This is a genomic window from Dyadobacter sp. CY351, from assembly GCF_021502625.1.
Lineage (GTDB): Bacteria > Bacteroidota > Bacteroidia > Cytophagales > Spirosomataceae > Dyadobacter > Dyadobacter chenhuakuii.
In genome coordinates, this window is sequence record NZ_JAKFFU010000007.1 from 230,686 (window position 1) to 288,356 (window position 57,671).

The 57,671-nt window shown below is 44.8% G+C and carries 50 protein-coding genes and 1 other RNA gene (2 of these 51 only partly in view); 30 read left to right on the plus strand and 21 right to left on the minus strand.

From position 1 onward, the window contains the following. Nucleotides 1–159, plus strand: partial view of a M20/M25/M40 family metallo-hydrolase gene (locus tag L0660_RS15325; RefSeq protein ID WP_235160235.1) — the end only. It extends 1,065 nt beyond the left edge of the window; the window shows 159 of its 1,224 coding nt (coding positions 1,066–1,224); the start codon falls outside the window, past its left edge; it ends in the stop codon at nucleotides 157–159. Here the strand turns inward: L0660_RS15325 and L0660_RS15330 are convergent. After that, nucleotides 156–668, minus strand: a complete 513-nt coding sequence (locus L0660_RS15330; RefSeq protein ID WP_235160236.1) for a metallophosphoesterase — start codon at nucleotides 666–668, stop codon at nucleotides 156–158. The two genes, L0660_RS15325 and L0660_RS15330, sit on opposite strands and share 4 nt — an antisense overlap. Nucleotides 669–943: 275 nt before the next feature. On the opposite strand from L0660_RS15330, the gene L0660_RS15335 reads away from it, so the two are divergent. The 5 genes from L0660_RS15335 to L0660_RS15355 all read left to right on the plus strand — a co-directional run bounded on the left by L0660_RS15335 (nucleotide 944) and on the right by L0660_RS15355 (nucleotide 7,265). Next, nucleotides 944–3,745: an outer membrane beta-barrel family protein gene (locus L0660_RS15335; protein ID WP_233797844.1), complete on the plus strand. Its 2,802-nt coding sequence runs from the start codon at nucleotides 944–946 to the stop codon at nucleotides 3,743–3,745. A gap of 17 nt (nucleotides 3,746–3,762) precedes the next feature. Further along, complete coding sequence (locus L0660_RS15340) at nucleotides 3,763–4,509, plus strand: GLPGLI family protein (protein ID WP_233797846.1); 747 nt, start codon at nucleotides 3,763–3,765, stop codon at nucleotides 4,507–4,509. 188 nt (nucleotides 4,510–4,697) lie between these two features. Next, nucleotides 4,698–5,585, plus strand: a complete 888-nt coding sequence (locus tag L0660_RS15345) for an OmpA family protein (protein WP_233797847.1) — start codon at nucleotides 4,698–4,700, stop codon at nucleotides 5,583–5,585. Nucleotides 5,586–5,691: 106 nt separating this feature from the next. Continuing rightward, complete coding sequence (locus L0660_RS15350; RefSeq protein WP_235160237.1) at nucleotides 5,692–6,645, plus strand: threonine/serine dehydratase; 954 nt, start codon at nucleotides 5,692–5,694, stop codon at nucleotides 6,643–6,645. A gap of 143 nt (nucleotides 6,646–6,788) precedes the next feature. Beyond that, the gene (locus tag L0660_RS15355) at nucleotides 6,789–7,265 is read left to right on the plus strand and encodes a hypothetical protein (protein ID WP_233797850.1); all 477 of its coding nucleotides are present in this window, start codon (nucleotides 6,789–6,791) and stop codon (nucleotides 7,263–7,265) included. A 62-nt stretch (nucleotides 7,266–7,327) separates the two neighbouring features. Here L0660_RS15355 and L0660_RS15360 read toward each other — a convergent pair whose 3' ends face one another. The 4 genes from L0660_RS15360 to lpxK are packed head-to-tail and all read right to left on the minus strand — an operon-like array spanning nucleotide 7,328 to nucleotide 13,948. Continuing rightward, complete coding sequence (locus L0660_RS15360; RefSeq protein ID WP_235160238.1) at nucleotides 7,328–10,234, minus strand: PD-(D/E)XK nuclease family protein; 2,907 nt, start codon at nucleotides 10,232–10,234, stop codon at nucleotides 7,328–7,330. A gap of 22 nt (nucleotides 10,235–10,256) precedes the next feature. After that, nucleotides 10,257–10,856 carry a tRNA-(ms[2]io[6]A)-hydroxylase gene (locus L0660_RS15365; RefSeq protein WP_233797853.1) on the minus strand — a complete coding sequence of 200 codons (600 nt, stop codon included), beginning with the start codon at nucleotides 10,854–10,856 and terminating at the stop codon, nucleotides 10,257–10,259. A gap of 15 nt (nucleotides 10,857–10,871) precedes the next feature. Continuing rightward, nucleotides 10,872–12,887, minus strand: a complete 2,016-nt coding sequence (locus L0660_RS15370) for a putative porin (RefSeq protein ID WP_235160239.1) — start codon at nucleotides 12,885–12,887, stop codon at nucleotides 10,872–10,874. Nucleotides 12,888–12,895: 8 nt separating this feature from the next. Beyond that, on the minus strand, nucleotides 12,896–13,948 hold the full coding sequence (lpxK, locus tag L0660_RS15375) for a tetraacyldisaccharide 4'-kinase (RefSeq protein ID WP_235160240.1): 1,053 nt from the start codon (nucleotides 13,946–13,948) through the stop codon (nucleotides 12,896–12,898). A gap of 67 nt (nucleotides 13,949–14,015) precedes the next feature. On the opposite strand from lpxK, the gene L0660_RS15380 reads away from it, so the two are divergent. Beyond that, nucleotides 14,016–15,098, plus strand: coding sequence for an o-succinylbenzoate synthase (locus tag L0660_RS15380; RefSeq protein ID WP_235160241.1), 1,083 nt, complete (start codon nucleotides 14,016–14,018; stop codon nucleotides 15,096–15,098). Here L0660_RS15380 and hemF read toward each other — a convergent pair. Continuing rightward, nucleotides 15,069–15,986, minus strand: a complete 918-nt coding sequence (hemF, locus tag L0660_RS15385) for an oxygen-dependent coproporphyrinogen oxidase (RefSeq protein ID WP_235160242.1) — start codon at nucleotides 15,984–15,986, stop codon at nucleotides 15,069–15,071. The genes L0660_RS15380 and hemF overlap by 30 nt on opposite strands. 376 nt (nucleotides 15,987–16,362) lie before the next feature. Between hemF and L0660_RS15390 the strand changes: the two genes are divergently transcribed. Continuing rightward, entirely contained in the window at nucleotides 16,363–19,599 is a 3,237-nt protein-coding gene (locus tag L0660_RS15390; protein WP_235160243.1) for a TonB-dependent receptor, read from the plus strand. 34 nt (nucleotides 19,600–19,633) lie between these two features. After that, nucleotides 19,634–21,397, plus strand: coding sequence for a RagB/SusD family nutrient uptake outer membrane protein (locus L0660_RS15395; protein ID WP_235160244.1), 1,764 nt, complete (start codon nucleotides 19,634–19,636; stop codon nucleotides 21,395–21,397). 77 nt (nucleotides 21,398–21,474) lie between these two features. Here the strand turns inward: L0660_RS15395 and L0660_RS15400 are convergent, their stop codons facing one another. Continuing rightward, nucleotides 21,475–21,912 carry a PepSY-like domain-containing protein gene (locus tag L0660_RS15400; protein WP_233797860.1) on the minus strand — a complete coding sequence of 146 codons (438 nt, stop codon included), beginning with the start codon at nucleotides 21,910–21,912 and terminating at the stop codon, nucleotides 21,475–21,477. Nucleotides 21,913–22,068: 156 nt separating this feature from the next. Between L0660_RS15400 and L0660_RS15405 the strand changes: the two genes are divergently transcribed. From L0660_RS15405 to L0660_RS15415, 3 genes are all read left to right on the plus strand, one after another. Next, nucleotides 22,069–24,375 carry a TonB-dependent receptor gene (locus L0660_RS15405; RefSeq protein ID WP_235160245.1) on the plus strand — a complete coding sequence of 769 codons (2,307 nt, stop codon included), beginning with the start codon at nucleotides 22,069–22,071 and terminating at the stop codon, nucleotides 24,373–24,375. 183 nt (nucleotides 24,376–24,558) lie between these two features. Then, nucleotides 24,559–24,930: a transfer-messenger RNA gene (ssrA, locus tag L0660_RS15410) on the plus strand. A gap of 423 nt (nucleotides 24,931–25,353) precedes the next feature. Further along, the gene (locus tag L0660_RS15415) at nucleotides 25,354–26,571 is read left to right on the plus strand and encodes a site-specific integrase (RefSeq protein ID WP_234612758.1); all 1,218 of its coding nucleotides are present in this window, start codon (nucleotides 25,354–25,356) and stop codon (nucleotides 26,569–26,571) included. A 731-nt stretch (nucleotides 26,572–27,302) separates the two neighbouring features. On the opposite strand, the gene L0660_RS15420 is transcribed toward L0660_RS15415, so the two are convergent. From L0660_RS15420 to L0660_RS15430, 3 genes are all read right to left on the minus strand, one after another. Beyond that, entirely contained in the window at nucleotides 27,303–27,593 is a 291-nt protein-coding gene (locus tag L0660_RS15420) for a hypothetical protein (protein WP_234612759.1), read from the minus strand. Between the two features lie 377 nt (nucleotides 27,594–27,970). Further along, the gene (locus L0660_RS15425; protein ID WP_255703564.1) at nucleotides 27,971–28,294 is read right to left on the minus strand and encodes a DUF4134 domain-containing protein; all 324 of its coding nucleotides are present in this window, start codon (nucleotides 28,292–28,294) and stop codon (nucleotides 27,971–27,973) included. 98 nt (nucleotides 28,295–28,392) lie between these two features. Next, nucleotides 28,393–28,875, minus strand: coding sequence for a hypothetical protein (locus L0660_RS15430; protein ID WP_234612760.1), 483 nt, complete (start codon nucleotides 28,873–28,875; stop codon nucleotides 28,393–28,395). A 376-nt stretch (nucleotides 28,876–29,251) separates the two neighbouring features. Between L0660_RS15430 and L0660_RS15435 the strand changes: the two genes are divergently transcribed. Beyond that, nucleotides 29,252–29,722: a RadC family protein gene (locus L0660_RS15435; protein ID WP_234612761.1), complete on the plus strand. Its 471-nt coding sequence runs from the start codon at nucleotides 29,252–29,254 to the stop codon at nucleotides 29,720–29,722. Between the two features lie 773 nt (nucleotides 29,723–30,495). Here the strand turns inward: L0660_RS15435 and L0660_RS15440 are convergent. After that, on the minus strand, nucleotides 30,496–30,774 hold the full coding sequence (locus L0660_RS15440) for a hypothetical protein (RefSeq protein ID WP_234612763.1): 279 nt from the start codon (nucleotides 30,772–30,774) through the stop codon (nucleotides 30,496–30,498). Between the two features lie 129 nt (nucleotides 30,775–30,903). Here L0660_RS15440 and L0660_RS15445 point away from each other — a divergent pair, with 129 nt between their 5' ends. From L0660_RS15445 to L0660_RS15465, 5 genes are all read left to right on the plus strand, one after another. Next, the gene (locus tag L0660_RS15445) at nucleotides 30,904–31,641 is read left to right on the plus strand and encodes a DNA primase (protein ID WP_235160246.1); all 738 of its coding nucleotides are present in this window, start codon (nucleotides 30,904–30,906) and stop codon (nucleotides 31,639–31,641) included. A gap of 340 nt (nucleotides 31,642–31,981) precedes the next feature. Next, on the plus strand, nucleotides 31,982–32,374 hold the full coding sequence (locus tag L0660_RS15450; RefSeq protein ID WP_234612767.1) for a plasmid mobilization protein: 393 nt from the start codon (nucleotides 31,982–31,984) through the stop codon (nucleotides 32,372–32,374). Next, nucleotides 32,359–33,651: a relaxase/mobilization nuclease domain-containing protein gene (locus L0660_RS15455; RefSeq protein WP_234612769.1), complete on the plus strand. Its 1,293-nt coding sequence runs from the start codon at nucleotides 32,359–32,361 to the stop codon at nucleotides 33,649–33,651. Before L0660_RS15450 ends, L0660_RS15455 begins: the two co-directional genes overlap by 16 nt. Before the next feature lie 61 nt (nucleotides 33,652–33,712). Next, a complete protein-coding gene (locus L0660_RS15460; RefSeq protein ID WP_234612771.1) occupies nucleotides 33,713–33,877 on the plus strand; it encodes a YWFCY domain-containing protein in 165 nt (54 codons plus the stop codon). Between the two features lie 300 nt (nucleotides 33,878–34,177). Next, nucleotides 34,178–34,840 (plus strand): hypothetical protein, encoded by a 663-nt coding sequence (locus tag L0660_RS15465; protein ID WP_235160247.1) that lies wholly within the window; start codon nucleotides 34,178–34,180, stop codon nucleotides 34,838–34,840. Between the two features lie 135 nt (nucleotides 34,841–34,975). Here the strand turns inward: L0660_RS15465 and L0660_RS15470 are convergent, their stop codons facing one another. Further along, on the minus strand, nucleotides 34,976–35,911 hold the full coding sequence (locus tag L0660_RS15470; protein ID WP_234612774.1) for a polysaccharide deacetylase family protein: 936 nt from the start codon (nucleotides 35,909–35,911) through the stop codon (nucleotides 34,976–34,978). Nucleotides 35,912–36,486: 575 nt separating this feature from the next. Here L0660_RS15470 and L0660_RS15475 point away from each other — a divergent pair. Further along, nucleotides 36,487–37,041, plus strand: a complete 555-nt coding sequence (locus tag L0660_RS15475; RefSeq protein ID WP_234612775.1) for a DUF4833 domain-containing protein — start codon at nucleotides 36,487–36,489, stop codon at nucleotides 37,039–37,041. Nucleotides 37,042–37,249: 208 nt separating this feature from the next. Here L0660_RS15475 and L0660_RS26380 read toward each other — a convergent pair whose 3' ends face one another. The 5 genes from L0660_RS26380 to L0660_RS15495 form a co-directional block, all read right to left on the minus strand. Then, nucleotides 37,250–37,648, minus strand: a complete 399-nt coding sequence (locus L0660_RS26380) for a GreA/GreB family elongation factor (protein WP_235136270.1) — start codon at nucleotides 37,646–37,648, stop codon at nucleotides 37,250–37,252. A 99-nt stretch (nucleotides 37,649–37,747) separates the two neighbouring features. Next, nucleotides 37,748–38,116, minus strand: a complete 369-nt coding sequence (locus L0660_RS15480; RefSeq protein WP_234612776.1) for a hypothetical protein — start codon at nucleotides 38,114–38,116, stop codon at nucleotides 37,748–37,750. A 163-nt stretch (nucleotides 38,117–38,279) separates the two neighbouring features. Beyond that, on the minus strand, nucleotides 38,280–38,951 hold the full coding sequence (locus L0660_RS15485; protein WP_234612777.1) for a VTT domain-containing protein: 672 nt from the start codon (nucleotides 38,949–38,951) through the stop codon (nucleotides 38,280–38,282). Nucleotides 38,952–39,089: 138 nt separating this feature from the next. Next, complete coding sequence (locus tag L0660_RS15490; protein WP_234612778.1) at nucleotides 39,090–39,257, minus strand: hypothetical protein; 168 nt, start codon at nucleotides 39,255–39,257, stop codon at nucleotides 39,090–39,092. A gap of 130 nt (nucleotides 39,258–39,387) precedes the next feature. Next, nucleotides 39,388–40,353 carry a hypothetical protein gene (locus tag L0660_RS15495; protein WP_234612779.1) on the minus strand — a complete coding sequence of 322 codons (966 nt, stop codon included), beginning with the start codon at nucleotides 40,351–40,353 and terminating at the stop codon, nucleotides 39,388–39,390. A gap of 461 nt (nucleotides 40,354–40,814) precedes the next feature. On the opposite strand from L0660_RS15495, the gene L0660_RS15500 reads away from it, so the two are divergent. Continuing rightward, nucleotides 40,815–41,642, plus strand: a complete 828-nt coding sequence (locus tag L0660_RS15500) for a universal stress protein (RefSeq protein WP_234612780.1) — start codon at nucleotides 40,815–40,817, stop codon at nucleotides 41,640–41,642. Between the two features lie 60 nt (nucleotides 41,643–41,702). After that, a complete protein-coding gene (locus L0660_RS15505; protein WP_234612781.1) occupies nucleotides 41,703–42,761 on the plus strand; it encodes a calcium:proton antiporter in 1,059 nt (352 codons plus the stop codon). 171 nt (nucleotides 42,762–42,932) lie between these two features. On the opposite strand, the gene L0660_RS15510 is transcribed toward L0660_RS15505, so the two are convergent. Then, nucleotides 42,933–44,105: an MFS transporter gene (locus tag L0660_RS15510; protein WP_234612782.1), complete on the minus strand. Its 1,173-nt coding sequence runs from the start codon at nucleotides 44,103–44,105 to the stop codon at nucleotides 42,933–42,935. Between the two features lie 175 nt (nucleotides 44,106–44,280). Between L0660_RS15510 and L0660_RS15515 the strand changes: the two genes are divergently transcribed. The 8 genes from L0660_RS15515 to L0660_RS15550 all read left to right on the plus strand — a co-directional run bounded on the left by L0660_RS15515 (nucleotide 44,281) and on the right by L0660_RS15550 (nucleotide 54,784). After that, on the plus strand, nucleotides 44,281–44,862 hold the full coding sequence (locus L0660_RS15515; RefSeq protein WP_234612783.1) for a Crp/Fnr family transcriptional regulator: 582 nt from the start codon (nucleotides 44,281–44,283) through the stop codon (nucleotides 44,860–44,862). A 118-nt stretch (nucleotides 44,863–44,980) separates the two neighbouring features. After that, the gene (locus L0660_RS15520; RefSeq protein WP_235160248.1) at nucleotides 44,981–45,463 is read left to right on the plus strand and encodes an NADPH-dependent F420 reductase; all 483 of its coding nucleotides are present in this window, start codon (nucleotides 44,981–44,983) and stop codon (nucleotides 45,461–45,463) included. A gap of 248 nt (nucleotides 45,464–45,711) precedes the next feature. After that, nucleotides 45,712–46,545 (plus strand): 4,5-DOPA dioxygenase extradiol, encoded by an 834-nt coding sequence (gene ygiD / locus L0660_RS15525; protein ID WP_234614874.1) that lies wholly within the window; start codon nucleotides 45,712–45,714, stop codon nucleotides 46,543–46,545. Between the two features lie 227 nt (nucleotides 46,546–46,772). Then, a complete protein-coding gene (locus L0660_RS15530) occupies nucleotides 46,773–47,936 on the plus strand; it encodes an efflux RND transporter periplasmic adaptor subunit (RefSeq protein ID WP_235136261.1) in 1,164 nt (387 codons plus the stop codon). Nucleotides 47,937–47,939: 3 nt separating this feature from the next. Next, nucleotides 47,940–51,089, plus strand: a complete 3,150-nt coding sequence (locus L0660_RS15535; protein ID WP_234612787.1) for an efflux RND transporter permease subunit — start codon at nucleotides 47,940–47,942, stop codon at nucleotides 51,087–51,089. A 20-nt stretch (nucleotides 51,090–51,109) separates the two neighbouring features. Continuing rightward, nucleotides 51,110–52,507 carry an efflux transporter outer membrane subunit gene (locus L0660_RS15540; protein WP_235160249.1) on the plus strand — a complete coding sequence of 466 codons (1,398 nt, stop codon included), beginning with the start codon at nucleotides 51,110–51,112 and terminating at the stop codon, nucleotides 52,505–52,507. A gap of 41 nt (nucleotides 52,508–52,548) precedes the next feature. After that, complete coding sequence (locus L0660_RS15545) at nucleotides 52,549–53,124, plus strand: DUF417 family protein (protein WP_233796310.1); 576 nt, start codon at nucleotides 52,549–52,551, stop codon at nucleotides 53,122–53,124. 88 nt (nucleotides 53,125–53,212) lie between these two features. Beyond that, complete coding sequence (locus L0660_RS15550) at nucleotides 53,213–54,784, plus strand: hypothetical protein (RefSeq protein ID WP_235160250.1); 1,572 nt, start codon at nucleotides 53,213–53,215, stop codon at nucleotides 54,782–54,784. 64 nt (nucleotides 54,785–54,848) lie between these two features. Here L0660_RS15550 and L0660_RS15555 read toward each other — a convergent pair whose 3' ends face one another. From L0660_RS15555 to L0660_RS15565, 3 genes are all read right to left on the minus strand, one after another. After that, nucleotides 54,849–55,520 (minus strand): DUF2490 domain-containing protein, encoded by a 672-nt coding sequence (locus tag L0660_RS15555; protein WP_234612790.1) that lies wholly within the window; start codon nucleotides 55,518–55,520, stop codon nucleotides 54,849–54,851. Continuing rightward, nucleotides 55,520–56,110, minus strand: coding sequence for a hypothetical protein (locus L0660_RS15560; RefSeq protein WP_234612791.1), 591 nt, complete (start codon nucleotides 56,108–56,110; stop codon nucleotides 55,520–55,522). The genes L0660_RS15555 and L0660_RS15560 overlap by 1 nt, the downstream gene beginning before the upstream one ends. 174 nt (nucleotides 56,111–56,284) lie before the next feature. Further along, nucleotides 56,285–56,845, minus strand: a complete 561-nt coding sequence (locus L0660_RS15565; RefSeq protein ID WP_255703563.1) for an NADPH-dependent FMN reductase — start codon at nucleotides 56,843–56,845, stop codon at nucleotides 56,285–56,287. A gap of 493 nt (nucleotides 56,846–57,338) precedes the next feature. Here L0660_RS15565 and L0660_RS15570 point away from each other — a divergent pair, with 493 nt between their 5' ends. Beyond that, nucleotides 57,339–57,671 carry the 5' portion of a cation-translocating P-type ATPase gene (locus tag L0660_RS15570; protein ID WP_234612793.1) on the plus strand. 2,217 nt of this gene lie beyond the right edge of the window, so only the first 333 of its 2,550 coding nucleotides appear in the window; it begins with the start codon at nucleotides 57,339–57,341; the stop codon falls past the right edge of the window.

The window sequence follows — 57,671 nt, forward strand, 5'->3', positions numbered from 1 at the left end:
GGGATACAGGCCGGTGACATCATTACAAAGCTTGCCGGTAAAGAGATAACATCCATTTACGATTACATGGATGTGCTCAGCGAGCATGAAAAGGGAGAAAAAGTAGAGGCAGAATTCTTACGCGGAGCCGAAACGAAAAAGGTTTCAATCACTTTCTAACTGATCATCGCCCCGCGTTTTCCCAGCTCAATAGCCTCCATCTGGCTGATTAATCCTTCATGTATATTGAACCGCAGCAGCGTGCGGAATTTGTGAAAACCCTCCCGCCCAGCCGCGCCGGGGTTAATGTAAAGCATATTGTTCAATGCTTTGTCGCGTATCACCCGCAGGATGTGCGAATGCCCGCACACGAAAATGTCAGGGGTTTGTGATTTCAGTTCCGGCATGACCATCGGGTTGTAACGCGGAGGCGCGCCGCCAATGTGCGTGATCCAGACCCGGAATCCTTCCAGCTCAAAATGCAGGTTTTCCACTGTCCTCGCCCGGATATCATTATTATCAATGTTCCCAAAGACGATGCGGCAGGGCTTGAACATTTCCAGTTGTTCAATGATCTTTACCGATCCGATATCTCCTGCATGCCATATCTCATCACAATTTTTAAAATGATCAAAAACCCGTTCGTCCAGATAGCCGTGTGTGTCTGATATTAAGCCAATTGTTTTCATTCTGTTTAAATAAAATATCGTTTTAACGCGAACATTCTCCGCATTTTGTAACCGCAAAATAAATTAATTTATTTTCTCGAAGATTAAAGTAACTTATATATAACCTTTTCATATATTGGGATCTCAAATCTTAATTAAAGTTAATTTTTTATTAACATCATATAAAACCGCTTTAAAACTAATTTATTAGTTTTAAAGTTGCAGCACTTTCTATATTATTGCGTATTGTAATTTATCAGTTACATACTTCGACTCATTTAACCGCCAGACCAGCCTTGAAAAAAATCCTACTTCTGTTCTTTTTATGTCTTCAAATCGGGCTTGTGCAAGCACAAACCGGAGGACGCTTCACGCTCAAAGGCGTAGTCACAGACACCTCTGGCGCAACCCTGCCCGAAGCTACAGTGATGCTGCTGCTTCCCAAAGATTCATCGCTGGTGAATTTCGGAAGAACCAACAAAGAAGGCGCATTTGAGTTGAAAAACCTGAAACGTGCGCAGTACATTTTCAAAGTTTCTTATGTAGGGTTTGTTCCTTATCAGGAAACAGTCAATCCCAAAGACGGCGATGTAACGGACCTGGGCAGGATGAAAATGAAAGTGTTGCAACAGGAACTCTACGAAATTGTCATCAAAACGGCCCGTGCGCCATTGAGTATCAGGGGCGATACAGTGGAGTTTGATGCCCGCGCGTTTAAAGTGCCGCCTGGATCGACGGTAGAAGATCTGCTGCGCAAGCTGCCGGGTATGCAGGTGGATGCCGACGGGAACATTAAAGCGCAGGGTGAAGAAGTGAAACGTGTAACCGTCGACGGTAAGCGCTTCTTCGGCGATGATCCTAAAATGGCGACGAAAAATCTGCCGGCCGAAGCCATTAATAAAGTCCAGGTTTTCAATGGTAAGACAGAGCAGTCCAAAGTAACCGGTGTGGACGATGGAAAACGGGAGAAAACGGTAAACCTCGAATTGAAAGACAGCCATAAAAAGGGCGGTTTCGGAAAAGCAATCGCCGGTGTGGGAACCGATAAGCGCCTGGAAGGAAAAGTGAGCTATAACCGCTTTAACGACAAGCAGCAGTTTGCGCTCCTTGGTTTCGGAAACAATACGAACCAATCGGGCATTGCCAGGAACGATTACCAGGATTTTAAGGGAAGCCAGTCATTCAACTGGGGCGATGACGGGGATTTCGGTTTCAACAGCGGCCGTTATTACGGAGGCGATGAGATCACGATTCAGCCCAACTGGGGCGGAGGTGGATCGGAAGGTTTTACGAAGAACTTTGCGGGCGGCGCCAACTATAATTATGACGACAAAAAGACAAAGCTTAGCACCAGCTATTTTTATAACCAGACAAAGGCAATTATGGATGTGGAGTCGCGCACGGAGAATTTCCTGACCAACGATTCTTACAGCTCGATCGCCAATTCCAAAACAATCGGATTTACAGGAAACCACCGTCCAAGCCTGCGTTTTGAAAAGAACATTGATTCGCTGAACACCATTATCCTGATCAGCAATTCACGGATCAACTCGGGGGACGACAGCTTTAACAGTTTTCAGCAGTCGTTCCTGAATGAGGGCAATGCTACCAACCAGTCAACCGTGCGGAATGTAAGCGAATACAGCTCTTTCGCGATGGCTAACCTGCTCATCTATCGCCATAAGTTCAAGAAAAAAGGACGGAACTTTGCGGCCAGCGTGGGTTATAACATCAACAATGGCGACGAGAACAAAAACCTTAGATCGGACAATGTTTTCTTCCAGGATTCGACGCGGAACAGCATTATCAACCAGCTGAATGAGACCGAAAGCACGCGCGGCAACTTTAAAGGCAGCCTGTCCTATATTGAGCCTTTTGCCAAGAAATTCTTTTGGGAGACATTCTACAATTACAGCATGCGGAAGGACAAAGTAGACCGCGATGTATTCAACGTTTCGGGCACCGAGCGCGAGGTTAACCCTTTCTTGACCCGTTTTTATTCCAACGATTTTACCTATAACCGCATCGGAACCAGCGTTCGTTACTCCAACAAAGGATTCAATGTCGCTGCCGGGCTTGCCGGTGTGCAGTTCGAGCTCAGAGGAAAATTTGCTGCGGACAAAGCTGCCGCCGATTTTATGCGGGTCAGTAAAAGCTATTTCACCTTTGTGCCTAATGTGTCAATTAATTATGACCTTAAAAACAACCGCTATATCTACGCGGAATATGGTTTGAATGTTCGCGAACCTTCCATTACCGACTTGCAGCCTATCATTGACAACAGCAATCCGCTGTTCATCACGGAAGGAAACCCAGACCTGATTCCATCGTCGTCACACAGCGTTTATGCGGGTTACAACATGTTCAATCCGGCTACATTCATGAATGTTTATATCGGTCTTTCCTACAATTATAATGTGAATCAGATCGTCTACAACCGCACGGTGAACGTCGAGAACCTGATCACAACTACAAAGCCAATCAACGTTTCAGGCGGTTACAGTTACGGTACTTATGGTGGATTCGGGTTTCCGTTGAAGAAGACAAAGGCTACGATGAACCTGAATGCGAGCGTCAATCTGAACAACAACATTACCTACATTAACAACGTTGAAAACGAAACCAATACAAACAGCTACAATTTCGGAACGCGCCTGGATCTGACGCCTAGCGATGCATTTACATTCTATGGAAATGCCAACTGGGGTTTCAGTAACTCGGAATATTCCATCAATACGAATCAGAACCAGAAGATATTCAATGCGACTTACGGCGCTGATGTGAATGCGAAAGGGCCGAGAGACATTTATTTCAATGCACGTTTCAATTACAGGATTTATAAAAATGACCAGTTTGGCTTTGATCAAAAACTGCCGATCCTCAACTTGTCTGTTTATAAGATTATCTTGAAAAGCAAAAAAGGCGAGATCCGGCTTACTGCCAATGACGTGTTCAAGAAAAACCTGGGGATCACCCAAAATGTCAACCAGAACTATTATACTGAACGAAAAGTGGCGACATTGTCCCGGTATTTCATGCTGAGCTTTACGTATAATATGCGCGGTGTAACGGCTTCTGTGAAACGCAACAACTTCTAAAAATCAGACTATCACCTATGAAATCAGTTAGCTTACTCATATTCATGTTGCTGGGATTTGCCGCAACGGCGCAAAAAACCTCGGGCGAAATCAGTTACGAACGCGTGAAAACCTGGTCACGGATCAATAACCGGATGACCTTTTTAAGCAAGGAAGAAAAGGAACGTGCGGCTACGACATGGGCAAACAATGATGAGCAGAAACAGGATTTTGTTCTGCTGTTCAATGAAAAACAAAGCTATTACAGCTATCCGGCCAAAGAAGACCTGTCCGAAGGCGGCTATTCCTGGCAGAAAGATGAGTACAAAATATACCGAGATTTTGAAAAGGAAAAGCGGACGGACATCATTGCTATGCTGGGCAAAACTTACATTCTCGAAGATTCCCTGAAAGTGCCCAAGTGGAAGGTCATGAATAAGATCAAGGAAATCGCTGGCTATATGTGCATGATGGCCGTGACCGAGGATACAACGAAAGGTCAGAAAATCACAGCCTGGTTTGCAGACAACATTCCCGTTTCCGCTGGTCCGGAGCTTTATTCTGGTTTGCCTGGCCTGATCCTTGAACTGGATATTAATGAAGGCGACGTAGTCATCACGGCCAAGGAAGTGAAAATGAGAGAGGTAAAAGACGAAGAAATGGCGCTTCCCAAGAAGATGAAAGGAAAAAAGCTGGATACACTAAAATATGAACAACTGGTTGCTGAGCATATTCGTGACAGCATGAAAGCGCATCGCAATCCATACTGGTCGATGCCATATTAGTTTTTAATTAGAATTATCCAAAAAGTGTAAAAAGGGAAGATTGTCTCAAACAATCTTCCCTTTTTTTGTACCTTTGCGACTTGAAACGGGCAGGGCCTGCTTTGGTTTGGCTCGATATTTTTAGAAAATTTCCTAACGTACCGATTTTTATACTTAACCACTGTTGATTTAATTAACCACCCTTTATTATGAAACAAACGATTTTGGCCGTTGCCATGCTTTTTATTCTTGGCTCCTGCGCGAGCAAGAAAAAGATGCTGTCTGCACAGAAACAAGCCAATGAAATCCAGATCCAACTTGACAAAGCGCGTGCTGATCTTAACGATTGCGACAGCAGAACTGCTGGATTAAATAATGATTTGAAGGCCAAAAATGATGAGCTTACCAGCAAAAATGCAAAATTGAAAGAGCTGGAAGAACAAGTTGAATTCCTGAAAAAGAACAACAATAATCTGCTTGACCGCATGTCTGATCTGTCGGTTATCAGCAAGGAAGGTTCGGAAAGCATTAAGAAATCACTTGCTATGATGGACGCACAAGGCATGCAGATCCGCGATCTGAATTCCAGCATCCAGAAAAAAGACTCGCTTAATATGGCGCTTGTCTTGAACCTGAAACGTTCATTGGCAGATGTTAGCGATGAAGATGTTCAGATCGAAGTGAAAAAAGGCGTTGTATACGTTTCGCTTTCAGACAAGATGTTGTTCAAATCGGGAAGCTCTGTTATCAATACACAAGCTGAGTCGGTGTTGAGCAAAGTTGCCAAGATCCTGAATGACTACAAAGAAATAGAAATCCTGATCGAGGGCCACACGGATAATGTGCCTATCGCAACAGATAAAGTGGCCGACAACTGGGATCTTAGCGTTTTGCGTGCTACGTCAGTTGCCCGTACGCTTCAAAAGAAATACGGTGTTGAGCCAGTTCGTATGATTGCTGGCGGCCGTGGCGAATATCTACCCAAAGTGGCAAATGATTCGGCACCTAACCGCAGCCTGAACCGTCGTACTGAAATTATCATTACGCCGAAATTGGATCAATTCTTCAACCTGTACACGCCTAACGCTGGCAAGTAACAGTTGAATTGCATTATTTTTAGAGCCCGTCCGGTACGACGGGCTCTTTTTTTATAAATTTCTGATTACTTTGAGCAATCAAAGAATCTTAAAACCAAACCTTCAAATGTCTGATACTGTACCAAGCAGGAACACAATTGAGGCGGCGCACAGGCTTATAGCGCCATACATTCACCACACGCCCGTTCTGACTTCCAGCTTCCTGAATGATCTGTGTAAAGCAGAGATTTTTTTCAAATGTGAAAACTTGCAGAAAATAGGTGCATTCAAGGCCAGGGGAGGGCTTAATGCCATTCTTTCGCTTTCCCGGGAACAGCTGAAAAACGGAGTGACCACGCATTCAAGTGGAAACCATGCCCAGGCGATAGCGTTTTCGGCGGCAAAAGTGGGGGCGAAGGCATACATTGTTATGCCCGACAATTCTCCTTTGGTGAAGATCAAAGCGGTGGAAGATTACGGTGGAGAAATTACTTTTTGTAAAAACACACCCGAAGAAAGAGAGCGCACGGTGCAGGAAATAACCAAGAAAACAGGCGCAACATTTATTCACCCATTCAACAACTACGAAGTGATAGCCGGGCAGGCCACCGCAGCGAAGGAACTGATGGAAGACAGCCGCGAAAAACTGGACCTTATTTTCGCCCCGGTTGGCGGTGGCGGTTTGCTGAGCGGAACTGCATTGGCAGCACATTACTTTTCCCCGGAAACCAAAGTTTACGCAGGCGAGCCCGAAGGCGCAGCGGACGCAGTACTTTCATTCAGAAGCGATAAGATCGAAAGAGCGCCTTATATTAAGACTATTGCGGACGGGTTGCTGACCTATCTGGGCGACAAAACATTCCCGATCATCAAGCAGCATGTTACCGATATTTTTACGGTATCCGATGAAGAGATCATTCAGTCGATGCGCTTTTTGTGGGAGCGGATGAAGCTCGTCGTGGAACCGTCAGGTGCGGTGCCGTTAGCTGCTTTCATTAAAAATAAGGATCAATTTGAAGGGAAAAAGGTAGGGATTATCCTGACCGGTGGAAATGTAGATCTTGGAAAATTGCCATTTTAGCTGCGTTCAGGCGCGACTTTTTGTAAGTCATTACAATTTAGTTGCGGTTAAATATGCGGTTAACACTTCATTGCCGTTATTAGTAGAAAATTGCCGCACTCCGGCTTATTAATTTAGATGTTATTTACTCTTAAAGTTAAAGTATGAAAAAGCTGATTTTTTGCTGCCTGGTCGTTTTAATGGGTTCTTGCAAAGATAAAGAAGACGATGTGGAACCAGAAGTTGATTATGCACCTGAATACGTTGGAAGTTACGGAACGCTGGTTGTAGACGGGCCTACTTCGGTTCAGAATGACTGGGTGATCACGGCAACCGGGAAAAATCAACTGGCGATCGTTTACACCAGAAATATCCACGTTGAAATTGCCGGCACCGAAGTAGATGTGGTTCAGGAATATAATCTGAAAGACGTAAAGACTACTAAGGATTCATTCACGATCAACGAAACAGTGGATGTAAAACAAGACAACGGAAAGCCGTTAAGGCATGTGGTAACGGGCATTGCGACAAGAGCGGCTGGCGCTTCGGGCGTGGCGCAGTTGAATACCAATATAAAATTGGCTGACCCGGATAACGGAAAAACTTCCTACGAAGGTTACCTGGAATTCAAAAAGAAATAACAAGAACTTGATAAATGAAAAAGCGGTTGGTGATCCCAATCGCTTTTTCCGTTTACAATGCACTATCTGCCGCAAATCCCGACAAAATCACAATACTGGCAAGTGCTCAGGTCAGGCGTTTTGCGGAATGGGACATCAGGGTCCAGCAGCACATTTAAAATATCCGTCAAAATCACTTCCGACTTTTCAATAAACTGTGCGGGAGCCAGTTCTTCTGTCAGGTCAAGCGGGTTTGAGATCAGGTTCTTAGGATCTCGGAAGGAGTAAAATCCTGACTTTACCGCGTAGTCGCCGAAAGCGTAATTTTTTCCTGCAATTTTCAGCCCCTGCTCATCCAGCATTTTGCGGTACATCAAATATTCATACATCCAAAGCTGCCGCACGTAACCCATTTTCCGGTCCGGATCATTGCGGATCACTTCTTCACAGCGCACCGGATCGGCCAGCTTTTGTTTTCCGGTCAGCTCGACGCTCCCGGTTTTGTAATCCATCACATATAATGTTCCGTCTTCGCTTTGTTCGATACGGTCGATTTTACCGCCGATGCGCACGGGTGTGTAGGCGCCTTGCAATATGAGCTGGATTTTCGTGCTTAATGGCTGTTCTGCCGCAAGGATTTCCCGCCGCGGCCGCTGCGACATCTGATGTTTCAGGAAAACAAGAATCTGATTTTCACCCACCTGATAATAGATCCGGTTAAGGCCCATATCCGTTACATAACCCTTGAATTTGTCATCAAATTCTTCCCTTAAAACAGCCTTGATCTGTTCCTCCGAAGGATCTGTTTTTTGAAGAAAAAATTCATTGTCCAGCCTTTCCAGAGCGGCATGCAGCCAGGTCCCGATCTTGTCCATGCCGAGCTCTTCCTCCACCTCTTCCTTCTCCTTCACGCCCACAATGTGTTTTAAATAAAACTGCATGGAACAGCGGATGAATTCATTTAAATGTGTCGGGAAAATGCCCTTACCAGCCAGATAGTTACGGATAACGACCAGCATGGCCTCGTCTTTATGCACAACCTCGTCCAGCTCGTCCTGCTTCCGGCTTTCCAGCACAACGGTTTTATTCTCGATCCGGATCAGCGGATTATACTGCGACAGCTCATATTCCACCTGCCTGATGAACCGGCTTTTTTCACCGCCGCCGGGCGCATCATTGGTGCTGGTATAAAGCATATGCACCTCTTTTGCACGCTGCAAAAGCCTGTAAAAATGATAAGACATGACCGCTTCCTGATGCTGGTGCGTAGGCAATCCAACCGCCTGTGCAGCGTCGTACGGAATGAGTGAGTTCTGCCTTTTTGCCTGCGGAATCATTCCTTCATTCACCGAAAGAATGATAATGCGCTCAAAATCAAGCGCACGGGTTTCGAGCATTCCCATGATTTGCAGATTGCTCACCGGCTCGCCGCTGAAAGGGATTTTGGTCTGGCGGATCAACTCAAACATAAACGAACGCAATGTCCGCAAAGTGATCAGCTCCGATTTTTCCTCGATCGTCTGTTCAAATTGTTTGAGCAGTGTATAAAAAAGATAGAGATATTCTGTTTCCAGCGCATTTTTGTAATCCTTATACACTTCCCGGAGCAGTTCAATCAGCTGGTAGAAAGTCTGGATAACCTGCCGGGAATTGTTTTTCTGCCAATGTGTGAACAGGATTTTGAACAGCGGATGGCTGTCACTCAGCGCCATCAGGTCCTCCGGGCTCAGAAACACCTGGTTGCCGCTGGTTATGGCCCAAAGTGTTTTCTGAATGATCGTTTGGCCGTCGCTGAGCGGTTTCAGCGCCACATATTCATAATGTCTGATAAAAGGGTGGTTAAGGACCTTATTGATCGATTTATGCCCGAATTTCGGGATGCGGATCAGCTGTCCTTTTTTATTTTTAAATTCAACAACATTCTGTTGAAGCTCAAAAATGCTGTCTATTAATGTATAAAGCAGCGAGTTACGCATGGAGAGGCCCATGGTAACATTCAGGTCGCTAACGTTTTCGTCCAGGGAATACAGCATGGGCGAAAGCAGGTTTTCATCCGCAAGCACAATGGCCGTTGGAATAGCGTCGCCCTGGGCATCCAGCTCCCGCATTTGCTTGTAAAGTTGTCCGGCAACCTTGGTCTGTAATGTTGCATTGGGCACGCCGTAAATGGTAATGTGCTTTTCCGACGACATTAAATGGTCCGTGGTCCAGTTCCAGGCGCCAAATGCGTTGCTTTTCTGATATTCCCTCAAACTCTTTCCCGCTTCAACGCCTGCATTTTCAGACATATAATAACGGTCCGTATCCCAAAGTACTTCCGCTTTCTTAGCCTTGATCAATGCGCTGACGATCACTTTTTCAGATTCTGTGAATGCATTGAAACCGGCAAAATAGAGTTTTTCAAAATCACTTTTTTCAACCAAAATCCCCTCGACATCTTCTGCCACCTCGCGGTAAGCCATCCCGCGGTATGCCTTGCCTTTGGCCAGCAAGCGGCTGCGAAATGAAATGTAAACCCTGTTTATATTTTCAAAAAGCGAAAAATATTGCTTTGTTCCGCCTTCCGTTTGAAGCGTTTTTCCGGCAGGCATGCTTTCCTGCCAGCGGGTGATCGCATGTGCTTCTGTCAGATAGTCAAACAGATAGGAAGTTTTTACAAGATACTGGTCAATGCGGTCGAGGTCATTGAGCAGCACAGAAGCCCAGCCCATGAAGCGATCAAATTGAACATCGGGATCGATCTCCTGGAAAGTTTCATAAAGATCAAACAGCAAATGAACCGGATCTTCAATTTCGAGCGTAGACATGCTTTCCACAAAGTCGTCCACGGCAACCACATTCGGGCTCATGATGGCTTCCGTCGTTTCCTTTGCCAGTTCCTGCATCAGAAAAAAGGCTGCCCGGCGCGTGGGCACAATGATATTTACCCTCTCCAGCGTTGCATGGTTACCAAGAATGTGTTTTGCAACAAGATTAAGAAAGGATTGCATGCGAATGTGTTCGTGAAAAATGTTAATGTATCCGGTCGCCCCGGGGCGTTATCGAGCGCATGATTTCGGCCTCCTGGTGTAATAACTCCTTCCAGCGTGCCCTTACTTCCTCCACCGGCAGATATTTTTCGGCAAGCTCAATGAATGTGCGGTAATGCCCGGCTTCCGAGATCATCAGCTCACGATAGAATTTTTGCAGCGACTCATCTTCCAGAGATTCCGATAAAAGTTTGAAGCGTTCGCAGCTGCGCGCTTCTATTAATCCGCTGATAAGCAGGCGGTCCAGCATAGCGCCTTCGTAGTCGCCCTTATTGCGCACCAGCTTCATGAGCTGGCCTACATATTCATCTTTCCGCTGACGTCCCAGCGGAATATTACGCTTTTTCAGCTCCTTCAAAACCCTTTGAAAATGGCCCCATTCTTCCGCGACAATGGGCGTCAGGGTTTCTACGAGTTCTGTTCGCTCGGGATAATGTACAATGATGGAAATGCAGGTAGAAGCGGCTTTTTGCTCGCAGTAGGCGTGGTCGATCAGGATTTCGTCCAGCTGCATGGCCGCGATGTCTGTCCAACGCGGATCGGTTGGCAGTTCAAGTCCCAGTGTGGTAAGCGATGCAGCCATAATGTTCAGGATTAACTAGTCAAATAACGGCCAGTTTACGCCGAAAGAAAAGGACCTGGCCAGCCCGAGATAGGAGGGAGCAATGTAATATCCTTTTGGAAAAAGACCGAAATTACCGCCCTGGTTCAGGTATTGCATTTTGAAAAACAGCCTCACGCGCTTGATGCGCACATTCGCGAAGCCATCCACAATCACATTTTGTCCCAGTCTGTAACTGTTCTGAATGTGGAATTGCTGCGTAATAGGCATGTAACTATCCGCCAGATAACCCGAGCGATAGCGGGCTGCCAGACCAAGCTGTATAAAAAGGACTTTGGCATACACAAAATCATAAGTAACCTCGCCACTGGCAAACAATGCAGGAATGCGGATCACATCCTTATTGTCGTTCAAAGTCAGGAAGCCCATTGTTGTGAAATTCCATTTGTTGAGATTGATTCCCGAATTAAAACCAACCCTGAGCAACCGGAAGCCCGAATTCAGCTGCTTCGGCAATGCTAATGTATCGTAGTAAATGTAATCATTCACCTGATGGATCTGAATCTCAGGAACGAAGGAAATCTTATCCGTTTTCAAGGGCAGGGACGCATAAATGGTCTGCACTTTGGTAGGGTCAAAATTGTTTCGCCAGTCAAAATGGTTGCTTAAATAACGTTGCACCAGGAGGTCTGGCGCCGTTTGAATGCTTTGAAAACCAGCCTTTCCCCAACGCGTGTTCAGTTCTCCTTTTAAGCGATATTCCACATTGGCTGCCAGGTTGAGGTCGGCCTCGGCAGTCAGATAATTAGCAGAGTCTTTTAAATAGTAACCCAGCCATGCGCCGATAATGTTGTCAAATTTTAAACCGGTCCGGTATGTGGCGTAAGTCTCGCCGATCTCGTTTCCCAGCTGCGTGGCCGCCCGCATGCCATAGAAGCGTTGGCGGATATAAGCCCGGTAATTGAAACCGGAATAAAAGCCTTTAATCCCGATTTTATTATCAAAAAGCTTGTAATAAATGTCCTGCCTGGTTTTTTCCAGATCGTATTTTGCAGCTGGGTAAACCTCCTTCTCCAACCCGCGCGTAATGTCGAGGTCAGTGTAACGGTCTATCACCGTGGAATAATCAGCTTGCTGAAATAGCTGGAACCCGTTGACGAGCCGATACTGCTGGTAAATGTGAAGTCCCTGTCTTCGCTCCCAGGAGTTGGCGTCATCGCTGATCCTGGCTGCACCGTCGTAGGAATATTTCTCCACGATGCTGTCCTCGCCAATATTTGGGATTACTCCTCCCTGTTCGCGCACTTTCTGATTCATGTGGCGGTAATGGGCGAGGATCAGGTATTTTTTATTTTTGGAAAAAAAGCTGGTATGTGCCAGAAGCGTCCAGTTTTGTCCCAGAAATGCACCCGAATTCAATGTATTTACAAATCCGTATTGCTTATTAGAAGTGAGCCTCCGGAAGCCAAGCCCGAAATTGAAACGGGAATGTACATTCTGTGTATAAGAAAAGCTTCCCAGCGAGGTTTTTCGAGCTCCGGAAATGAAATTAAGTTCCGTATGCTGCGATTTGGTGTCCATATACTGGACTTCCTCAGGCTTGATCGCATAAGCGTCGTAAGCTCTGAAACCTAGTTGCGTCCCAATGTCCTCGCGCGGGGCAAAAAGCAGGTTCCGGGTGGCAGTTACGGTGTTTCCAAGGTCGGTAAGCTTTCCCCACGACCGGTCCACCGGCGTCCAGCGGTGAAAATTCGTTAAGCTCGTATCTACCCGGTAACGTGTTGAATCCCGGTTATTTAGAATGTCATTTTCGAAGTAATGGTGCGTTGTGCTCGGGCCGTAGATGTTCTTGGTGCTGTCGTCGAGGATTACGCCGCCCGTCTGCGATCCGCCCGTGTTGCTTGTACTTCCCTGCTGTCCGCGGGCGCCGCCGCTGCCCGTATTACCTGGCATTTGCATGCCGCCCGGCATCCTTACCTGCGCCTGGATTGTTGGAGTAAAAAAAATGAAACTGCCTAAAACCCACAGTATTATATAAAAAGCAATTCTCATAGAAGCAACTATCGTTCTGCCTGAAAGAGGTGAGCGGTTTGTTTAAAAATCCATTCATGGAAGCGTCCGGTATCACTGCCGAAACTCACGGTAACAGGAATATAGGCAAACTTTCCTGCCACGCCCAACGCTTCAACCAGGGGTCTCAACTTAACCATATCCTTTTCGGTTGTTACCACAAAAGTATCGTTTTTTAAGTTCTTAATCAGTTCTTCCACGTCTGCGGAAGTGTAATTATGATGATCCCGGAAAACAACCTCATCTGTAACGTCAAACCGTGCCCGAAGATGTGCAGAGAATGGCAAAGGATTTGCAATGCCAGCCGCCATTTTAACTTTCTTTAACGATAATACGTCCCCGGCGTAACTTTCGGGTTGCCCGTACTCAATAAATGAAAAAAAGACGGGCGTTTCCGGGCGGCTGTATCTTTGAAGTTGCATGGTAATGTCTTTCCGTACATCATCTGCAAGCAGGGCAGGGGTTTTGGTCACGATGATGGCATCGGCCCTTCGCGCGCCGTTGCGGTTTTCACGGAGACGGCCGGCCGGAAAGGGAAGATCCTTATAAAACGGTCTCTGGAAATCATTTAAAAGCAGGTTGACATCCCGGGCAATGGCCCTGTGCTGAAACGCGTCGTCGAGGAGCAGCAGCTTTTTGTCAGGATCGGATACCGCAATGGTCTCAGCGCCTTTGAAGCGGTTTTCCGAAACAGCCACAGTAACATTGGGATAAAATTTCAAAAAATACTGCATAGGCTCATCACCGATCCCGGATGGGGTTGATGCGGGATCAGCTAAAAGAAAACCACGCGTTTTCCGACCGTAACCTCTGCTTAATATGGCTGTGGGGATTTTATTGGAAAATAACTTCGTGAGATATTCAGTTACAGGCGTTTTGCCCGTTCCGCCGACGGTGAGATTGCCGATGGAAATAACGAATTGGGAAGGCCTTCCGGAAGAGAATAACCGGTAATCGTAACACAGATTGCGGAGGTTGGTGATCAAACCATATACCCACGAAAACGGTGTCAATGCGATTTTTATCCAATTATGTTCTTTCATAACTGGTGCATAATTACGTATTTTTTGGCTAATATTGTGCCCCGAAAAACGCTGACACCTCAAAAACATGCCTTTAAAAATTGTGTATAAACCGTACACGCTGCATTTTCGCAATGAAGCGCGCACCTCCCGGGGGGTTCTTACACAAAAGACGTCGTGGCTGATCAAGATCACCGATTCTGAACAACCAGGCGTTGAAGGTTACGGCGAATGCGGCCCGCTGCCAGGACTGAGCGTCGACGACATGCCCGACTATGAGCAGCAACTGGCAGCCGTCTGTGATCTTTTTAACGACATGGATCTGGATGTTTTTCCTTTCAACCTCGGCATCATTCTCGATCAGGTTATTCCGCAACATTTGCCATCCGTTCGGTTTGGGATTGAAATGGCTTTGTTGGATATCATGAACGGCGGGGAAAGGGTTCAGTTCAAAAATGCCTTTTCGAGAGGTGAAAGCGGCATCCTCATGAACGGCTTGATCTGGATGGGTTCCTATGAAAATATGTCGGAGCAGGTCCAGGATAAATTGGCGCAGGGTTTTTCTACATTAAAAATGAAAGTCGGCGCGATCAACTTTGATCAGGAATGCCGCATCCTGGAATCTATCCGCAAGCGTTTTGATAAAGAGAACATTACATTAAGAGTGGACGCAAACGGCGCGTTCGAAGCGGATAACGTGGATGATAAGCTGAAAAGATTGGCTGAATTCGATCTGCATTCGATTGAACAGCCGGTGAAGCCGGGGCAACATCAGCTTATGCAGGAATTGTGCGTTTCATCGCCCATCCCCGTTGCGCTCGACGAAGAGCTGATCGGCATTTTCGATTATCGCGAGAAGTTCGCCATGCTTAAAAAGCTGATGCCTCCTTTCATCATTTTGAAACCCACATTATTAGGAGGCTTCCGGCACACAGCCGAGTGGATCGAAATAGCAAACCGCCTGAACATTGGCTGGTGGATCACATCGGCACTGGAATCCAACATTGGCCTCAGCGCGATCGCACAGTTCACAGCGTCCTATCAAAATCCGCTTCCGCAGGGTTTGGGAACGGGCCAGCTTTACACCAATAATTTCGAGTCGCCGCTGGTTGTTCAAAATGGTTACCTTACCTACGACAAATCAGGAAGCCCAGTTCAGCCCTTTTTTTAACGCCTCCAAAGTAGCAGCTTCCGGCGAGCCTGCTTCGGGCTCATGATTGTATTCCCAATTGGCTTGTGGCGGCAAGCTCATTAATATGGATTCCGTGCGCCCATTGGTTTCAAGGCCAAACTTCGTCCCGCGGTCCCAAACCAGATTGAACTCAACATACCGGCCCCGGCGCAGAAATTGCCATTGCTTTTGCGCTTCCGTAAATGGTTCGTCGCGGTGTTTCTGCATGAGCGTCGTGTAGATAGGCGCAAACGATCCGCCGACTTCCTTTACAAAAGCAAAAAGCTCCTCTTTCGACAACCCATTTCCATTTCCCGCATCGCCGGGTTTCAGATAGTCGAAGAAAATTCCTCCTATGCCACGGGTTTCATTTCTGTGCTGGATAAAAAAGTAATCGTCGGCCCAGGTTTTGAATTTGGGATAAAAATCAATGTGGTGCTTGTCGCAGGATTGTTTCAGATAATTGTGAAAAAAAGCTGCATCTGCTGCATTAATATAATGTGGTGTTAAATCAATGCCTCCGCCAAACCAGCAGGTGCCGTTGCTTAACTCGAAATAGCGCACATTCATATGTATAATAGGCACGTGCGGATTATACGGGTGCATGACGATCGAAACGCCGGTGGCCGTAAAGTGGAAATCGTCGTTGTCGCCCAGGTTCATTTGCTGACGTAGCCGTGGATGCACTTCGCCCTGCACTTTGGAAAAGTTAACGCCGCCCTTTTCCAGCACGCTGCCATGCTGGATCAGCCGCGTTCTGCCGCCGCCGCCGGAGTGGTGTTCCCACAAGTCTTCCTTGAATTTTCCTGTCCCATCCGTTTCTGCAATGGCACTGCAGATGCTGTCTTGTAATTCCTTAAAAAAACCTTCTATTTCGTCAACCTTCATACCTAACCGTTATCGTAGCGGGCAAAAATACGATAAAACTTAAAACGTCCCCAGGCGGATCCGCAAAACAGGCATGGTTTAGCATGAGAGCAATAAACGCTGTGTCGAAATAATTAGATTAAGTAAACTTTCAGCTGGAATAGTGATAAAAATGTAAACAAAAGGTGACTTAATACCGAAAAAATGCTTACAACGTCGTTTGAAAGATAATGTTGCTAATTCGCATGCGAATTTCTTGATATCTATGATTTTTTCTATAATTTGCCAGTAATAGCCTATTTTCCTCACAGACATTACTTTTTGCCCAGCCTGTTATGTGACAGTAGGTTACAAATACTTCTTTTTTTATTAATATTTAAACAAACCCGAACAGTTAATGAAAAAAAATCTCTACCTGACTTTCTTACTGTGTTTTTGTGTGCTGCACGTCTGGGCACAAAACCAGCTAAGCGGACGCATTACCGATGCCTCCGAAAATGTGCCATTACCCGGGGTAAGTGTTCTCTTAAAAGGAACAACAACGGGAACGACGACGGATGCTGACGGCCGTTTTACGCTTGCCACTCCCTCCAAAACAGGAACACTTGTTGTTTCCTACATCGGTTATTTCACCCAGGAAGTCGAGATCGGAAACAGGAGCTCGATTGACATTTCCATGAGCGCCGATGTGAAATCACTCACAGAAGTTGTTGTAACGGGTTATGCCGCACAGCGTAAAAAGGACATTACCGGGGCTGTGACGGTTATCAACACCAAGGAACTGACGGCTGTGCCTTCTGCAAGCGTTACGCAAATGTTGCAGGGACGTGCGGCCGGTGTGACGGTTGGAAATGACAACTCTCCCGGTGGTGGAACAATGGTCCGTATCCGCGGATTTGGGTCTATCAATAACAACAGCCCGCTATATGTAATTGATGGTGTTCCTACGCAGGGAACGCTTAACCAGCTGAACCCGAACGATATAGAATCCATGCAGGTGTTGAAAGATGCTTCTGCGGCTTCTATATATGGTGCCCGCGCAGCGAATGGCGTTGTGATCATCACGACCAAAAAAGGAAAACAAGGCGACCCCAGCATTACATTCGACTTCTACACGGGAACACAAAGACCTGGTAAGATGCTGGATTTGCTGAATACAAAAGAGTTAGGGCAGTATTTGTATCAGTCGGATCTGGGCGCTGGTAAAAACCCGTCTGCTACTTCGCCTTCTGTACAATATAAGTTTGATGAAAATGGCAACCAGACCATCGCGGATTACATTTATCCAAACGTGTACGGTGAATTGCCATCCAATTATACTTATACAAACGACATTGCTGACCCGGCGCTGGGTAAAACAGCGTTCAACATTACCAAGGCCAACAAAGAGGGAACAGACTGGCAGGACGTGATCTTCGATCCGGCACCAATTTCCAACTATCAGATCGGCGCTAGCGGTGGTTCAAAATCAGCTAAATATGCGATTTCTGCTAACCATTTCAAGCAGGACGGTATATTGAGATATACCAAATACAAAAGGTATTCGGTTCGGGCCAACACAGAGTTTACAAAAGGTAAAATTACTGTGGGAGAGAACCTTACATTCTCTTATGATGAAAGACAAGGAATCACAAACAATGACGAGGGTAACCCGATCATGTTTGCCATCCGCGTTCACCCGATTATTCCGGTTTTTGACATTACAGGCGGTCCTGCTGCATTAGGCGGAACAAACCTTTCGGCTTATAATGGATTTGCAGGAAGCCGCGGCAGTAACCTTGGTAATGCGCCAAACCCGCTGGCACGTCTGTATCGTGAACAGGACAACATTACAAGAGGCACGCACGTGTTCGGAAACATGTTTGCGCAGGTGGATATCTTGCCGGGACTGGTTGCACGTACAAGCTTCGGTTTGGAATACAACCAGACAAACCGTTCTGAATATTTCCACCGCGACATTGAAGCAGCGGAATCCAGAAATGCGAATAGCCTGAACGTGATCAACAACCTGGACCGCTCCATCACCTGGTTCAATACGTTGAATTATGCCAAGACATTTGGTGTGCACAACTTCAATTTCCTGGTGGGAACAGAAGCTGTTAAAACCTATTTCGCTGCATTCCAGGCAAGTAGAAGTGGTTTTGCATTTGACGATCTAGACTATCGTTACCTGGATGCAGGTTCGGCGTCTGGTTTGGCCAATGCAGGAGCGGGTGCTGAAAGAACTGCACTTTTCTCCCAGTTCGGAAAAATCAATTATGGTTTCAAAGAGCTTTTGCTGGCTGACTTTACATTGCGTCGCGATGGATCTTCCCGTTTCTCGGAAGCCAACCGCTATGGTATATTCCCTGCATTTTCTGTGGGTATGCGCTTGACAGAGCTGGAATTCATGAAGCCTACCAAGAAAGTGCTGGATGACCTTAAAATTCGTTTTGGATGGGGTAAAACAGGTAACCAGCTGATCCCGAACGTTTACAATGCTTACACATTGTACGCGCCGGATCCACAGAACAATGCTTACGATATCAACGGAACAGGAACTTCCATCGTAGGTGGATTTGACCTTGTGCAGTTTGGTAACAACAATGGTAAATGGGAAACCAATACTTCTACCAACATTGGTCTTGACGCCGTGTTGCTGAACGGTAAAATGGAATTTGTGCTCGACTTGTACAACCGTAAAACAACCGATATGTTAACGCAGATCGCCATTCCAAGAACAGCCGGAACAGGAACGATCCCGTATACCAACATTGGCGAGGTTAGCAACAAAGGTTTTGACATCGGTCTTAACTTCCGTGACAAAAAAGGAGATTTCTACTATGCAGCGGGTGTGAACTTTGGTCACTACAAAAACGAAGTGATTAAGCTGAACAATGACCCTAATGCAACGATCTTTGGTTTCTCAACGCGTCTGCCGGCCATGTCCGCTTCCAAAGCAGGCTACCCGATCGCTAGCTACTATGGTTATTTTGTGGATGGTGTAATCAAAGATCAGGCAGAAGCGGATGCAGCGCCTAAATTTGGTTCGTATACACGTGAGGGAACATTCAAATTCCGTGATGTGAATGGCGATGGTATCATTACTGCCGCCGACCGTACGATCATCGGCAGCCCGCACCCTGATTTCAACTATGGTGTTAACCTGAATGTTGGTTATAAAGCATTCGATTTGACGGTGTTCGGCCAGGGAGTTCAGGGTAATGAGATCTTCAACTATGTTAGATACTGGACGGATTTCAACGTTTTCCAGGGTAACAGATCAAAAGATATGCTTTACAATTCCTGGAAAAAACCAGGTGACGACGCCAAATTGCCACGCCTTAACTCAGGTGATGCAACCAGCCAGCAAGTTTCATCTTACTTCCTGGAAGACGGTTCTTATTTCCGTGTGAAAAATGTTCAGCTGACTTACACTTTGCCAGCCAAATTACTGAAAAGAGTGAAAATCGCTTCGGCGCAGGTTTATCTGCAAGGACAGAACATGTTCACATTTACTAAATACACAGGACTTGATCCGGACATTAACCTGAGAAGATCTGGTAACAACAACGAAGACAAGCACATGGGTGTGGATGAAGGTGCTTATCCGGTTTCTAAATCATATCTGGTGGGCTTGCGTTTTGGTTTCTAATCCTTTGACATTCACGAAATTTCATATTATTACAATGAAAAAAATAACCATATTAATCGTTCTGATTGGACTGAGCTTTTCCTGCTCTGACAGCTTTTTCGATCTTAAACCGCAGGGACGGGCTTCTGTGGAGCAACTCAGTAACAAGAACGGGGTAAATGCCTTATTAATTGGCGCTTACTCGCTTGTTGACGGTGTTGGTTCCGGTAATACGGGCCGTCAGTCTACCGTTTCTAACTATGTATTCGGTGGAATTGCCAGCGATGACGCGGTGAAAGGAACCGATGCAGGTGACCAGCCGGAACAGTCCTTCATTGAGCAGTACAACTGGCTTTCGGACAACACTTATTTCCTGGGCAAATGGTGGCACCAATATGACGGTGTTGGAAGATGTAACGAAGTAATCCAGATCGCTACCAGTGATTTGGTAAAGGATATGACGGAGGCTGAAATTACTCAGGTCGTTGCAGAAGCACGTTTTTTAAGAGGTTTCTACCATTTTGAGGCCAAGAAAATGTGGAACAAGATTCCATTTATCGACGAAACTGTATATGTGTCCGCGGATCCTAACTCAACCAAAGTCCCTAATACAGATGATGTTTGGCCTAAAATTGAGGCTGATTTCAAATTTGCAGCGGATAATTTGCCGGCAGTTCAGGCGCAAAAAGGAAGGGCAACACAATGGGCTGCTAAATCTTTCCTCGCAAAAACGCTTTTGTTCCAAAAGAAATGGGCGGAGGCAAAAACTTTGCTGGATGATGTGGTGAAAAACTCCGGTAAAAAACTGGTTCCAAACTATCACGACAATTACAGAACAACCGGAAACAACAACACAGAGTCTATTTTCGAAGTACAGTTTTCTGTAAACGACGGAACAAACGGTAACAATGGTAATGCAGGGGATAACCTGAACTGGCCGTATTCAGCAGGTGCACCGGGACGTGGCTGCTGCGGTTTTTACCAGGCTTCGCACAACCTTGTGAATGCATTTAAAACCGAAAATGGCTTGCCAATGATCGGCGCTGCTGCGGACGGCACTTTGGATACATACAACAAAGTGGATCTTCCAAATGATCAGGGAATCGTTTCTTCCGCTGCATTTACATTGGACAAAACAGTTCCCGTGGATCCACGTCTTGACTGGACAGTTGGCCGTCGTGGCGTTAACTTCCTCGATTGGGGCCCTATGCCGGGTTCTGCCTGGATCCGTGATCAGGTTTATGCGGGACCATTTACAGGTAAAAAATGGATGTATTATCTGTCTGAGGAAAACAGCACAACGCACTCCACAAGCAAGCGTAACGTGAACAACAACTTCCGCATGATCAAGCTTTCACACGTATTGTTGTGGCTGGCTGAATGTGAAGTTGAACTTGGAAACCTGGCCGCTGCGGAAGGTTATGTAAACCAAATCCGTCTGCGCGCAAAAACCGGTTCTGTTCAGGATGCATCGGTTACTTACAAAGTGGAGCCCTATCCGGCAGGAACATTCGCAGGCAAAGGTGCCGACTACGCCAGAAACGCAGTCCGCATGGAACAACGCCTCGAATTCGCGATGGAAGGACACCGCTTCTTTGACCTGGTTCGCTGGGGCATTGCAGCCAAAGTGCTGAACAAATATGCAGCCGAAGAAGCGCTTCCCGGAAAAGAGCCGTCTGGCCGCACATTCAGCAAAAGAGGCTATATGACAGGCAAAACTTTCACTGAAAAGAACAACTACTATCCGCTTCCACAGGATGAAATCCTGAACAGCCAGCTGGATGGTAAGCCTACATTAACGCAAAACCCAGGTTATTGAGATCTGTGCATAACAAACAAAAGGGAGGGCGACCATTTGGCCGCCCTCCCTTTTGTATTCAACATCCATCGGATTACTTAGTCATCAATTCTAAGAAATGTTCCGCTCAGGTTGAAGACAAGCTCTTTGTTATCCGACAAGCTCACTTCCTGCGTAGTCTTGTTTTTCTCCCAGTCGGTAATGTATTTGTCAGCATGGTTTTTCTGCACATATTCCAGGATTTTCAGCGGGATCACGCTATCCGGTAATTTTTCATTGGCATTGCCATCCACACTGAAACATTCTCCCTGCTTATCAAATTCCAGCTCAACCTGATTGTCCAGGATCACATCGAAGTTGGTGAGCAGCTCATCCCGGTCGCGCACCACGCGGGCAACTTTTGCATTTGGGAAGTGGGCCTCTATAAATTCTGAGGCTTGCGGCGGCAAGCTGGTTTCATCGACAACCTTCTCATTATCACAGCCAGTCACGGCCAAAAGGATTAGTACGAAGTAAATTGAGAGTGCTTTTTTCATGTAATTGGTGTTTAAATTAGAACATTACCTTTCCCTGTGACAATTCAAAAAAGTCATTCCCCTATGCGATCAGCTTATTTTTTGAAAACTTTAAAGCAGGATAGTTAGTAAACCGGAAGAAACTATTTTTGTGGACATTACTTGACACGTTTTCAAATGCTCCGAATTTTACTCTGCCTGCTGTTTTTTGCCCAAACCGGATTTGCTCAAAGTTTTACATCCACGATCCGTGGCACCGTCCAGGACGCTGACACGAAATCGCCGCTTGCAGGCGCAACCGTTTCCCTGATATCGCCACAAACCGGGACCATCACCGACGCCCAAGGTGCATTCCGATTTGATAACCTCCCGACTGGCCGCTATCAGCTTTCGGTTTCCTACGTAGGCTATGAAACTGTCCGGATCCCCGAACTGCTCTTGGAGTCGGGCAAGGAAAATGTGCAGCAGATTCGGCTCGCACCAGCCGGTAAACAATTGAACGAGGCCACCGTCACCGGCGCGCGGCCCGTTGCATTCAACAGCGTCCAGGAAATCACAATCGAGCAAACGCTAAGATATGCAGCCACTTACATGGATCCGGCCAGGGTCGCTACTTCATTTGCGGGGGTCGCAGCAGCCAATGATCAGGCGAATGGATTGGTAATAAGAGGAAACTCGCCCAACAGCATGCAATGGCGGCTCGAAGGTGTAGAGATCGTCAACCCAAACCATTTGTCAAACGCAGGCACATTCAGCGACCGGCCCACATCGACCGGCGGTGGTGTGAACATTCTGAGTACGCAGCTTTTGGGCACATCACAATTTCTTTCCGGTCCTTTTCCGGCCCAATACGGCAATGTCAATGGCGGCATCCTGGACATGCATTTGCGAAACGGGAATGATCAGAAAACTGAATTCACCGCCCAGGCCAGCTTACTAGGGCTTGATTTTGCAGCCGAAGGCCCATTTTCCAAGAAATCAAAAGCATCTTATCTCGTTAATTACCGCTACTCGTTCACAGGATTGCTTGGCGCGTTGGGGGTGAAGTTTGGCGGCGAGGACATCCGGTTCCAGGATTTATCGTTCCATGTTAATCTACCCACTGTGAAAGCCGGCACGTTCACAGTGTTTGGCATGGGCGGCGTAAGCAGCAATGATTTCAAATCCGAGGGCGACAGCACAACCTGGGAAACGCAAAAGGATGGCTATAACATCATTTATAAAAACAAAATGGGCGCAATTGGTGTCACCAATGACCTGCCGCTGGGTAGGAATGCATCGCTCAGGACAGTGGTTGCAGCTTCGGGCTTGCGCACGTCCCGGGACGCGGCGCCTGTTTTTGATACGCCATCCACACCAGCCGACGGCAATGGTGAAGATTTGATCAAGAAACGAATGGTTTCGGTCAGTTCTATTTTAAATGTCCGGTTCGGGACGCGAAGCCGAATGCGTGCCGGGGGTTATCTCACTTGGCAGAAAGACATTTTGACGCGCTATTACGGCGGGGTGGGCAGTTACATCGTCCAGCCTTTTGCATCCTGGAATTACCAGATCACCAGCAGCGTGACGACCGAAATTGGTCTGCATTCACTGATAAGCAAACTGGATTTGCCTTCATCAAAAACCAACATTTCTGTGGAACCGCGGGCTTCATTGAAATGGCAGGTTAACGAGAAGGAACAGTTCAATTTTTCCTACGGGCTTCACAGTCAGATGCAACAGCCGCAAACCTATCTGGCAGCCTATTCAACAACCGATTTTTGGGGGAATCCGAGTTTAACACCTTCAAAGTCACACCATTTCGTGGTAGGTTATCAAAGGAGTTTTGCTAAAAATGCGAGCTTAAAAGTAGAAGCATACTGGCAGGAACATTTCAACATTCCTATTGCAGTTTATGAAGAAGATCATTTTTCTGCGCTTAATCTTATTGAAAACGATGTCACAAAGCGGCTGGAAAATGATGGGACCGGTCGTAATTATGGCGTGGAGGTTTCATATCAAAAGTTGCTGACCGACAATTATTATATGTTGCTGTCTGGATCACTATACGACGCCACGTATGTAGCCAAAGATGGCTTGCGACGCGATAGCCGGTTCAATGGAAGGCACACATTCAGCTTCACGGGTGGCAAAGAGTTCAAATCCGGCAATCGGAGCACCTGGGGTGTAAATGCTAAAATTCTTTGGCTAGGCGGCTTGCGCGACACACCCATCAACCTCGCCGCGTCGCAGGAATTTCAGCAGACCGTATATTTGCAAAACGAAGATTTTTCGTATAAAATGAAAGATTACTTTCGTCCGGACCTGAGAATTTACTGGAAAAAGAGCAACGCAAAATACAGCCGCACCCTCGCCCTCGACCTCCAGAACGTCTCCGGCACCAAGAATCAGGCATTCAAATTCTACGACACATTAAAGAAAGAAATCATCACGCAAACTCAACTAGGCCTAATCCCTGTCCTAAGCTACCGATGGGAATTCTAGTTTATAATGACCAACGACAAACAACCATGACTTCTGAGTGACCAAACTTTTTTCCTATCTAAACCATTTACTTCCAGTCATTTGAAGAAAACCTCTTTAACCTGGCGAACTTTTGGGCTATAAAATGTGTAACTAGCAATGCAATTGAACTGTAACCTGGTTCTTTGGCGAAGTCAAACAAATGGGGGTGACTGGAATTGACAGCGGGTTGGAAGTCTGTGTGTAAGCATGTCGGGAGTTGAGATTACCTCCCGTAAATAATGGTCTCAAACAATAACTGGCGAATCTACTTACGCCATGGCAGCCTAATCCGGAGGATTTAGCTAATGCCATCATCCCTCCAACCTACGTGCTGATGGTTGGGCTCCGGGGTGTCGCAAATCAGCGCTGGTTGAAATAGTGGTACGGAAATTCAACGAGACACCAGTATCTAAGGCTTTGACGCGGGTCGGCCGTGTACCTTGTCGAGCTCGAAAATTCAATCACGGATAAGCATGTAGAAGGCGCAGGGTTTCCCTGTTCTGGACCGGGGTTCGACTCCCCGCATCTCCACTGATTGAAAAATCAAATCTTACAAAAACCCGCAAAATCAATTTGCGGGTTTTTTGTTATCCGCAGATTTTGCAGCAAAACCCGAGGGAGGAATTAGGGGTTGAGAAAAATACGGGAAAGTAAGTATTTGAAAATAAGTTGATTAGAGATGGATTTCGACTCCCTCCATCTCCACTCCAACAAGTTTCTAAATCTGCATAGGCCCGTAAATCAAGATTTGCGGGCTTTCTGTTTTCCTGCTCGCTATCCAAATCTTTCAAAGTCTAACAATAGCAAAGGGACGAATTCGGGACTGAGTCCCATTATGATTGTTAGTCCCTTTTTGGTCCCTTGGATATACCTAATTGTTTGTCATTCAATAACATGTGCAGCAAATGAACATCTTGATTCAACAAAATGAGATATCTAATTTTAAAACAAAAAAAGATGGAATCAAGCATGACAATTCTGTTTTCGGTTAGGCAATCAAAGATCAATCGAAACAATCAACTGCCCGTTTACATGCGGGTAACAATTGGTGGAGCAAGGTTTGAAGTTGCAACAGGCAAATCTGTATCACCGGAAAAGTGGTTAGCAAGCTCAGGAAAAGCGAAGGGCGCAACAATAGAGGCTAAAGAAGTCAACGCATTTTTGGAAACCTTGGCAGGTAAAGCTTATGCCATTCAGCGGCAAATCATCAAGGAGGATCTATTGATGTGTATTGAAATTTTTAAGCGGAAGTGGCAGGGAGAAGATCAAAATATCATCGGGCTGTTGACCATATTTAAAGAACATAACGCCAAGGTCAAACAGTTGATCAATTTAGAATATGCGCACGCAACCTATATGCGATATCAGACCACGCTCAGGCACACCGAAGAGTTTATCACTTGGAACTACAAAACGAAGGACTTTGATGTCCGAAAACTCAATTTCAAATTTATATCGGATTTCGAGTTTTATTTAAAAGGTGTAAAAAAGGTTGGTCACAATGCTACAATGAAGTACTTGGCAAACCTAAAGAAGATAGTACTCATTTGCGTGAAAAATGACATCATAGCGAAAGACCCGTTTTTTGCATTTAAATTTGCAAAGCACGAAGTCGATCGAATTGCACTAACGGAGCATGAATTACGCACAGTTGCGAATAAAGTGTTTGAGATTCCACGTTTAGAACAAGTAAGAGACATCTTTCTCTTCTGCTGCTACACTGGCCTGGCGTATGCCGATGTCGCAAAACTTAGCAAAATGGATATAATAGAAGGTCGTTCAGGTGAAATGTGGATAAATATAAAGCGTCAAAAGACAGACTCTGCCTCCCGAATTCCACTTCTACCACCAGCTTTGAAGTTGCTAAAAAAGTACGAGAGCCAATTGGAGCGTTTAGACAAGCATCTGCTTCCGGTCCTCTCCAACCAAAAGATGAATGCTTATTTGAAAGAGATTGGAGATGTTTGTGGAATAGTTAAGCCAATTACTTTTCACCTAGCTAGACACACTTTTGCCACAACAGTTACGCTTTCAAATGGAGTTCCAATTGAAACGGTCTCAAGAATGCTTGGACATCGCAGCCTGAAAACGACCCAGCTATACGCGAAAGTCCTGGACAAAAAAGTCAGTGATGATATGCAACGATTGTCAGAGATTATAGGCGCAAAATTTTAGATCATATGTATGGTACCATTAATTAAAGTTTGACAAACAGACTCGGCAAAAGGGCAGCTAAACAAGTGGCCCTATTTCCTAATACTCTGAGAAGCCGCCAAAAGTTTGCGGCATAGTGGCGGCTTTTTCTATTGTTTGAGGTACTACAAGTTTTACCAGCGAACTCAGTGGGGCACTAATTTCGTTTCCTTTGGCTGTTAACGGCAACTGTTAAACAGGCTTTTTCTGTTGCCAAGCATATATTTTTAAATGAGCATGAGGAATATGAATAAAATCATTTCCACCTTCTCACATGTAGTATCTCTGGCTCACAACATCAATTATCTTAAAAAAAGACAAGTACAGTCATTTCTGTTAAGGAAAAAGCCAAACAAGGGCTTGCACAGGTGGTCGATCAGTACCATAGTAGCCGAGGGCAATCACCAACGCCGGATTAGATTACCAGGTTGAAAACGCTAAACTATTTGCTGGGGTGTTAATTGGACCTACTATCGATTAATGCAACAAGGCCGATTGCTGATTCGCAGCTCAAAAGCTAATAGAGATTGCCATGGCACTTACTAAGGAAGTGATGTGGGATTTGGAGGGAAGGAGAGTAAATGTGTTTTCAACGCAATATATAAATATTGTCGAGGATGTTCGTGTTCCGTCAGCGGCTAATAGCCTCAATTAGTGGGGGAGCTTGTCTTCCTTTTTTTATCACCAAAGCTGGCCGCCGTGGAAGCGAAGCTTCAATTAGCTTTTGATTCAACCAGCCAGACTTTACTTCCCTGCTTAGGATGGTATGATGGCAAGTATTTTATGTAGCCGAATATTTCGAGCTCTTTCAAGTGTTTATGATATGTCGACGGGCTTTTTGCTCGGGACATCTGCATGATCATCCGCCTAGTTACCTGAAAGGGACTTGATTGCCTGTTTTTATCCCAAAGCAGCACCAAGGCAAGGTAAGTCCCCACATGCCAGATCCTTACTCTTCGGTCAATAAGGATCCGGTTAAAGATTTTTGTTATTGATCTTTCCATCACTTTATTCGTTTTGTATCAGCTAGCACCAGTGATTGGATTTCCTGGAATGCATAATAAAATGATCCTCCTATATTGCTATGTTTTAACCTTCCGTTTATTCTCAGATTCTGATGCGTACCGGATGAGATGTTCAGCATCCTCCTTTTGCATTAGCGCTTCGAAGCGATTTCTTCGGAGCCTTATTCGAGCTGGCAAGAAACCGCTTTAAGTCTTCGAGCAGCTCCCGCCATAAGACTTGCAAAACTTCCTTAGTTATTACCTCAATATTTATCTTCCAAAAATTAATTGTCAGCCACTAAGTTTAGGCGGAGAAATTTTGGTCGTCTTGTTTTTCTTGAATGCCAGTTGCTGACAGATGTACCCGAGCCACTGAATTATAGGCCAAAGAAAGATTGCAGCACGGTAGCAACCACCAGAAAAATACAGCTTCCAAACCACGCCGCCGCGACCTTTCCGGTATCATTGTCCCCGGCATTCCATTTCTGGAAAACCTTCACTGCGCCTACCAGCCCCAGCACCGCGCCAATGGCATACATCAGCTGCGTGCCTGGCTCGAAGTAGCTCTGCGCCTGGCTGTCGGCTTCGGAGATGCCCGCCGCGCCGTCTTGCGCTTTGGCAATGGTTGCCATTACTGAGAGCAGCGCTGCTGCCCATACTTGTTTTGCCCTGCTTGATAGGGCTGTTTTCCCACATTTCATACGCCTCGTTGATTATTGTTTTAAACTTGTTTACTCTGTTTGTCTCCTTGCGGCTCCCAAGCCCGAAGGCCCGGGAGCGCAGGAGAGCGGGCTCATCATTAAACCTCCTTCCATAACTCCTCTAGCTCCACAGCACTGAGGTTGATGAAGCCATATTTTGCAGATTCCGAAGTGATCACATTGTTGATCGCCTCACGGAACGGCGTGCCTTTGACGGCAGAAAAATCTTTGATTGACATCTGGTTTAGAAAAACAAAGTCCCGCTTTTCGTACCCTTTTTGGTATGCTTCTTTGATGCTATTCCTGAGCTGCGAGCTGAGCTCTTCGACCTTGGCAAACAAGGCTTCATTTTGCCAGGGTTGCTTTTTCACTTCAACAGGCTCAGTGGTTTCTTCCGGCTGACTTGCCTGCGGTGGGCTAACCGGTGGGGGCTTTTCCGGCCGTTCCGAGAACCGGGATTTTGAATCGAGTAGTGCCCGGATATCCTGCCTGTAATACCGGATACCGATGATCACATAGTAGATCGCCACTGCGGCACCCACTGCCAGAAAGTAGCCTGTCCAGGATAAATGCGTTGCCATAACTCGTGTTGTTTTAAGGTTGCTGCTGCATTGATTACCTGACAAAACAACACTCAAAACCAAGGCTCTTCAAGTACAACTTTTTCTTGTACCCACGCCGCGACTACAGTACCCCAATGATTATCAATTGAATAGAAAAAGGAAATTGCCACAAGACTTGCCAAATTTTTGAAGACCGTCTAAATGCCCGAAAGAGTTTCATGTATCAATGATGCCCCAAAGTTAGGCACAGGGCCGCGGAGCGTAGTGGAAATTCCGGCATAAACGCATGGCTCACCCACATGCTTTCCTTTATTCCGTTGCTTCCACTACTTGCTTGCCCAGTGCTAGAATGAAGCGCCATAATTCATTCAATCACTTCAAAATCAAGGTAATTATGGAAAGCTTCGCGAATGTTTCAAACTTGTATCAGGTAGCAGAGATTGAGCTGATCTACAAAACCAATGTGCAAGCAAGCCAGCGTCCTAAAATAGAATCGTCCAGAGATGCATATAAGGTGCTGATGCAAACCTGGAATCCTGACAGGCTAGAATTTATTGAAGAGTTCAAGATACTGCTATTAAATAATGCCAGCCGAGTGCTAGGTATTTTTGAAGTTTCCAAAGGTGGGATTTCAGGTGCAAGTGCTGATGTAAGGATCGTTTTTGCAGCTGCTTTGAAAGCCAATGCAACAGGGATTATCCTGGCCCACAATCACCCTTCCGGACAGCTTGTGCCGAGTCATGCTGATAAGTATATTACTGAGAATATGAGAAAGGCTGGAGAATTACTGAATATCCGAGTGTTGGATCATTTGATCGTTACGGCGGAAGGGTTTTGTTCGTTTTCGGATGAGAGTCTTTTGTGAAATCACAAATCTTACTGTGGCATACCTTGACGGCAATGTCACAGTAAATACAACCGGAATCATCAAGGAATTTGGCTGGAATTTGAGAGTTTGCTATAGTCAAGAAACATAATACTAGCCTATCTAGGTCAACTATTCGTTGGCTGCGTTATAATTTGCGGTTCCTTTCCTGCCGGTTCTAGAAACGAGATTGCGAATTAAGTATGGTCTTGATATCCTGGCGGTATACCGGATGCCAATGATTACATAGTAGATCGCCACTGGGGCACTAACGCCAGAAAGTAGCCTGTCCAGGATAAATGCGTAACCATAACTCGTTTTGTTTTAAGGTTGCTGCAGCATTGATTACCTGACATAATAACAACCAAAACCAAGGTGCTTTAAGTAGATTTAATGATCTTCGACTTCTACTCAAAAAACCGCATATGAAAAATAATCGTGTAATTTTATCACTAGCGTGGGTCACTTTCGCTGTCGCCATGTTCATCAGTGGCTCGTTTAAATATGTTCTACTAGGTTTTTCAATAGCGGCCTTCCTGATTTTTATTCTCAAAATTGTTAACCGAGATAAAACCACATAACATAATGCCCTTAAATAGCGTAATCGATACTCACACATCCTCTCAGGAAATAGCGTGAGCTCAGCGAAGCAGTCCGCCTATTTTATCCAAATGGCTTTTTAAATTCAAGGGGGTACGAAAGATTATGCAGATATAATTTTTGGTTCGAGATGTTATCTACTGACTGAGTAGCCATTACAACCCAAATATTTCTTACAACTTTGCGAGGCGCTTGTTCAACTCTACCAGACCGGATTTCTGCAAGCAATCGGCCGACAATGCTAATAGTTCTTCCTTTGTCTCGTTTGAGGCGATTTCAATCAAGTCAGGATTACCCTCAACACCGGGAAAACTTAAGGCTCTTTTAATTGCCTGGGTCAGAAGCAAAACATTCCGCCTGCTAATCTTCAAATCGATCTTGATTTGATCATTCATTCCGGAGATACTCATGATGGTATCATACACACTTGTCAGCTCTTTTGCGTTCATCATTTTCTTGTTTTTAGTACAGTACAAAAATAATAATTGCCCCTGAAACGATCCTAAGGAGAATTTACCCAGGATAGGTAGCTGACATTTGTGTTCTTTAATTTCGCTCCACGAACAAAAACAGAAAGCAAAATGAGCGAAAGAGAGAGGGGAAGCCGCGGGCTGTTAACGTTGGCAGAAATTAGGGAAATAGACCTTATTGGTTATCTGTCAGAATTAGGATTTGAGCCAGTCAAAGTGCATAGTGCAGATCACTGGTATTTGTCCCCCTTGCGGGATGAACGGACTGCATCGTTTAAAGTCAATCGGAGACTTAATCGTTGGTATGATCGCGGAATCAGTCTTGGAGGGAATTTAATTGACTTCGCCACGATTTTTTACCAGTGCTCAGTTGGGGAAGTAATCAAGACTTTCTCCGATTACTGGTCCTTTCACAGGCCCAAGATTCTTTTACCTTCAACAGAGAAGGCTGCCGCGAATTGCCCCATACAAGTTTTGTATACCGGGCAGCTCACAAGTAAAACACTTTTGGACTACATAGTTTCAAGATCTGTTTCACCTGATATCGCCAGGCAATACTGCCGACAGGTTAACTACCAGATGGGAGACCGAAGGTATTTTGAAATTGGCTTGCTCAATAATTCTGGTGGTTATGAGCTACGGAATTCTTACTCGAAGTTGGCAAGCAGTCCGAAGGATATTACTACAATCAATGTCGGTGCTCTGACAGTCTCGATGTTTGAGGGCATGTTCGATTTTCTGTCCTACAAAACCTTGATGAGAAAGATGACTGAGCAACCCGAGAATTACGTCATCCTGAACTCCATCTCTCTTCGATCGCGCACGACCTTTTCTGGAAAGCCATTATAACATCGACCTATATTTTGATCGGGATACTGCAGGTGTTAGGAGCACTTCGACAGTAAAGGACATCAGTGAAAAATACAATGATGCCAGTGGAATGTATACTGGCTATAAGGATTTCAATGAGTGGTTGGCAAGTACATCATCGAGCCAAAAGAGTTGAATTATCAGAGGAGCCAAATTTGACGACTCCCAACTACAAAAAGTCTAGGTGGATTGCCTCTTACCCGCAATCGGCCAGATGTCAGGTTGTATCACAACCTAAGGATCTGGCCCGCCGGGCACTCCGGAGTCGTTAGCGGGATTGACCGAAAAATGAATGTCGAAATGTGAAAATGATAATGTGATGAATGAAGACAAACACAACCGAACCAAGTGGCTGCATGTCCGCTTAACGCCTGAGGAGTTTCAGCTGCTTCTTCGTAGAGTACAAAGGACAACATGCCGAAAGACGAGTGAGTATGCAAGAAAGATCCTGCTTTCTGAGCCCGTTGTGATTAACCATCGAGACCAGTCATTTGATGAAACGATGGTTGAGTTGACCCGTCTCAGACGCGAGCTAACAGCTGCCGGTAATAACCTAAATCAAGCCGTCAAACGGCTACATGCCTTGTCCCAAATCGCCGACTTTCGCAGTTGGTTGGATGCCAACGAAAATGACAAAAATCAGTTTCTCGAGCTGGTTAAAGAGATCAATATTTACATCAGTAAAGCTTCTAAGATATGGTTGCGATCATAAAGACAGGGGCTTCTATTCGAAGCACTTTTTACTACAACGAAAACAAGTTGAAGGAGGGTGTAGCCGAGTGCATCATGGCGGGAAATTACCCGGATGATGTGGCAAATCTGAATGAGCAAGAGCGGTTAAATATGCTCCTGAAACTGGCTGCCTTGAACACGAATGTTGTCCGAAACAGCGTTCACATCTCATTAAATTTTGACCCTTCCGAGCAACATTCCAAGGCGCTTTTGAAAGAAATTTCGCAGGCTTATATGGAGAAGATTGGCTTTGGTGATCAGCCATTCCTGGTGTATCAACATCACGATGCCGGGCATCCGCACATCCACATTGTGAGCGTAAAAGTAGCGCATGATGGAAGCCGGATTGAAACGCAGAATATCGGACGAAACCAATCGGAAAGGGCGAGGAAGGAAATCGAACAAGAGTTTCATCTGGTGAAGGCATCTAGTAAAAAACACCAGCAATCCGAACATTTAAAGCCCGCGATGGTTAGTGCAAACTATGGTAAGGTTGAGACCAAACGAGCAATATCGAATATTCTTGCAGGGGTTATCGACAAGTACAAATTCACTTCCATTCCTGAGCTAAACGCCGTCTTGAATCGCTACAATGTCGCGGCAGATCGCGGAAATGAAGAGTCCAGAACTTTCAAGAAAGGCGGGCTTCACTACCGGTTGTTAAACGCAAAAGGCGAACGGGTCGGTGTGCCAATTAAGGCTAGCGACTTTCACCAAAAACCGACATTAAATTACCTCCAAAACCGGTTTGAAATCAACGATCAACTTCGGCAAACAGACAAGCTAAGAGTCAAAAACGCAATTGATTTCACATTGTATGGAAAGACGAATGTGACACTTGATCGCCTCATTAATATTCTTGAACGAGATGGAATCGACACCGTTCTCTGGAAGAATGATACCGGACTGATCTATGGAATTACTTATGTCGATCACCGCTCGAAAGCAGTTTTTAACGGAAGTTCTCTCGGTAAAAATTATAGTGCAAAAGCCATCCAGGAACGCTGTGTGACTATCGATACCGCCATGGCTAACAGGCTATCTAATACACAGAAACAAGAGCATCCAATAACAGGTCATGGACAGTCAGCCACATCAAAAAGCTATTTGCTCGCAATTCCTGAGCAGAGTAATGAGGCAAGACTTGCCAATGGTGAGGATTCACTATTTGACCCTGTCAAACAAGATGGTTTTACACCAGCAGACCTTCGTGGAAACAAACGTAAAAAGAAAAAAGGGTTCTCTCAATCACTTTAAACCTGTTTATTATGGCATCGAACACCGGTGAAAACGACGTAAGCCTTCGCAAAATAATGATATGACCCGCTTGATCAGCATACTGGTCCTCGCATTACATTTTTACTATTTCTGTTATCAGGCATTCCAAAATTGGCACCTGACATCTTTAATTTCAGACCGGATTTTGGATAAGATTTTTGCCGCCGGGCTATTCTCTTCGTTCATTAAAACCAAGAGATTGTAGCACTCATTTAAAACGCGCCTGAGCTGGATCAACATCATTAATCCTTTTCGAGGAGTATTGGTGAGCGGATCTCCGGGATCTGGAAAGACATTTTTTGTCTTTCGGCATGTGATTGCTCAGCACATTGAAAAGGGTTTTTCGATGTTCGTGTATGACTTCGAATATAGTGATCTGACTTTGCTTGCGTACAATGCCTGGCTAAGGAATAAGGCCAATTATTCAATCGAGCCAGCTTTTTACACAATCAATTTTGATGACCTATCGCGTAGCCATAGATGCAATCCATTGAATCCTGAGAGTATGCTTGACATTACCGATGCAGTGGAGTCTGCACGCACTATTTTGATGGGACTAAACAGGGAATGGATCAAACGGCAAGGCGATTTTTTTGTTGAATCGTCTATCAACTTTATGACAGCGGTTATCTGGTTTTTGTGCCGGTATAGGGATGGTGAGTTCTGTTCGTTGCCGCACGTCATAGAGCTAATGCAATTAGATTATGACCGCTTTTTTACGATTCTACGCGCGGATAGTAAGATTGAAGTGCTGATAAATCCCTTCATTACCGCATACCAAAACGAAGCAATGCAACAGCTCGAAGGCCAGATCGGTTCTACAAAAATTGCGCTCGCTCGTCTTGCTTCGCCCCAGCTGTATTACGTATTATCAGGGAATGATTTTACTGTGGATATCAATCATCCCAATGCGCCAAAAATCGTCTGTATGGGTAATAATCCGCAGAAAATACAGATTTACGGGGCCGTCCTTTCCCTGTATTTTACCCGATTGGTTAAGCTAGTGAACCAACCAAACAAATTAAGAAGCAGCTTGATTTTTGACGAGTTTCCCACTATGTACCTGAAATATGGATACGCTTATAGCAACTGCCAGGTCCAACAAGGTCGCAACAACAATAGGTATTCAAGATCTTTCTACGCCACATCGCGCAGACACCTCGCATAGTAGTTTCAGGGTGAAAAGCTACTGGGTTGAGGAACGAGATAAATCCTTGCTGATTGCCATAATGATCAGACTGACTGAGCAAATCAAGGATTTATTATGGAGGCATTCTACCAGCGAGCTTGTGTCTACAAATTCCTATTGCGTCAGATCGGAGATGAATTTCGGAACTTCCGGCTCGCCTTTGAAAAATGCCCCTTTCTTACCTTTGGTAATTGCCCAGCGGTGGATCCAGGAGATACCTTTCTTTCCGATATATTGATCCTCCGTGAGGTAACAAGGATCTTCCAGCGCTTTTTGAAGCGTGACAAATTGATAGCCATCCTCTTTTAGTCTGGAAAGAAACAAGCCAAGGGCTTTGCTATTGAGCAGGTTGGCGTGTATTAGCAGAATGTGCGGAATCGGCCGGTCGAACAGTGAGTCGGCCTGTGATTCGTAGTAATGGACATAATCCATCATATAGTTGACATATGTCTTTGATATCGAATCGGCGAGAGGCTCGTTTCTGCTGCCAATCGCCTTGTCAAAGGCAGCAGCAAAAAGATATTCGTCATTATCGACCGTTACCGGTGCCTGAATGTATTTGTGTTTGGCGAGTATCATTTCCAGAGAATCTCGTTTCGCAGCCGTATTTCCTCTATGGAGATAAGGGTGCCGGAAATATTTGAGTTCAGCGCCTTCTCTATGGAGAAAACGTCGAAGCAGTGTATCGGCACCGAGCACATCCGCTTCATAGGCGCCTGCCGAAATATCGTTGATGCCTAAATGTCCAAAAGTATGGTTACCGAGTGAATGGCCAGCTTTGAGCCATTTCCTTAGCAAACCGTATTGGGCAGGAATAACTTTTCCGTCTTTGACAAGTTTCTCCCCGATGACATACCCCGTTGCCTGGACTTGGTATTGTTTCAAATGACTTAACAGCTGATCTGTCAATTCCGCTCTCAAGGCATCGGTATTCATGATCCTGCTAACAGTTGGCAAGTCGTCAATGGTGATGGCAATTTGTTTTTGAGCGAAGACTTGTTTTGCCGAAGATTGAAGAATAATTAGTAGCAGGAGTATAGGTAATTTCATGAGCTCAACTTTATTAATTAAAATTATCTTGGATATTTCTCTTGATATGCAAAGAAAAACGGTTTGGATTACCTCTGGTTTTGACTGATCTTCATTCAAATAACAAGGTGTGTTCACCCGATATCGCTGCATTCGTCTTGTCCGTTATTCCGGGCAAAGATCTGTCCTTTGAGAAATGCAACTATTCCTTGATGTGCATCCCAGGCAAAAACCCTAATATACTAACTTTTGTCTTTTGTGTCCAGAATGGCAATGTTGAGAAATAGGTAAATCATATTCAGGTAATCAAAAAATATGACAAACTTCCTTCGGTGTTTTTGCCAGGCTAAAACGTTTGTAAAGAAAGGGTGCTTGTTGCACCCTCTTTCTGACAGATACCTGTAGCCCTAGATTTCCGGATGGAAAATGTAGGTGATTTTGAAGACGACCAAGGGACCTTCAGCCTGGGATTCCATTCTCTATGCTTGATAGTCTGGTACAGTTACTTTCACCTTCCCACCACATTTTCTACCAATCGTCCGTATCTTGTGAATGTCAAAAGCGCATTCATACGGATTGAATTTAAATTCTTGAATATGAAATCCCATCCAACGAATAAAGTTGTGGAATATCTTGTAATCTTGTTTCTGACAACCTATGTTCTACCAGGTTACGCACAGGAAGGCTATCCTGTACCGCCATTTAATAAAAACCGGTTGTTCTATATTCAGCATAGCAAAAACCATAACACTTTCGTCTATGATGCATTTATTCAAGATGGCAACATCCAAGCAGACAAGCCTGTAAATGTCTATAAGATTGCCTACACCGAAAATGGAAAACGGACACCGCTCACCCTTATTCAAAGAAAGTTTGCGTTTGGAATAAAATCCAAGCGTTTGTCAGCTAATGTTTACGAGATGCAACTGGCAGCTTCCAAGAAAGTGACCTTCTACCTCAATTTGGTCAAATCTGGAATGCCCAAGGTTTATGTGACGGTCAACAATAGGAAGATGTTTTTAGATAGGATTTTTCTTAAAATCAAGGAGGGTACATCTGGTATCAAAGTGAAGCTCGATTATGCCCTTTTTTATGGTAAGGATTTCGATACCGGACAAAATATAATTGAAAGAACAGTTCCGAAAGAGTAGTGATATGGGATACTAAGTTCCCTTTTCTTCTCCTGAGCAAATTCTTACTTTCACGATATAAGGATTGTCGTTTCCAATTTAGGTTGATGATTAGTAAATTGACTGAAAGCTCCAGTAACTTACCGCCCCCAAAATTCGGTATTGAACACTTTAATTTATTTATGTTCACCGCTTAGATCACCAAAGTGTAATTTGTCAAGTCATCAATTTATTTGACATGCGTCTCCAAAGGCCTAACATCTATAATCTCGAAGCACTTGGAATTACCGTTGATTTCCCTTTCAACTTTTTCTGTTTTTGAGAGGCCTAAGAATGCAGCGCCCCAAGGATCTAAAAACGAAATCATTTTTTTCTTCGGGTCCACGCATTCCGGATGAACAATGCTGAATTCCCGTACGCTATTACTTGGCCACTCCCTGATTTTAATAGTAGAGTTTAACCGCACACAGTTTTCGGGTAAGAGATCATCTTCCACCACTATCGCTGACCGAAGCTCGCATGACAACAACTGAGAGCTCAGCGACTCATTTTCAGACAAATCTGCCATATACCGTTTTAGGATACGGAAATCGCTCTTTCCAAGTATGATGGGAGTTTTACCGTGCATTTCTTATATGTTAATTAGTGCTTTCAACATAACCTGGACACACCACCAGGTCTTGGTGATTGTCCACGTTTAATGGGGTATACTTAGGGAAAGGTAAAATTATGGCCGGTGTAGAAGGCTGTTTTGGATTTGTGACCAAAACCAATGAACAAAAATGCGCTCCTGACGTGAAACGCCTTCATGTGCCTTGGTTACACGGCTTAGGATAGACAAAAACCGTTTTTTTGCCGACTGGTTGATTTTGACTGGCGTATTGACACAAGTCTGCTGATCGTGTATACCACCTGTACCACCAAGCACAATTGCATTTTCAGCCAGAAAATTGGCATATACATCAAAATCAGCTTGCTGCCTGGTAGCAGGCGTACCCTTTTTGTCATGAACCCCTTTCTTTTGGAAGATATCTTCCATTTCTGCGAGTACCATCGCTACCGAAGCAGCGCCAATTTTTGAATAAGATATATGCATAATTTCGTCTGCTTGTTTATAAAGCTTTTTTGAAAACGTTTGTTGCTGGTTACGTCGGTTGTTTCTGCCTGTGATCTGGCAGTCGACCGGGCAGCAGGCGACTAACTTTCGCTGACTCGGAAATAATACTAGGATTGCCAGGGGTAATTCCCAGAAGCTAAAATTAAACTATAACCTCCGGCCGGCTGGACCGGAATTTAGCTTTAACTAACTGCCAAAATATCGGCAATACGGATAACGCAACGATTCCCAGCACTACTTTTTCAAAATTGTCCCTGACTAGGGGAATACTACCCAGAAAGTAGCCGGCAAAAGCAAGGCTCACAACCCATAGAATTGCCCCGACGATATTGAATTTAAAAAAGACCCTGTAATTCATTGCCGCAACACCACCTACAAATGGTGCCAAAGTCCTGACTATCGGCACAAACCGCGCTATTACAATTGTGGACGCTCCGTATTTTTCATAAAAACCTTGGGTATGAGCAAGATGTTCAGGCTTGATCATTCTCTTTCCAAAAAGGCGGATATGCTGGATCTTAGTTCCAAAACGGCGTCCGATCAGGTAGTTGCAACTATCGCCAAGTATGGCAGCCAGTAAAAGCAATGCAACAATAAGCCAGATGTTAAGCGAATCGGGGTATTTTGCAGCCATCATTCCTGCTGCAAACAGTAATGAATCGCCAGGGAGAAATGGCATAAATACAACCCCCGTTTCAATAAAAATGATCAGAAAAAGCACGGCATAAGTCCATGCGCCATACTGCTCAATGATGTGTCCCAAATGTGTGTCCAGGTGGAAAAAGACATCTAGGATTTGGTTGAAAAATTCCATTGTATGTGTTTTTTTATTTGATGGTTGTCATCAATATGCAAATGGTGATATACATAAGCATGATCGTAAATGCGTAGAACATTGCCGTTAACATTTCCTTATCCGGTCTGATTTTTTCGTTTTCCATGATCATTTCAGTTAGTCTATTAAATTAGAAGCCGGTTCCTTAACACGCACCTGCGAATTCAGGCGGACGCTGTCTTCTGGCAGCTCATCATTTTCGACGACGATGGCACAGTTTAACTCGTAGGATAGCGTCATTTCGTTCGGGTTGCTTGGGATGTTTTTTCCAAACTGTTTTAACATGCGAAAATCGTCTTCGCTAAGTATGACTGTGTTTTTTTATTTTTCATATGGATATATAGGTCTACGCCGTAGCCGCTGCCAGGTTCTTACCCTACAACGGCCTACGGCAACCGGGGCGTGACGGCCCGTGTTATATTAAGGAGCTGGCTGCGAGCTGATGGAAAACTTTTTCATCAAGCTTGTAGCGGTCATTTAATGTAAGACTGCTTCGCGCATTGAAAAGGGCGTGATTAACGGCATTGTACATCAGCCAGTAAGATGAATCCTGGTCAAAAAGCCGCTGCTCTAGTTTGAGCCGCTCATAAGCTTGCTTGGCCAGTTGAACGGGAATCGGCATTGTTTTTAGCAGTTTTTCATCCGCTCTGCCAAAGGATTTTTGTTGAAAATGCTCATATACAGTGGTCGTCAGGGTAGGGCTTTTGTAATCCTGGCCAGCCAGCAATTCATACAGCTGCTCCTGAAAGAGTTCAGGTGTTTGCCTGCTGTGGTGGATTTTTCGGTTGGTTGCATCTTTTTTTGCGATGGCACTGCTGTTGGGTCCCTGTTTTTTTTCTTTTCCCTGCCCACGTTCCTTCAACCACGATCGATATTTTGGGAGTTCGGAAAAGGAGTCCGCCCATCCCATTAGCCCATTCTGGCAAACTGCCCGGTACATGCTCGTGCCCGGAATCCCTGAACCATCAAGCATGGCCGTCAATGTTTTGCCTTGTACGCTAAATGGGGTTTTTCCATTATAACTATTCGTCAAAATCATGCTCCGCTGCAACTGCTCACCGCCAATGGAAAGCTGCTCAGGAAAAATTATATTAATGCTAAATTCACCCGTAGAAGTATATTTTATTTCCAGTTTATAGTCTGAAAAGAGCTTATCGACAACTTCTCTAATTAATACGTTCGGTATGATGGCATAGTCAGCGCTTTGAATGCCAAAAATCGTCTTAGTCCCGCGAAAAGGCTGCCCTACGATAAGTTGCTGCTTATCAGTGGCCATGATTTCATAGTCCGGCAATAAGTCTGCCAGCCACACCGGATGTACAGGGTAGCAGATTTCATCCCATGATGTAGTGAACTGCGGCTGAGCACTGAGATAAGTCATTTTTCTTGTTTTTTATTTTTACAGTTGTAAATTTACAAAAAATAGTATCGGAAAGAAAATATAAATGAAAAAATGTTTTGGCATGGCAAAATCAAATCCGTATATAACAGTCAGTTAACAGCATACTAGTCTCATATTGAAATTCTAAGCAACAAATACTCATGGAATTCGAAGTCATCGTTTCACTTTTGTCGCTGGTCGCTTGGAGGCGGTTTTAGGCATTGATAACGTGAGGGCTTTGGGCTGGAAATTCCGAAGGGCTATATTTACTTCTCTATGGCATTTTCCCTGCTGGTGGATGTATTCCAGATGCGCATGAACAAATCTAAAAGTGCGCCTGTAAAAACCCATGCACATTACCAGCAAGGTGAAGATCGGCTTCTACCCTAGTTTTTTAAAAAATATAAAAGGCACAAGCTTCTGCTAAATTGGCTCGTGCAAATAAACATTACAATACTCTTATGAAAAAAATACTTATCCCTATTGATTTCTCTGAAAATTCACAAAAGGCCCTGCAAGCTGCCAAAACAATTGCAAAAAAAACTGGCGCGGAATTAGCCATTATGCATACCTCCCAGTCTGAAAACACCGGCATTGCAATGCCGATGACCGAAGGTACGCTTGTGATGTTCAACGAATTGGAGAACTCATATAAGCAACAACTCGACGAGTATGTAGCTGGCGCTCAGTCAGAAGGTTATCAGGTAAAGGGTATTTGGGAGTCTAATGCAATTCAAACTGCGATATTGCGGCAGGCAACTAATATTAATGCCGATTTGATAGTTGTCGGCCGGACAGGGCAGGGGACATTCGTAGATAAACTGATCGGCAGTTCGTCAACCGGCGTTGCATTGGAGGCGTCTTGTCCTGTGTTGGTTGTTCCGCCCCAGGCAACGCTGAGTGGGTTTAAGAATATTATTTATGCGACGCAATTTGATCAACAGGAAACAGATATCTTACATCAGATAAAAGTGCTGACAAAGCAGCTTGGTGCCAAACTAAGCCTGGTTAAAATCAATTCATTCCACGAACCTGAGAGCCATGCAAATCAAGCGCGCATACTCAGAACCATTCAGGAGCTGGATATGGCAGACATGGACGTGGTCATTGTTGAGGATGTAAGTTTTATTGAAGGAATAAATAAATTTTGTTATCATCAAGGCGCTGATTTATTGATTGTTTCGAATCGTGAAAGACACTTTTTGCAGCAGTATTTGACGAATCCAAGTATGACTAAAAGGTTGGTTGTAGAAACGCATCTGCCTTTACTCGTATACCATATCAGATAAGTGACTTTCGTTTTCGAGTTGAAAGACTATTCAGCACAATTTATTTTTTAACCTTTTCGTATGAAAAAAATATTTCAGTGGAGTTACATTGCACCTGTTATTGCCTGGATTTTTTACCTTGTGCTGCCTATTGGTTCAGGCTTTCTGGTCAACTCGTTAGCCGTAGTTGCTTTGATTGCAGGTGTATTTTCAGCCGTGCACCATGCTGAGGTAGTCGCACACAAAGTGGGCGAACCTTATGGAACAATTATCCTTGCAGTAGCGGTAACGCTTTTGGAAGCTTCGATTATCGTATCACTCATGTTGACAGGAGGAGCCGGTGCTGATACTTATGCACGGGACACCCTATTTGCTGCCGTTATGCTTATATTAAATGGCATTCTGGGTATTAGTATGTTTTTTGGTGCATTGAAATTTAAGGAACAGAGTTTTGAAACGAAAAGCGTTACAATTGCATTAGTCAGCCTAGTGTCTATTTTAGTACTTACGCTGGTGTTGCCTAATTTTACCACCAGTATTGCCGGACCTTCCTACAGCACGCCTCAGCTAATCGCCATTGGCGTTTGCTGCCTGGTCATTTACGGGTCTTTTATATTTACGCAAACCGTCAGGCACCGTAAGTATTTTCTAACAGAAGTCTCAGGCCAGGAAAAAGATGTTTCTAGAAGCGAAGCCCTGATAAGCCTAGCTTTTTTAATGATATGTTTAGGCGTAGTTATTTTCCTGGCCAAAAACCTTTCTCCTGTAATTGAAAGCGGAATTGTTGCAGCCGGCTTACCCACGGCACTGGTGGGTGTGGCTATTGCAGCTGTTATTTTACTACCAGAAGGCATAGCTGCTATCCGTGCGGCAAGACGTGGCCAATATCAGACAAGCATCAATCTCGCATTAGGCTCAGCCTTAGCAAGTATAGGGCTAAGTATTCCTACTGTGGTCATTGTTTGTACAATAATGGATTTACCACTTATCCTCGGTCTGACCATGAAATCCATGGTCCTGCTAGTTCTTTCAATTTTCACGGTAATGCTATCGCTTAATAAGGGACAAACGAACAGCTTATATGCTATTGTGCTTTTGGTCAATCTGATGATGTATATCTTTACAATCGTATTTCCTTGAATACATATACAATTACTGACAAATCCCAACTTGTAATAGCAATAATGCCAAATCCTGGTTTAATAACACAACTTTAACTGTCGTGATAATCACTCTGTCAATAGAGGCCATGAGAATTATTTTGGTGACGACAGTGCCTGGTTTAGATACCAAACCTAGTCCATTCGAAAATTAATCTAGTGCCTTTTTTGCAAAAATGGAAATGATCATACCTGGAATTGCTAAAACGATTGCAAAATATGTCAAGCTCATGGGAGAATAACTTCCGAGCAATACACCTGCTGCGGAAGTTGCGATCATAATAGATAAATTAAACGCAGAAGATTGAACCGAAGTGGCAACGTCTTTTCCACTTTCTACCTGCCTGCTTACGGCTGCCTGCAGTAAGGTCACTAATGGACCAAAGGAAAGTCCCCATAAAAAGAATGCAACATGAGCTACTAATGTCTTTCTACCAAATAGCAATAGAACAAGCATAGAAAAAATTACGAGTGCAAACATCGCTGTGGTAAGCAGCCTCAAATGTTTGTCGATGTATTTTATGGCCAGCAATACTGAAATCAAAGACCCTGATCCAAAAAGTAGTAAGGCACTTTCTATTCCACCTAGCAATTCAATTTCATCAACAAGCCTGGTAATATATACATATACACCATAGTGGGCCATTACGCCAAGAAGGGTGAGCAGTAGGACTGTCAATACCGACGGAATTTTGAACAGGGAAAAAGGCGATGAACTTCTGGTAAGTTTCTCGCCGGGTGTAAATGGTAATGCAACAGCACATGTCACAGCAATGGCGATAATAATTATCCCAAGTGCGATAAATGCTGCCCGCCACCCGTATCGGTTGCCAATAAATGTTATAGACGGCATTCCTGCACTAATACCCAAGGTATTTCCAGCCATAATCACGGCAATCGCTTTTCCATGATGCTCATGGTTGACTAGGCGCATCCCGTAGGCCGCTATCATGGGCCACATCACGCCGGCACAAATACCGCCTATGATCCTTAGGATAATGATGATAGTATAATTGGCTAAAATGCCGACCATGATATTGGAAGCAGCAAATCCGGCGAGCAAAATCAATATCAAGATTTTGCGGTTAAATTTCAGGGTTACCGCAACAAGTGGGATGGCAAAGATAGCGGACGCAATTGCGTAGTAGCCTACCAGATTACCTCCTTGTAGCTCACTGATATTTAAATCGGAATTTATTTGCGGCATCACACCGGATGGCATTAACTCAGAAAGAATCCCGACAAATGTTACAGACGACATCAAAATCATGATCAGCCAGGGAAACGCATTTGTACTTCCGGCTATCGTTTGTTGATTGCTCAATGTAGATTCTTTTTTGTAGTTACTTAAAATTATGGTTTTTGCGTCATTCTTTCAATCTGGCATATTCAGATTTTGATAATTATTGATATTGTTGGTGCATTAATGAGGAGAATTTAGCTTTGTAAAGATTATATCCTTACATATTAACTAATTGTTTATGCGAATCTGGTAGCTTATGTATGAGGTGTTTTTCAGCAAATTCAACGAGAAGGTACAACTGAGCGAATCAGAAGAATATGCCATGAAACAATTTCTGACGCCGAAAAAACTGCGGAAGCGTCAATACCTGCTACAGGAAGGAGATATCTGCAAGACTGTAGCATTTATAGAAAAGGGAGCTATGCGCAGTTACATTGTGGATTCTAATGGACAAGAGCACATTTTTTCATTTGCGCTGGAAGGATGGGCGATCGGCGATCTATCCAGTTTCCTGACTGAGCAGATCTCAACGCAGAATATAGATGCCCTCGAAGACTGCGAGCTAGTTTTGATCAGTAAGTCTGCACATGACCAGATGCTGATTTCGGTGCCCAAGTACGCAACATTTTTCAGGATATTAATGACCGAGGCCTACATTGCACTCCAGAAAAGAACGCTGAGCATTATCAGTATGTCTCTGGATGATCGATATAAATCTTTTATTGACCAATACCCTGACATTGTCCAGCGTGTCCCCCAACATATGATTGCCTCTCACATGGGACTTTCCCCCGAAACATTGAGTAGGATCCGCAGCAGGATCGGTAAAAGTCAATAGCTTCCCTTTGCTTTCCCCTGACGGCTTATCTTGACCAAAATCAATGGAATTTCTTGATCAGAGTCATCGTCCCGAGTAGGCCCATTGGGGTAATTTTGTGTATCAAAAGTGAAACAAAATGAACACGAAACAGACCATTGCGATCATAGGTGCCACCGGGAATGTGGGCACCTTCATTTCCAAAAGCCTGTCAAAAGGCAACTATCGTTTACTGCTGCTAGGTAATCATCCAGATAAACTGGAAGCTTTATATGAGGAGATTAGAAACGCGAGTCCTGAGGCTGATATCGAAATTTACGGATGTCCGACAGAGGCATCCTGGGAGGCCGACATCATTATCCTGGCCGTTCCTTATGGATCTCAACAGGAAATTACGGAGAAAATCCGGGAAGTTGCCAATCAGAAGATGGTCATAAGCATTGCTAACCCGTTAAACGAATCCTATGACAGTTTTGCGACCGTCTCTGGTACGCGTGCCGCAGAAGAACTGCAAAAATTGCTGCCCAATTCGAAAGTTGTCAAAGCCTTCAATATAGTATTTGCGGCTGCCTTTGCCAAGCCTATCCTTGTAGGCATGAAGGCCGTTTCATTCATTGCCTGAATGATCAAGAGACTTTCCAAACTGTGATTGAGCTTATCGAAACTGCCGGTTTCAGCCCTGTTGTAGCAGGCGAGCTTGGCGTAAGCCGAACATTATTAAGGATGTCCTCACTGTTGACCCAACTCAATATGAAATACAATTATAACTGGCTGTCCGGGTGAAAAATCCTACATCACCAGGCAGAAATATCATCAGCAATGATCAAAAGAAAGCAATTCATAAAAACTGCCGTTACAGGCGCAATTGGTATGACAACATTAGCAGCATTCAAACATTTTACAAATGAGCTTCCAGACCAGCAGCGACCGATGCCGGTCCTGTTTATAGGCCACGGCTCACCGATGAACGGCATTGAAGACACTGCGTTTAGCAGAAGGTGGATACAAATGGCCAAAGAAATCCCTACGCCAGCTGCCGTGCTGGTGGTATCGGCGCACTGGTTTACGAACGGCACCAAGATTACAGCAATGGATTTTCCTCAAACAATTCATGATTTTGGAGGATTTCCGCCGGCACTTTTTGCCGTACAATATCCTGCGCCGGGCAATCCAGCACTAGCCAAAGAAGCTGCCGGGCTCATTCGTTCCGCAAAAGTGGAGCTTAATCATGACTGGGGACTTGACCACGGCACCTGGACGGTGGTAAGACATATGTATCCGGAGGCTAAAATTCCAGTGCTTCAACTTAGCATTGATTACACCAAAGGGCCTCAATTCCATTATGACCTGGCAAGGGAATTAATGGCGCTACGAAAAAAGGGAGTGCTGATCATTGGTAGCGGAAATATGGTGCACAATCTGAGAATGGTAGCCTGGGACAAGCTTAGCGTGCAGGGTTATGGATATGACTGGGCGTTGCAAATCAATGAGCAATTCAAAGCTCTGATCCAGGAAAATGACCACAAGCCATTGATCAATTACAGTCAGTTAGGAAGAGAGGCCGCACTGGCCATACCGACTCCGGAGCATTACCTTCCTCTGATGTATACATTGGGCTTAAAGGCGGGAAAGGAACCTGTTTCTTTTTTCAACGACCAGGCCGTTGGCGGTTCACTGACAATGACGTCTGTTAAAATTGGCTAGTCGCAGAAGTGACAAAATTTAATTAAATTCTTGCCGGCATCAGACTCTTCTAAAAATTCTATACATTGACATAACATTCACCTAATCCTTTGCATGGTTATGAATTGTAGCTTCAACCAGTATCCGTGCAACAGGCTCCCCAGTTCACCGCCACGGCTAATCTGCAATTCTTAAGTTTTTTATCTGCAATCATCTGTTCATGATCGAGTTTCCAAAATTCCATTCTTATGAATCAAAGGATACAGCTCTCACTAACTGGTTTGTCATTGACGTTCGTCCTTTTCTTGTCCTGTCAGGACAAAAAGCAGGGCAGTGGGAATGTGGCGGAGCAAATCAAGGACTATCCGGTCCTGACGATTACACAAAGAACGATCACATTAAATAGCGAATTCCCGGCAACCATCGAAGGGCAGCAGGATATTGAGATCCGTCCGAAAATTGATGGATTTATAGAAAAGATTTTCGTTGATGAAGGTGCTACTGTGAAAAAAGGGCAAGCGCTGTTTAAAATCAATGCCCCTCAATATGAACAGGAAGTAAGGACTGCACAGGCCAATATTAAAATCGCAGAAGCAGACGTCAATGCCGCGCAAATGGGTGTCAATAAGGTGAAGCCATTGGTCGAAAAGAACATTATCAGTAAATACGAACTTGAATCAGCGCAGTTTACCATGCAAGCAAAACAAGCGGCGCTGGCACAGGCTTTCGCTGCGCTTTCCAATGCGCGTACCAATTTGGGCTATACTACCATTGCAAGCCCTGCAAATGGCATTGTTGGCTTAATTCCTTATAAAATCGGCAGCCTTGTCAATAGTAATACACCCGAACCATTAACCACAGTTTCAAACATTGGCAACATATACGCCTATTTCTCGATCAATGAAAAACAGGTTTTAGCATTCTCCAAAAACACGAAGGGCAATACAACGAAAGCCCGGATCGCGACAATGCCATCTGTATCCCTGGTTTTAGCGAATGGAGCCGTTTTTGCTGAAAAAGGCCGGATTACAACGACCAGCGGTTCTATCAATACAGAGACAGGCTCCATTAGGGTGCGGGCAACTTTTCCAAATCCCGGAAGTATTATACGCAGTGGGAGCAGTGCTACTGTCCGCATTCCTTCCCGGCTTGATTCGGCCATTGTCATCCCGCAAAAGTCGACCTACGAAATACAAGGGAAAAAGTTTGTGTACCGTGTTTCGGCAGACGGCACCGTTAAGAGTGCGGAAGTTGGCGTGCTGGACAATAATGATGGACAGTTCTTTGTTGCCCAAACCGGCCTTGCCGTAGGGGACAAGATTATCCTGGAAGGGGTAGCGTCGTTACGGGAAGGGGCAAAGGTCATTTCCAGACCAGTAAAAGCGGACAGTGTTTACGCCAAAAACTTGTAGGTTATGTTCAATCGATTCATTGATCAGCCAGTACTGTCTACAGTCATTTCCGTTCTTATTGTCATCCTTGGTGTATTGGGGCTAATTTCCCTGCCTATTGCGCAATATCCTGAGATCGCTCCGCCTACTGTCGTTGTCTCCACATCATATCAGGGTGCCAATGCGGATGTGGTGCTTAATAGCGTGATTGTGCCATTGGAAGAACAGATCAACGGCGTGGAGGACATGACTTACATGACATCTTCGGCTGGGAATGATGGCACAGCGCGGATTACAATCAACTTTAAGCTAGGCACAAACCCCGACCTTGCATCTGTAAATGTGCAGAATCGCGTCGCGCGGGCAACTGCGCTCTTGCCGCAGGAAGTCACGCGCTCCGGTGTAACGACGGCCAAAAGCCAAAGCAGTAACCTTGTGATTTTTTCCTTATACAGCGAGAATCCCGCCTATGATCAGACATTTTTGCAAAACTATGCGGAGATAAACCTGGTGCCCTTAATTAAGCGCGTATCAGGGGTTGGAGAGGCGAATGCGTTCGGACGTATGGATTATTCCATGCGGATCTGGTTGAAACCGGATGTGATGGCAACTTATGGGCTTGTCCCTTCGGATGTCAGCACTGCACTGGCAGAGCAAAATATAGAGGCTGCCCCCGGTCAGTTCGGTGAACAGGGCTTGCAATCCTTTCAGTACGTGATCAAGTATTCGGGCAGGCTCAAAGATGCAGGCGAGTTTGAAGAAGTGGTCATCAAGGCCACGCCAAGTGGTCAGGTATTACGGCTCAAAGACATTGCCCGCGTGGAGCTGGGCGCTATGAGCTATGCCAGCAGTACGACAACCAATAGCAACCCCTCGGTAGGTGTATCCATCAGCCAAACAGCGGGCTCCAATGCCAAGGAAGTGATTGAAGGAAGTTTGCAGGTATTGGATAATGCCGCCAAATCGTTCCCTTCCGGTATCAAGTACGTCACGCTGATCAATGCAAACGATTTTCTGGATGCATCCATTGAAAAGGTGATCCATACGCTCATTGAAGCATTCATTCTGGTGTTTTTAGTAGTTTTTATTTTCCTGCAAGATTTTCGGTCTACGCTTATTCCCGCTATTGCTGTTCCGGTGGCTATTCTGGGCACTTTTTTCTTTCTGCTGCTTTTTGGGTTCACGATTAACCTTTTGACATTGTTTGCATTGGTCTTGGCCATTGGGATTGTCGTTGATGATGCCATAGTCGTGGTGGAAGCCGTTCATGCTAAACTGGACGAGGGATACACATCCGCGCTCAAAGCCACAAAAGACGCCATGAGTGAAATTTCGGGAGCCATCATCTCAATCACCCTTGTGATGGCGGCGGTATTTCTGCCGGTAAGTTTTATCGAAGGCTCATCCGGGGTGTTTTACAAACAATTTGGCTTGACGCTCGCCATTGCGATTATGCTCTCTGCTGTCAATGCACTCACGCTCAGTCCTGCATTGTGCGCTATATTTTTAAAACCGCATAAAGAAGATACAAGCCATAAAAAGAACATTTTACAACGTGTTTATGGCTGGTTCAACCGCACATTTGACAAGACAATCCAGCGCTACAAACAAGCCGTTTCATTCCTGATTGCGAAGAAGTGGGTTGCGGGATTGATCATTGCCGTGTTTGCCGGCCTGTTTTATTATCTGATGCAAACCACCCCTTCTGCATTCGTGCCTAATGAAGATACTGGCTCTATCATGGCTGATATTGCCCTGCCACCTTCGGCATCGACGGAAAGAACAGAGGCCATCATGAAGCAAGTCGAGGCAATTGCGCGTTCGATCCCGGAAGTACAGAATATATTAAAAATTACAGGTAGAGGGATGATCAGCGGAGTTGGAAGCAACTATGGGATGGTTGTAATGCGGCTGAAACCCTGGTCTGAGCGTGGAGGGGAAGGACAGGATGTTCAGGCTTTGATTGGAAAATTATTTGCAAAAACAGGCGGGATCAGGGATGCCAAGATCATCTTTTTTGCACCTCCGACCATTTCAGGGTTTGGCTCATCGGGCGGGTTTGAGTTTCAGCTGCAAGACAAAAGTGGAAGTGACATTGCCCTATTCTCTAAAATTGGCAATGATTTTCTGGCAGCATTAAGTAAGCGGCCTGAAATTCAGTACGCGTCCACTGCATTCAATGTGAATTTTCCGCAGTATCAGATCGATGTGAATGTGGCCAAGGCAAAAGTGGCAGGCATCACTGTCAATGACATCATGAGCACGATGCAGGGCTATTACGGCGGCGTGTATGCATCTAATTTCAATCAGTTTGGTAAACAATTCCGGGTCATGTACCAGGCCGAGGCTGCTTCGCGGGCTAATCCCGAAGGGCTCAGCAACATTTATGTCCGCAATGCAAACGGCCAGATGGCGCCTATTACGGGCTTTATCACCATGAAGAGAGTGTATGGGCCTCAGTCAATTTCCAGGTTTAATTTATTTACTTCTATTGGTGTTACCGGTTCGCCCAATCCAGGGTTTAGCTCAGGCGATGCCATTGCGGCCATTCAGCAAGTGGCTGCTGAGGTACTTCCACAAGGATATGGATATGAGTTTTCAGGGATGACCAGGGAAGAGATTTCTGCTGGCGGGCAGACCGTTTTCGTCTTCATGCTGGTCATCGTTTTTGTCTATTTGCTGCTTAGCGCACAGTATGGAAGCTATATATTGCCTTTCGCGGTGCTTCTTTCCCTTCCGATCGGATTGGCAGGCACATTCTTATTCGCCAGCTTATTTGGTATCACCAACAATATTTATCTGCAAATCACACTGGTCATGCTGATAGGGCTTTTGGCAAAGAATGCAATTCTGATTGTCGAATTTGCAGTGGAACGTAGGCGGCATGGGATGTCGCTGGTGGAAGCGGCTGTCGAAGGTGCACAGGCACGGTTGCGTCCGATCCTGATGACCTCTTTTGCTTTTATTCTGGGTTTGGTTCCACTCATGCTTTCAACCGGCGCAGGTGCAATTGGAAACCGCTCCATTGGAACTGGTGCCGTAGGAGGAATGCTGGTAGGAACGCTCATTGGGGTTTTTGTGATACCGGTGCTTTATATCGTATTCCAGTCTTTACAAGAAATGATCAGCGGTCCGCCCAAGCCAATTACAGAACAAGTTCAGGACGATCATTGAAGCGTTTTAATAGCAAGATTATGTATAAAAAACATTTAAAGCGACTAGTTCTGTTTTGTCTGCTGGGTTTGCTGCTTTGCTGTTGTAACATTGTCAGACCCTTCCAGAAACCGCTAACAGCACCCGGTAACCTTTACCGAGATGTGGTCACGGCCGACACAAGCGGGCTCGGCCAGCTTCCCTGGAACCGGCTCTTTACCGATACGACTTTGCAAAGCCTGATAAGTCGGGGAATTAAAAACAACCTGAACCTGCAAATCGCTTATACACGTATTGAGCAGTCCAGGGCCTATTATGAACAGAGTAGAGCAGCATTATTTCCAACCGTTATCGGAGATCTTGGCGTGACGCGTTCAAAGCTTTCGGAAGCTCAGGGCTTTGGTATTAGAAACAGTGCGACCCAATATCAGCTGGGATTATCTTCTGGCTGGGAGGCGGACATTTGGGGGAAACTACGAAGCACAAAACGCGCTAACCTAGCACTTCTATTGCAATCGGAAGCAGGTGCGAAAGCTGTACAAACAAACCTGGTGGCCGATATTGCCAATTATTATTATGCACTGCTGGCCTTGGATCAGCAGCTAGCCATTACAAGGCAGACTGTGTCCAATTGGGATACGACGGTGCAGACCATGCGTGAACTGAAAATAGCAGCCGTAGTTACCGAGGCGGCTGTGGTGCAAAGCGAAGCGCAGCGTTATGTAGCAGAAGTGACAATTCCTGACCTGATCCAGAGTACAAGGGAAACAGAAAACGCGCTAAGTATTCTACTTGCCGTTCCAGCCACGTCCGTCAGACGCGGCACGCTTTGGGATCAGGATACGCTTGATGTATTGCAAACGGGTGTTCCCGCGCTGCTGCTGGCAAATCGCCCTGATGTGCAACAGGCAGAACTTAATTTTAGATATTATTTTGAGTTGACTAATGTGGCGAGGACTTACTTTTATCCGGCATTAACAATCTCCGGCTCGGTGGGTTATTCGGCTCTGCAACTGGAAAACTTTCTTAAACCAATCTCCCTTGCGGCAAGCATCGGCGCGGGACTGACCCAGCCGATATTCAACAGACGCGCCAATATAACCCGCCTGGAAGTTGCCAAGGCCCAGCAGAAGGAGGCGCTGCTCAATTTTGAGAATGTGCTGCTTACAGCCGGACAACAAGTGTCGGATGCCATGTCGCTACACAACACTGCCCTTGATAAAATAGCGATCCGCAGCTATCAGTTGGAAGCATTGCAGAAATCGGTTAGCTATTCAGGCGAGCTACTCCAAAACGGTTTTGCCAACTACAACGAGGTCATTACGGCCCGACAAAGTTTGTTGCAAGCGGAGCTTGGAAGCATTAATGACCAATTGCAACGGTTGCAATCAGTGGTTAACTTATACAGGTCGTTGGGAGGAGGTTGGGCTAGTCCCTGATATTGTTTGGTAAATGGCTTTATAATCTTAAAATTGAAACAATGATAAATAAACTATTATCCTATGCGGCCGGGTTACAAGCGACCGGCATTAATGCTGCCCGATGGGGTATTGTGATTGTAATGTTATGGATTGGCGGTTTGAAAGCTTTTCAATATGAAGCTGCCGGCATCGTGCCGTTTGTAGCCAATAGTCCATTTATGAACTTCTTTTATAAATACGATGCGCCAGAATATAAGCAGCATATGAATAAGGAAGGTGAATTAAAGCCCGAAAATGTCGCATGGCATCAAGCCAACCATACTTATATTTTTTCTTATGGGTTGGGCACAGTAATCATTCTGATTGGCTTTTTGGTAGCGCTGTACCCGGTATTTCCCGCAGTCTCAGCATTTGGAAGTTTTCTTGTTATCATGATGTCAATTGTCACATTGTCATTTCTGATTACCACACCTGAAACCTGGGTGCCATCACTTGGTGACGCCGAGTATGGGTTCCCTTATCTGAGTGCAGCAGGGCGACTTGTGATTAAAGATATTATCATGCTTGGTGCAGGGATTGCTACGATGGCCCAGGCCGCCAGAAAGTATTTAACCGCACAGCAAACGAGCGGGTAGTAAGGCAGCTTTATCATGTAATGTTGTTCTTCAATACAAATCAACTAAACTAGATAATGTAATGAACAAGTCGCTCAACCTAGTAGTTATGACAGCATTTATTGTCTCTGCCTGCAACACTTCTGAACAGTCGGATCAAGGAAAGGATACCACGCTCATCAGCCTTTCACCTAAGACGGTGAAACAGATAGCAGCGGTAGATGAACGTTATCAGTCTTATAATGTGGAAACAGTGGAGGTCGCAGGCGGGCAGTTCTGGAAACCTTATCACTTGATGGACAGCTTGCCGGACCTGGCTGCAAATTCAACTTACGACGTCTCACAAACCAATGATCAGCTGTACCGGCAATTGAAACCCCTTGATCTGACAGACAAAAGGTTGCTAATCCTGGCTAAAGGGTTAGCCCCTGCGTATGTACGAATGAGTGGTACGTGGACAAATGGTATTTATTTCCAGGACAACGACCAGCCGAAGTTGACGAAGGCGCCTGCCGGTTTCGTCAATGTGATGTCAAGAAAAGAATTTGGAGGGTTGCTGGATTTTGTTAAAGCTACCGATTCAAAACTGGTTACTTCGTTTGCAGTATCCAATGGTGTAAGGGATGCGCAAGGCGTATGGACGCCAAAACAAGCCCAGAAACTAGCGGATTTTGCCAAGAGTGTAGGTGGCAAAATTGCAGCAGCCGAACTGTTTAATGAACCAACAATGCCGACGGCTGGCGGTGAAATCAGTAAGGCGTATAACGCGGAAAACTTCGCCAAGGACATGGCTGCTTTTAATGCCTGGGCCGAAAAGGCAGTTCCTGATATGCTGGTGCTAGGGCCAGGTTCAGTAGGTGAAGGGTCGCCCAACGTTTCTCTTCAGGGGATGGGAATGAATATTTTGCCAACCGAGGATATGTTAGCTGCTAAACCCAATCCTAAATTCGATGTTTTCTCCTATCATTATTACGGAGCGGCTTCCATGCGCATGATTCGCAGTGGGCCTTTTTCGGTAAAAGCTGAAAATGCGCTGGACGCAGGTTGGTTGCTGAAAACAGATACGGTCGCACATTATTATGCGGGTTTAAGGGATAAGTATAACCCTGGCATTCCTTTGTGGATCACAGAAACGGCGCAGGCTGCGGGTGGAGGCGACCCATTCTCAGCGACTTTCCTTGACACTTTCCGCTACCTGTACCAAATGGGATCCTTGGCCAAGAAAGGGGTAAAGGTTATCATGCATAATACCCTTATTGCCAGCGAGTACAGTCTGATCGACCAGGATACACATTTGCCTAAACCAAATTACTGGGCAGCGTATCTGTGGGCCAAACTTATGGGCACCCAGGTTTACGAAACAGGGCAGGGGACAAAGGGCGTTTATGTTTTTGCTCACAACATGAAAGGGAGCAAGGCAGGTGTAACGCTGCTGGTAATCAATACAAATAAGAAAGAAGCTCCAATCCATATCGATATAGACTCCGAGCACTATTTGCTGACTTCCTCTCAATTGGAAGGACAAACCATACAGCTTAACGGGACAGATCTGAAACTCGAAGACAATGGTGAGTTGCCAGTTTTAAAGGGCAAGCCAGTAAAGAGCGGTGAGCTGACGGTTCCGCCAACCAGCATTAGCTTTTTTGCGATCCCGGATGCTGGTATAACGGGTCCAAAATAAGGATTTGAATAGCCCTGGATTTATTGTGGCAAATGATTTGAACCTGTCGCAGGTAAATAATCATTCATATACTAATGAACCATCCAAGCGTTACCCAGAATTGCTGGGTTATGCTATTTTTTCTTAGCTCATTTACCCGATAGTCCACCCCAAGCTCTATTTTATTATTAGCGGTAGCAGTATATCCTAGGGTAGGTAAAATGCCGATCTCAAAGTCGGATTCATCACGTGACCAAATACCAAGAAAGTCATTGTTGACCTTTGCATAAAATTCCTTTGGATCGATGTATTGACCGTTAAGCGGTTTCTGTATCCCGATCCTATAGCTTATCCGGAAGTTACTAAGTCCATGGTTGGTAAAAGTTTCGTCGGCTAAGACTCGGTGTGCTATACTAAACCATTCAAACTTCCTCACATTATTAAATTGTTGAATGATCCGGTGATAATACGTATTATCTTCTAACCTTATCATATAACCACCTCCAATGATATTATTAATAGACAATTTAGTAGTAAGCAGCAAAGTCAAATCAGTGCGCTCATATTGAAATCTATGGTTGGGAGACTTATCCATTTCTTTCTGCGATAGGATTTGACGAGACTCAAATTTTGTATTAAGCTTTAAAGCTTTGCCAACCTTAAAGTTTACGTTAAATTGAGTAGTTGTGCCGGCCCGATATGTTTGCTGGCATAATGCTGTAAAGGATAATAAATAAAAGAGGAAAAATCTGCACATCAGTAAATAAGATTATCATCATTTGCTAATGCTATTTCCTTAGTACTTTCAATCTTTCCAGTACTATCAACGAGCACTTCAAAATACGCTTCCTCGTTTCCTGTCTGCCCTCGGACGACTATCTCATATTTAACTATCATTCCTTCAAGCGGCATTTTGGCGAGAACGGCCCGTTCCAGGTTATTCTCGCTTCCATTCCATTGCAATTGTGTTTTGATAATTTTCTGACGCTTAAATGTAGCATTGAGGTTATCTTTTATTACAGAACGGATATTTTTTTCCAAATCACGAATGTTAATGAGAATTTCGATATCCTGTATTTGTCCGGATTCATCAAACTCGATACTGTAATGTTTTCCCGAATGCTTCAGTTTCGCTTCGATAGTCTTAGTGGTATCGCTTTCCTCCATATACCAATGAACCCTGGAGTTGTTAAATAGGCGGGACACAAATAAAGTGGCGCTGTCCGGAACGGAATCAGCTTTGACAGTGTATTCCCGTTCATATTTTTTTTGTCCCAGACAGGGCGTGCAGTGAAGTGCTACGAGCAGAAATAAGAAAAGATACAAGAAATGTTTGTTTGCAATCACGTTTTTAAATTTTGCTATCCATAAATTCAGTGAGGTCAGGCTTGATTTAACTGGTATTAAGGAATAGAAAATGTATAATTCGCCTTTATTCTAAAAGCTATACCGGTCCATGTGGAAAATGAGCCATAAAAGCTACAGCCATCCGTACGGAGGCTAAAAAACTGCAATTTCCTTCTAATTCTTTGTGGCATGCGTGGTAACCCATTGCTCAAAGGCTACCATAAAATCAGTCAGAAAGCTCTTTGTAGAATCATTAATGAGACTTCCGTTTTCATCAAATAACCCTGTTGCTTCAGCTATATATGCTTCGGGCTGTGCCATGGTGGGTACATTAACAAAAACAAGTGACTGGCGTAGGTGATGGTTAGCACCGAAACCACTAATATTTCCAATCGAAACGCTTACCACTGCTCCTGGTTTTCCATTCCAGGAATTTTGCCCATATGGACGCGAGCCCACGTCAATAGCATTTTTTAAAACAGCAGGTACCGAACGGTTATATTCTGGCGTAAGAAATAAAAGGCCATCGGCAGACCTGATTTGCCGCCGAAATTCTTCCCATTCGTTTGGCGGTGTTGCTTCCAGGTCCTCATTAAACATTGGAAGATCTGAAATATCTAATATTTCAAGACTCAGAGATTCCGGCGCAAGGGCAATCAGTGCGTTCGCAGTTTTTAAATTGTAGGACTCTTTGCGAAGGCTTCCTACGATAACTGCAATGTTATAATTTTTCATTATTTCATTTGTTAAAGTATGACATATAATTTATGTAAAACGCAGACGATGAAGCAGGCAGTGAAACGCACATTTTTATTGAATCGCAGCGAGCAGCTGGAGAGTTAAATCTTGTTGCACACCGAGTGATTGAATAGCTATATAAACATTGATAGGAATTAGCAGATATTTTCATCAATTTATAGAAATTTCCATATTTTTTGCTCTAAGTCAGATTATATTTTAGAATGAACTGCATAAGGGTATCATTGGGGAATTGTCGGAGGCATAGTGTAAAAAATAGTATTAGTAGTCTTTTTCCAACCGCCTATAATACTGGGGACTTTTATAGCTAACACAACCTGTAAATGATAACAGATACCGCAAATAGAGGAGAGGCATCAGTAGCCATACAACGCGAAAGTACATAGTAGTGATAGTTCGTGGACTGCGGTTGATTTTTCTTTGGGTGTATAAGGGATCAGTGCTAACGCATATTAAATTGTTTACCATCATGCAGACTTTTTTCCAGCTTAGTGCAGCAGACGTCATAAGTTCTCTAAAGACTTCCGCTTCGGGTTTAAAAAGTGATACAGTTGTAAACCTTCGAAATGAATTTGGGGAGAATGTATTGCAGGAGGCCAAACGAAAAAGTAAACTGTCCATCCTTATTGGTCAGTTTAAGGATGTTATGATTTTGATACTGATTGTCGCTGCCGCCATTTCATTTATGGTTGGCGAGCATACAGATGCATACGTTATTCTGGCCATCATTCTCGGTAATGCCTGGATGGGTTACTCGCAGGAATATAATGCAGAGCAATCAGTAAAGATGTTACAGAAAATG

Coding starts and splice junctions, on each gene's coding strand:
- ygiD (WP_234614874.1), top strand. CDS start 45,712: ATGACAACATTAGCAGCATTCAAACATTTTACAAATGAGCTTCCAGAC.
- lpxK (WP_235160240.1), bottom strand. CDS start 13,948: ATGAAAGAACATAATTGGATAAAAATCGCATTGACACCGTTTTCGTGG.
- L0660_RS15340 (WP_233797846.1), top strand. CDS start 3,763: ATGAAATCAGTTAGCTTACTCATATTCATGTTGCTGGGATTTGCCGCA.
- L0660_RS15565 (WP_255703563.1), bottom strand. CDS start 56,845: ATGAAAAATTATAACATTGCAGTTATCGTAGGAAGCCTTCGCAAAGAG.
- L0660_RS15405 (WP_235160245.1), top strand. CDS start 22,069: ATGCTCCGAATTTTACTCTGCCTGCTGTTTTTTGCCCAAACCGGATTT.
- L0660_RS15530 (WP_235136261.1), top strand. CDS start 46,773: ATGAATCAAAGGATACAGCTCTCACTAACTGGTTTGTCATTGACGTTC.
- hemF (WP_235160242.1), bottom strand. CDS start 15,986: ATGAAGGTTGACGAAATAGAAGGTTTTTTTAAGGAATTACAAGACAGC.
- L0660_RS15330 (WP_235160236.1), bottom strand. CDS start 668: ATGAAAACAATTGGCTTAATATCAGACACACACGGCTATCTGGACGAA.
- L0660_RS15440 (WP_234612763.1), bottom strand. CDS start 30,774: ATGATGAACGCAAAAGAGCTGACAAGTGTGTATGATACCATCATGAGT.
- L0660_RS15475 (WP_234612775.1), top strand. CDS start 36,487: ATGAAATCCCATCCAACGAATAAAGTTGTGGAATATCTTGTAATCTTG.
- L0660_RS15360 (WP_235160238.1), bottom strand. CDS start 10,234: ATGCAATCCTTTCTTAATCTTGTTGCAAAACACATTCTTGGTAACCAT.
- L0660_RS15420 (WP_234612759.1), bottom strand. CDS start 27,593: ATGGAAAGATCAATAACAAAAATCTTTAACCGGATCCTTATTGACCGA.
- L0660_RS15540 (WP_235160249.1), top strand. CDS start 51,110: ATGTATAAAAAACATTTAAAGCGACTAGTTCTGTTTTGTCTGCTGGGT.
- L0660_RS15460 (WP_234612771.1), top strand. CDS start 33,713: ATGACCCGCTTGATCAGCATACTGGTCCTCGCATTACATTTTTACTAT.
- L0660_RS15450 (WP_234612767.1), top strand. CDS start 31,982: ATGAATGAAGACAAACACAACCGAACCAAGTGGCTGCATGTCCGCTTA.
- L0660_RS15430 (WP_234612760.1), bottom strand. CDS start 28,875: ATGGCAACGCATTTATCCTGGACAGGCTACTTTCTGGCAGTGGGTGCC.
- L0660_RS15465 (WP_235160247.1), top strand. CDS start 34,178: ATGCTTGACATTACCGATGCAGTGGAGTCTGCACGCACTATTTTGATG.
- L0660_RS15355 (WP_233797850.1), top strand. CDS start 6,789: ATGAAAAAGCTGATTTTTTGCTGCCTGGTCGTTTTAATGGGTTCTTGC.
- L0660_RS15390 (WP_235160243.1), top strand. CDS start 16,363: ATGAAAAAAAATCTCTACCTGACTTTCTTACTGTGTTTTTGTGTGCTG.
- L0660_RS15485 (WP_234612777.1), bottom strand. CDS start 38,951: ATGGAATTTTTCAACCAAATCCTAGATGTCTTTTTCCACCTGGACACA.
- L0660_RS15535 (WP_234612787.1), top strand. CDS start 47,940: ATGTTCAATCGATTCATTGATCAGCCAGTACTGTCTACAGTCATTTCC.
- L0660_RS15470 (WP_234612774.1), bottom strand. CDS start 35,911: ATGAAATTACCTATACTCCTGCTACTAATTATTCTTCAATCTTCGGCA.
- L0660_RS26380 (WP_235136270.1), bottom strand. CDS start 37,648: ATGCACGGTAAAACTCCCATCATACTTGGAAAGAGCGATTTCCGTATC.
- L0660_RS15425 (WP_255703564.1), bottom strand. CDS start 28,294: ATGAAATGTGGGAAAACAGCCCTATCAAGCAGGGCAAAACAAGTATGG.
- L0660_RS15415 (WP_234612758.1), top strand. CDS start 25,354: ATGGAATCAAGCATGACAATTCTGTTTTCGGTTAGGCAATCAAAGATC.
- L0660_RS15505 (WP_234612781.1), top strand. CDS start 41,703: ATGAAAAAAATATTTCAGTGGAGTTACATTGCACCTGTTATTGCCTGG.
- L0660_RS15380 (WP_235160241.1), top strand. CDS start 14,016: ATGCCTTTAAAAATTGTGTATAAACCGTACACGCTGCATTTTCGCAAT.
- L0660_RS15500 (WP_234612780.1), top strand. CDS start 40,815: ATGAAAAAAATACTTATCCCTATTGATTTCTCTGAAAATTCACAAAAG.
- L0660_RS15445 (WP_235160246.1), top strand. CDS start 30,904: ATGAGCGAAAGAGAGAGGGGAAGCCGCGGGCTGTTAACGTTGGCAGAA.
- L0660_RS15455 (WP_234612769.1), top strand. CDS start 32,359: ATGGTTGCGATCATAAAGACAGGGGCTTCTATTCGAAGCACTTTTTAC.
- L0660_RS15545 (WP_233796310.1), top strand. CDS start 52,549: ATGATAAATAAACTATTATCCTATGCGGCCGGGTTACAAGCGACCGGC.
- L0660_RS15400 (WP_233797860.1), bottom strand. CDS start 21,912: ATGAAAAAAGCACTCTCAATTTACTTCGTACTAATCCTTTTGGCCGTG.
- L0660_RS15555 (WP_234612790.1), bottom strand. CDS start 55,520: ATGTGCAGATTTTTCCTCTTTTATTTATTATCCTTTACAGCATTATGC.
- L0660_RS15345 (WP_233797847.1), top strand. CDS start 4,698: ATGAAACAAACGATTTTGGCCGTTGCCATGCTTTTTATTCTTGGCTCC.
- L0660_RS15550 (WP_235160250.1), top strand. CDS start 53,213: ATGACAGCATTTATTGTCTCTGCCTGCAACACTTCTGAACAGTCGGAT.
- L0660_RS15370 (WP_235160239.1), bottom strand. CDS start 12,887: ATGAGAATTGCTTTTTATATAATACTGTGGGTTTTAGGCAGTTTCATT.
- L0660_RS15490 (WP_234612778.1), bottom strand. CDS start 39,257: ATGTTAAAACAGTTTGGAAAAAACATCCCAAGCAACCCGAACGAAATG.
- L0660_RS15520 (WP_235160248.1), top strand. CDS start 44,981: ATGAACACGAAACAGACCATTGCGATCATAGGTGCCACCGGGAATGTG.
- L0660_RS15435 (WP_234612761.1), top strand. CDS start 29,252: ATGGAAAGCTTCGCGAATGTTTCAAACTTGTATCAGGTAGCAGAGATT.
- L0660_RS15350 (WP_235160237.1), top strand. CDS start 5,692: ATGTCTGATACTGTACCAAGCAGGAACACAATTGAGGCGGCGCACAGG.
- L0660_RS15515 (WP_234612783.1), top strand. CDS start 44,281: ATGTATGAGGTGTTTTTCAGCAAATTCAACGAGAAGGTACAACTGAGC.
- L0660_RS15480 (WP_234612776.1), bottom strand. CDS start 38,116: ATGCATATATCTTATTCAAAAATTGGCGCTGCTTCGGTAGCGATGGTA.
- L0660_RS15365 (WP_233797853.1), bottom strand. CDS start 10,856: ATGGCTGCATCGCTTACCACACTGGGACTTGAACTGCCAACCGATCCG.
- L0660_RS15495 (WP_234612779.1), bottom strand. CDS start 40,353: ATGACTTATCTCAGTGCTCAGCCGCAGTTCACTACATCATGGGATGAA.
- L0660_RS15395 (WP_235160244.1), top strand. CDS start 19,634: ATGAAAAAAATAACCATATTAATCGTTCTGATTGGACTGAGCTTTTCC.